At 57.7% G+C, this 57671-nt stretch carries 50 protein-coding genes and 1 tRNA gene (2 of these 51 cut by a window edge); 22 read left to right on the top strand and 29 right to left on the bottom strand.

Annotated features, from left to right (window positions below; genetic code table 11):
- Both N438_RS21915 and rplY read left to right on the top strand, forming a co-directional pair.
- On the top strand, positions 1-245 hold the final stretch of the coding sequence (locus N438_RS21915) for a DEAD/DEAH box helicase (protein WP_016161561.1). It extends 1513 nt beyond the left edge of the window; 245 of the gene's 1758 nt are visible here — the last part of the coding sequence; its start codon lies off the left edge, out of view; it ends in the stop codon at positions 243-245.
- Positions 246-381: 136 nt separating this feature from the next.
- Positions 382-666, top strand: a complete 285-nt coding sequence (gene rplY, locus N438_RS21910) for a 50S ribosomal protein L25 (RefSeq protein ID WP_008804000.1) — start codon at positions 382-384, stop codon at positions 664-666.
- Positions 667-724: 58 nt separating this feature from the next.
- Here the strand turns inward: rplY and N438_RS21905 are convergent, their stop codons facing one another.
- Positions 725-1612 carry a LysR family transcriptional regulator gene (locus tag N438_RS21905; protein ID WP_008803999.1) on the bottom strand — a complete coding sequence of 296 codons (888 nt, stop codon included), beginning with the start codon at positions 1610-1612 and terminating at the stop codon, positions 725-727.
- 103 nt (positions 1613-1715) lie between these two features.
- Here N438_RS21905 and N438_RS21900 point away from each other — a divergent pair, with 103 nt between their 5' ends.
- On the top strand, positions 1716-3002 hold the full coding sequence (locus tag N438_RS21900) for a serine hydrolase (protein WP_116696509.1): 1287 nt from the start codon (positions 1716-1718) through the stop codon (positions 3000-3002).
- Between the two features lie 20 nt (positions 3003-3022).
- Here N438_RS21900 and N438_RS21895 read toward each other — a convergent pair whose 3' ends face one another.
- Complete coding sequence (locus N438_RS21895; protein ID WP_016161564.1) at positions 3023-3619, bottom strand: NUDIX domain-containing protein; 597 nt, start codon at positions 3617-3619, stop codon at positions 3023-3025.
- A gap of 81 nt (positions 3620-3700) precedes the next feature.
- Here N438_RS21895 and N438_RS21890 point away from each other — a divergent pair, with 81 nt between their 5' ends.
- Entirely contained in the window at positions 3701-4462 is a 762-nt protein-coding gene (locus N438_RS21890) for a DeoR/GlpR family DNA-binding transcription regulator (RefSeq protein ID WP_023323040.1), read from the top strand.
- Between the two features lie 19 nt (positions 4463-4481).
- Here the strand turns inward: N438_RS21890 and yejK are convergent, their stop codons facing one another.
- Complete coding sequence (gene yejK, locus N438_RS21885; protein ID WP_008803995.1) at positions 4482-5489, bottom strand: nucleoid-associated protein YejK; 1008 nt, start codon at positions 5487-5489, stop codon at positions 4482-4484.
- A gap of 186 nt (positions 5490-5675) precedes the next feature.
- Here yejK and N438_RS21875 point away from each other — a divergent pair, with 186 nt between their 5' ends.
- The 3 genes from N438_RS21875 to N438_RS21865 all read left to right on the top strand — a co-directional run bounded on the left by N438_RS21875 (position 5676) and on the right by N438_RS21865 (position 7835).
- Positions 5676-5903 carry a YejL family protein gene (locus tag N438_RS21875; RefSeq protein ID WP_004195346.1) on the top strand — a complete coding sequence of 76 codons (228 nt, stop codon included), beginning with the start codon at positions 5676-5678 and terminating at the stop codon, positions 5901-5903.
- Between the two features lie 18 nt (positions 5904-5921).
- The gene (yejM, locus tag N438_RS21870; RefSeq protein WP_008803994.1) at positions 5922-7682 is read left to right on the top strand and encodes an LPS biosynthesis-modulating metalloenzyme YejM; all 1761 of its coding nucleotides are present in this window, start codon (positions 5922-5924) and stop codon (positions 7680-7682) included.
- 76 nt (positions 7683-7758) lie between these two features.
- Positions 7759-7835 (top strand) — tRNA-Pro (locus N438_RS21865).
- Between the two features lie 296 nt (positions 7836-8131).
- On the opposite strand, the gene N438_RS21860 is transcribed toward N438_RS21865, so the two are convergent.
- From N438_RS21860 to N438_RS21835, 6 genes are all read right to left on the bottom strand, one after another.
- Entirely contained in the window at positions 8132-8920 is a 789-nt protein-coding gene (locus N438_RS21860; RefSeq protein WP_008803993.1) for a pyrroline-5-carboxylate reductase dimerization domain-containing protein, read from the bottom strand.
- Positions 8921-9127: 207 nt separating this feature from the next.
- On the bottom strand, positions 9128-9667 hold the full coding sequence (locus tag N438_RS21855) for an L-2-amino-thiazoline-4-carboxylic acid hydrolase (RefSeq protein WP_008803992.1): 540 nt from the start codon (positions 9665-9667) through the stop codon (positions 9128-9130).
- Between the two features lie 4 nt (positions 9668-9671).
- On the bottom strand, positions 9672-10514 hold the full coding sequence (locus tag N438_RS21850; RefSeq protein WP_012967538.1) for a transporter substrate-binding domain-containing protein: 843 nt from the start codon (positions 10512-10514) through the stop codon (positions 9672-9674).
- Complete coding sequence (locus N438_RS21845) at positions 10504-11256, bottom strand: amino acid ABC transporter permease (RefSeq protein WP_012541007.1); 753 nt, start codon at positions 11254-11256, stop codon at positions 10504-10506. The genes N438_RS21850 and N438_RS21845 overlap by 11 nt, the downstream gene beginning before the upstream one ends.
- A gap of 9 nt (positions 11257-11265) precedes the next feature.
- Positions 11266-11964, bottom strand: coding sequence for an ABC transporter permease subunit (locus tag N438_RS21840; RefSeq protein WP_008803989.1), 699 nt, complete (start codon positions 11962-11964; stop codon positions 11266-11268).
- A gap of 8 nt (positions 11965-11972) precedes the next feature.
- A complete protein-coding gene (locus N438_RS21835) occupies positions 11973-12713 on the bottom strand; it encodes an amino acid ABC transporter ATP-binding protein (protein WP_008803988.1) in 741 nt (246 codons plus the stop codon).
- A gap of 333 nt (positions 12714-13046) precedes the next feature.
- On the opposite strand from N438_RS21835, the gene N438_RS21830 reads away from it, so the two are divergent.
- From N438_RS21830 to eco, 4 genes are all read left to right on the top strand, one after another.
- The gene (locus tag N438_RS21830; protein WP_116696508.1) at positions 13047-13256 is read left to right on the top strand and encodes a YdgH/BhsA/McbA-like domain containing protein; all 210 of its coding nucleotides are present in this window, start codon (positions 13047-13049) and stop codon (positions 13254-13256) included.
- Between the two features lie 70 nt (positions 13257-13326).
- A complete protein-coding gene (locus N438_RS21825) occupies positions 13327-13515 on the top strand; it encodes a hypothetical protein (RefSeq protein ID WP_008803987.1) in 189 nt (62 codons plus the stop codon).
- Between the two features lie 348 nt (positions 13516-13863).
- Entirely contained in the window at positions 13864-14973 is a 1110-nt protein-coding gene (locus tag N438_RS21820) for an AI-2E family transporter (protein ID WP_012967534.1), read from the top strand.
- A 152-nt stretch (positions 14974-15125) separates the two neighbouring features.
- Entirely contained in the window at positions 15126-15617 is a 492-nt protein-coding gene (gene eco / locus N438_RS21815) for a serine protease inhibitor ecotin (protein WP_012541004.1), read from the top strand.
- 64 nt (positions 15618-15681) lie between these two features.
- Here the strand turns inward: eco and mqo are convergent, their stop codons facing one another.
- A complete protein-coding gene (gene mqo / locus N438_RS21810) occupies positions 15682-17316 on the bottom strand; it encodes a malate dehydrogenase (quinone) (RefSeq protein ID WP_012541003.1) in 1635 nt (544 codons plus the stop codon).
- A gap of 358 nt (positions 17317-17674) precedes the next feature.
- On the opposite strand from mqo, the gene N438_RS21805 reads away from it, so the two are divergent.
- Complete coding sequence (locus tag N438_RS21805) at positions 17675-18835, top strand: SulP family inorganic anion transporter (protein ID WP_088717737.1); 1161 nt, start codon at positions 17675-17677, stop codon at positions 18833-18835.
- Here N438_RS21805 and mgtE read toward each other — a convergent pair.
- The 6 genes from mgtE to N438_RS21775 form a co-directional block, all read right to left on the bottom strand.
- The gene (gene mgtE, locus N438_RS21800; protein ID WP_012541001.1) at positions 18798-20234 is read right to left on the bottom strand and encodes a magnesium transporter; all 1437 of its coding nucleotides are present in this window, start codon (positions 20232-20234) and stop codon (positions 18798-18800) included. The genes N438_RS21805 and mgtE overlap by 38 nt on opposite strands.
- Positions 20235-20389: 155 nt before the next feature.
- Entirely contained in the window at positions 20390-22033 is a 1644-nt protein-coding gene (locus tag N438_RS21795) for a multidrug ABC transporter permease/ATP-binding protein (RefSeq protein WP_064323974.1), read from the bottom strand.
- A 74-nt stretch (positions 22034-22107) separates the two neighbouring features.
- Complete coding sequence (gene alkB, locus N438_RS21790; protein WP_008803980.1) at positions 22108-22761, bottom strand: DNA oxidative demethylase AlkB; 654 nt, start codon at positions 22759-22761, stop codon at positions 22108-22110.
- Positions 22761-23825, bottom strand: coding sequence for a bifunctional DNA-binding transcriptional regulator/O6-methylguanine-DNA methyltransferase Ada (ada, locus tag N438_RS21785; RefSeq protein WP_008803979.1), 1065 nt, complete (start codon positions 23823-23825; stop codon positions 22761-22763). The genes alkB and ada overlap by 1 nt, the downstream gene beginning before the upstream one ends.
- A 73-nt stretch (positions 23826-23898) precedes the next feature.
- The gene (gene apbE / locus N438_RS21780; protein ID WP_023340560.1) at positions 23899-24951 is read right to left on the bottom strand and encodes an FAD:protein FMN transferase ApbE; all 1053 of its coding nucleotides are present in this window, start codon (positions 24949-24951) and stop codon (positions 23899-23901) included.
- 103 nt (positions 24952-25054) lie between these two features.
- Positions 25055-26146, bottom strand: coding sequence for a porin OmpC (locus N438_RS21775; protein WP_008803977.1), 1092 nt, complete (start codon positions 26144-26146; stop codon positions 25055-25057).
- A gap of 771 nt (positions 26147-26917) precedes the next feature.
- Between N438_RS21775 and rcsD the strand changes: the two genes are divergently transcribed.
- On the top strand, positions 26918-29575 hold the full coding sequence (gene rcsD, locus N438_RS21770) for a phosphotransferase RcsD (RefSeq protein WP_116696507.1): 2658 nt from the start codon (positions 26918-26920) through the stop codon (positions 29573-29575).
- A 15-nt stretch (positions 29576-29590) separates the two neighbouring features.
- Positions 29591-30241, top strand: a complete 651-nt coding sequence (gene rcsB, locus N438_RS21765; RefSeq protein ID WP_004201684.1) for a response regulator transcription factor RcsB — start codon at positions 29591-29593, stop codon at positions 30239-30241.
- Between the two features lie 45 nt (positions 30242-30286).
- Here the strand turns inward: rcsB and rcsC are convergent, their stop codons facing one another.
- Complete coding sequence (gene rcsC / locus N438_RS21760; protein ID WP_116696506.1) at positions 30287-33127, bottom strand: two-component system sensor histidine kinase RcsC; 2841 nt, start codon at positions 33125-33127, stop codon at positions 30287-30289.
- A 131-nt stretch (positions 33128-33258) separates the two neighbouring features.
- On the bottom strand, positions 33259-35892 hold the full coding sequence (gene gyrA / locus N438_RS21755; protein WP_012967527.1) for a DNA topoisomerase (ATP-hydrolyzing) subunit A: 2634 nt from the start codon (positions 35890-35892) through the stop codon (positions 33259-33261).
- Between the two features lie 146 nt (positions 35893-36038).
- On the opposite strand from gyrA, the gene ubiG reads away from it, so the two are divergent.
- From ubiG to yfaE, 4 genes are all read left to right on the top strand, one after another.
- Positions 36039-36767: a bifunctional 2-polyprenyl-6-hydroxyphenol methylase/3-demethylubiquinol 3-O-methyltransferase UbiG gene (ubiG, locus tag N438_RS21750; RefSeq protein WP_008803973.1), complete on the top strand. Its 729-nt coding sequence runs from the start codon at positions 36039-36041 to the stop codon at positions 36765-36767.
- Between the two features lie 344 nt (positions 36768-37111).
- On the top strand, positions 37112-39397 hold the full coding sequence (gene nrdA / locus N438_RS21740; protein WP_008803972.1) for a class 1a ribonucleoside-diphosphate reductase subunit alpha: 2286 nt from the start codon (positions 37112-37114) through the stop codon (positions 39395-39397).
- A gap of 101 nt (positions 39398-39498) precedes the next feature.
- The gene (nrdB, locus tag N438_RS21735) at positions 39499-40629 is read left to right on the top strand and encodes a class Ia ribonucleoside-diphosphate reductase subunit beta (protein WP_004140835.1); all 1131 of its coding nucleotides are present in this window, start codon (positions 39499-39501) and stop codon (positions 40627-40629) included.
- Complete coding sequence (gene yfaE / locus N438_RS21730; RefSeq protein ID WP_002913017.1) at positions 40629-40883, top strand: class I ribonucleotide reductase maintenance protein YfaE; 255 nt, start codon at positions 40629-40631, stop codon at positions 40881-40883. The genes nrdB and yfaE overlap by 1 nt, the downstream gene beginning before the upstream one ends.
- A gap of 461 nt (positions 40884-41344) precedes the next feature.
- Here yfaE and glpQ read toward each other — a convergent pair whose 3' ends face one another.
- Both glpQ and glpT read right to left on the bottom strand, forming a co-directional pair.
- A complete protein-coding gene (gene glpQ / locus N438_RS21720) occupies positions 41345-42415 on the bottom strand; it encodes a glycerophosphodiester phosphodiesterase (protein ID WP_116696505.1) in 1071 nt (356 codons plus the stop codon).
- 9 nt (positions 42416-42424) lie between these two features.
- Positions 42425-43771, bottom strand: coding sequence for a glycerol-3-phosphate transporter (glpT, locus tag N438_RS21715; protein WP_002913019.1), 1347 nt, complete (start codon positions 43769-43771; stop codon positions 42425-42427).
- Between the two features lie 271 nt (positions 43772-44042).
- Here glpT and glpA point away from each other — a divergent pair, with 271 nt between their 5' ends.
- Genes glpA through glpC form a run of 3 tightly spaced genes read left to right on the top strand, consistent with a single transcriptional unit; the run spans position 44043 to position 48089 of the window.
- Positions 44043-45665, top strand: a complete 1623-nt coding sequence (gene glpA / locus N438_RS21710) for an anaerobic glycerol-3-phosphate dehydrogenase subunit A (protein WP_064144532.1) — start codon at positions 44043-44045, stop codon at positions 45663-45665.
- Positions 45655-46914: a glycerol-3-phosphate dehydrogenase subunit GlpB gene (gene glpB, locus N438_RS21705; protein WP_116696504.1), complete on the top strand. Its 1260-nt coding sequence runs from the start codon at positions 45655-45657 to the stop codon at positions 46912-46914. Before glpA ends, glpB begins: the two co-directional genes overlap by 11 nt.
- On the top strand, positions 46911-48089 hold the full coding sequence (gene glpC, locus N438_RS21700) for an anaerobic glycerol-3-phosphate dehydrogenase subunit GlpC (protein WP_008803967.1): 1179 nt from the start codon (positions 46911-46913) through the stop codon (positions 48087-48089). Before glpB ends, glpC begins: the two co-directional genes overlap by 4 nt.
- 21 nt (positions 48090-48110) lie before the next feature.
- Here the strand turns inward: glpC and yfaU are convergent, their stop codons facing one another.
- From yfaU to N438_RS21660, 7 genes are all read right to left on the bottom strand, one after another.
- Positions 48111-48920 (bottom strand): 2-keto-3-deoxy-L-rhamnonate aldolase, encoded by an 810-nt coding sequence (gene yfaU, locus N438_RS21695; RefSeq protein WP_116696503.1) that lies wholly within the window; start codon positions 48918-48920, stop codon positions 48111-48113.
- Between the two features lie 14 nt (positions 48921-48934).
- Complete coding sequence (locus N438_RS21690) at positions 48935-50224, bottom strand: MFS transporter (RefSeq protein ID WP_032755037.1); 1290 nt, start codon at positions 50222-50224, stop codon at positions 48935-48937.
- A gap of 42 nt (positions 50225-50266) precedes the next feature.
- The gene (gene rhmD, locus N438_RS21685) at positions 50267-51472 is read right to left on the bottom strand and encodes an L-rhamnonate dehydratase (RefSeq protein WP_116696502.1); all 1206 of its coding nucleotides are present in this window, start codon (positions 51470-51472) and stop codon (positions 50267-50269) included.
- A gap of 16 nt (positions 51473-51488) precedes the next feature.
- Complete coding sequence (locus tag N438_RS21680) at positions 51489-52268, bottom strand: IclR family transcriptional regulator (protein WP_116696501.1); 780 nt, start codon at positions 52266-52268, stop codon at positions 51489-51491.
- Between the two features lie 205 nt (positions 52269-52473).
- Positions 52474-53670 (bottom strand): nicotinamide mononucleotide deamidase-related protein YfaY, encoded by a 1197-nt coding sequence (locus N438_RS21675; RefSeq protein ID WP_008803962.1) that lies wholly within the window; start codon positions 53668-53670, stop codon positions 52474-52476.
- A gap of 102 nt (positions 53671-53772) precedes the next feature.
- Entirely contained in the window at positions 53773-54315 is a 543-nt protein-coding gene (locus tag N438_RS21670) for a YfaZ family outer membrane protein (RefSeq protein ID WP_004201712.1), read from the bottom strand.
- 274 nt (positions 54316-54589) lie between these two features.
- Positions 54590-55519: an Rpn family recombination-promoting nuclease/putative transposase gene (locus tag N438_RS21660; protein ID WP_116696500.1), complete on the bottom strand. Its 930-nt coding sequence runs from the start codon at positions 55517-55519 to the stop codon at positions 54590-54592.
- Between the two features lie 133 nt (positions 55520-55652).
- Here N438_RS21660 and nudI point away from each other — a divergent pair, with 133 nt between their 5' ends.
- The gene (gene nudI, locus N438_RS21655; protein ID WP_016161584.1) at positions 55653-56078 is read left to right on the top strand and encodes a nucleoside triphosphatase NudI; all 426 of its coding nucleotides are present in this window, start codon (positions 55653-55655) and stop codon (positions 56076-56078) included.
- Positions 56079-56133: 55 nt separating this feature from the next.
- Here the strand turns inward: nudI and menE are convergent, their stop codons facing one another.
- Positions 56134-57510, bottom strand: a complete 1377-nt coding sequence (gene menE / locus N438_RS21650) for an o-succinylbenzoate--CoA ligase (protein ID WP_116696499.1) — start codon at positions 57508-57510, stop codon at positions 56134-56136.
- Positions 57507-57671: the final stretch of an o-succinylbenzoate synthase gene (gene menC / locus N438_RS21645; RefSeq protein ID WP_060619760.1), read on the bottom strand. Its footprint extends 801 nt past the window's final position; the window shows 165 of its 966 coding nt (coding positions 802-966); its start codon lies beyond the right edge, outside the window; it ends in the stop codon at positions 57507-57509. Before menC ends, menE begins: the two co-directional genes overlap by 4 nt.

Raw genomic sequence — 57671 nt, 5'->3', positions numbered from 1 at the left:
GTGAGCGCTTCCGTCTGCAAACGCCCGCCCAGCGTACCGCCTTTGAGCAGTTGTTTATCCGCCCGCATACCCGTACGCCGGGCGTGCCGTTACGCTGGATAACCCCGGCGGATATCATTGCCCAGCAGGCGCTGCTGCGCCATCCTGACTTTGTCGTCGCCCGAATGAAGGGGCAATACTGGCAGGTGCGGGAAAAAGTTTTCGATTATCAGGGCCGTTTCCGTCGCGCCAATGAGCTGCGTTAATCCGCCAAAAACTGAGGTTTTGATTGCCGCTGTGCCGATTGGCGGCTATAATGCCGCCCGCTTTTGCATTCGCAAAGCAGATAATCTGCCTGCAGCTGGGTCGCCTGTTGCAGGCTTTATATATAGAGAGACATCAATGTTTACTATCAACGCAGAAGTACGTAAAGAGCAGGGTAAGGGTGCGAGCCGCCGCCTGCGCGCAGCTAACAAGTTCCCGGCAATCATCTACGGTGGCGAAGCTGCTCCGGTTGCTATCGAACTGGATCACGACAAACTGTGGAACATGCAGGATAAAGCTGAATTTTACGGCGAAGTTGTGACCCTCGTTATCGATGGCAAAGAAGAGAAAGTTAAAGTTCAGGCTGTTCAGCGTCACGCGTTCAAGCCGAAACTGACCCACATCGACTTCGTTCGCGCGTAATCGCCGATAGCAAGTTGTATGGCAAACGCCCTGGTGTCTTCTGACCCGGGGCGTTTTGTTATCGGCGCCGCCAAAGTTCCGGCGCCTCGTCCACGAGGTCGCTCAGCATCCGGTGCTTATTCATGCCGGGCAGCCAGAGCATCACCATGGTCACGTTCAGTCCCTGACTGCCGACCTCGGTAGCTATTTCAGCAACCCCCTGCCACTCGCCTGGCCGTAAATGTTCCGGTAAAAACCCCCAGCCCATCCCCTGCTCCATCGCATGGCGCAGCAGCGCGATTTCATTCATATACAGCGTATGGCCGGATATCTGTAGCCGGCGGGCGATCTGATCGTCACTGCGCCGGTGCATCACCAGCTGTGGCGTTAGCGATAAATTCAGCAATGTCAGCGGCCGTGCGGCGTCAGTAAACAATCCTTGCGCGGCGTAAAAACGTAAATCAACGGTGCCCAGCGCCCGCCACTCCATTTCGCTGCCCAGCGTACGATTATTAGCCTGGCAAATGGCCATATCCGCGATGCCCTCGCTCAGCGCCTGCTCGGCTTCGCGCCGCGAGGCGCTCCAGCAGCTTAAACGGATCTGCCGCCGGGCAAGCGTATCAGCCAGCAAACAGAGAAATTCACGCGGCACGAAGGGATCGTACACCAGACGTAACGCCTGCCAGGCCGTTTGCGGCAGCGTTTGCGCAAAAGACTCGAAAGCCTGCGCCTGACGCAACAGCAGGTGTGCCTGGCGAAAAAGCTGCTCGCCTTCGGCGGTTAGCGTCAGGCTACGTCCTTCACGGCTGAACAGCCGGTAGCCCAGCGCATCTTCCAGATAGTCCAGCAGATCGCGAAGCGTGGTCCGGTCTTTAGCTAAACGAATGGCCGCCTGCGACAGGCTGCCAGTTTCGGCGATGGTGGCGAAGGCCTCAATCTGTGCGAAAGAATACTGCAGGGTTTTCATCCCTCTCTCCCTTGCGGGGGAAAATCCCCCCTATGCTGATTTTAGCCTTCGCGAGCCGATTTATATACTGCGCAGCGAAACTATGGCAAACGAGGAAATGAAAATGATAAAAAAACCACTGGCTCTGGCGTTAATTTTGGCGGCGCTGCCGGCGGCGGCGATGGCGCAAAACTGCGGCGACCTGACGCTGGATGTCTGCCCCACCCCTTACGACCAAACGCTACCCGCGGCCAAAGACATGCTCACCTGGGATCAGGCGTCACGCGTCGTTGGCTTTCGTAACGACTATCGCAATTATGCCGGAGACGTCTTCCGCCACGGCGCAGCGGTCCCGCTGGAGCGTGCTGAAAAGCCACTGACCCACGCCAGCTATACCCTCAACGGCCACACCTGGACGCTACAGGATTACCTGAAGCGCGAGAACGTCAGCGGCATGCTGGTGCTGAAAGACGGCAAAGTCGCCTGGAAATACCTTGGCAACGGCAACACCGATACCACGCTGTGGACCTCGCGATCGGTGGGCAAATCGGTCGTCTCAACGCTGGTGGGCATCGCCATTCAACAGGGGAAAATCCACTCCCTCGATGACCTGATTACCGTTTATGAACCCGAACTGAAAGGCACCGCCTGGGACGGCGTAACGCTCAAGCAGCTCATTCAACATACCAGCGGCGTGGACTGGAATGAAGATTACACCAACCTGCAGTCGCACTTTGCCCGCCTGACCCAATGTGAAGCACAGCCCGGCGCCTATGACTGCGTACGTAAAATTGTGTCGACGCTGTCGCGTAAACACCCGGCAGGCGAGCAGTGGTCCTACTCTTCCGGCGGCGCCTGGTTGCTGGGCGATGTGCTGGAACGCGCGACCGGTATGTCGCTGGCCGCCTGGCTTGAGCAGTCGCTGTGGCAGCCTGCGGGTATGGCCCACGATGGCGTATGGCATGCTTATCAGCAAGGGAAGCATGATGTTGGCGCCCACGGCTTTAACGCCACCCTCGAAGACTGGGGCCGCTTTGGCGAGTTTGTCGCCCGCGATGGTCGGTTAAGCAACGGCAAACAGCTGGTGCCCGCTGGCTGGTTCGACCAGGCCGTAAGCTGGACAAAAGCGCTGAACTCGGTTTCAGCAGCGCATCCGCAAGGTATCTACGGCTATCAGTGGTGGAACAACGCCATTCCGGCCAATGCGCAACACGTACAGCCGACGCCGCAGGAAGGACTGCAGGGCTCGCTGTGGGCGCTGGGGATCTATGGCCAGGTGATCATGGTGAACCGCGCGGAACATCTGGTGATCGTCCAGTGGTCGACCTGGCCGCAGGCGGAACCGTCCTTCAACGCCCAGCCGCTGGAAGCGGCGCTGATGTACAGCGCCATTGCCCGCGAATTGCGCTAATCTCCCCTGCTCCTTGCCGCTTAGCTGGCGAGGAGCGTATCGGCATTCAGCGCCAGATGCTGCAACAGCATTATCGTTTTCGCATCCATGATCTCGCCATCGCGAATAGCCTGCAGCGCCCGCGCCAGCGGCCACTCCAGCACTTCAATATCCTCACCTTCTGCCGCCAACCCGCCGCCGTCGCCCCGACGGTCATCGGCCTGATATTCCGCGATAAAAAAGTAGAGCTTCTCGGTCACGGAGCCTGGACTCATAAAGACAGTGAAGACGGGTTCGACCCGCGTCACGCGAAAGCCGGTCTCCTCTTCCGCTTCGGCAACGATCCGCGCCTCCGGCGAGGCGTTATCCAGCAGCCCGGCGGCAGCCTCAATCAGATACCCATCATGACCGTGGGTAAATACCGGAAATCGGAACTGGCGCGTCAGGACCACCGTCCGCTTCTCACGGTTATAGAGTAAAATGACCGCGCCGTTGCCGCGATCATAGGCTTCCCGGCTCTGCTCCTGCCAGCAACCGTCCCGGCGCAGCAGTTCAAAAGTATATTTTTTCAGGGTGTACCAGTTGTCAGAGAGCAGCGTCTCGCGAACGTGGCGGACGTGCGGTGCGTGAGTTTGCATGTTATATCCCCTTTGAGATGACAGCCGGCACCATAACATGCATACTCAGGCACAAACAAGATAATTCGTGAAGGAAAAATCATGCTCGCCAGTCAGAGAAAACAGCAGATCCTCCAGATCCTCACCGAGGAAAAACAGGTGATGTCCGGGGAGCTAAGCCAGCGGTTCAACGTCTCCGAGGACTCCATTCGCCGCGATCTGCGCGAGCTGGCGGCGGAAGGAAAACTGCAGCGGGTCCACGGCGGCGCACTGCCGGTTTCTGCCGCTATTGCGCCTATTGAAACGCGCAAAAGCGTGCAGATCGCCTCCAAGCAGGCAGTCGCCCGCGCCGCCGCCGCGCTGATCCAGCCTGGACAGGTGGTGATTGTCGATGGCGGCACCACTACTGCGGCAATGATCGGCTTTTTACCTGCGGAACTGAACTGTACGGTGGTCACCCACAGCCCTGGCATCGCCGTGGCGCTGGTGGACCACCCGCGAATCGAGGTGATCCTGCTCGGGGGCAAAGTGTTTAAACATTCGGTCGTCGCTGTGGGCGCCGAGACGCTGGCGGGTATGGCGCGGATCAATGCCGATCTGTTCTTTATGGGGGTGACCGGCATCCACCCGCGGGCAGGTTTCACTACCGGTGATTATGAAGAAGCGGGCATCAAACGCGCACTGGCGGCCAGAGCGGCGGAAACCGTGGTGATGGCGTCCCGGGAGAAGCTCAACGCCGCGTCAGCCTTTGCCATCGGCGAACTGAACCTCGCCAGTACGCTTATCGTCGACGGTGAACCCGACGCCGCGCTGCGCCAGCAGCTGGTGCAGTGCGGCGTGGAGATCATCCCCGTTCAGCGATAGCGCCGACAGGGCATGGGGTTTAATTGCCGCCGGACGTCCGGCGCTGCAGCTGGTCGCGCAGGTTCGGCGGGGTGCCCTTAATGGTCAGGGTATCGGTGGCGGGATCCCAGAATACGCGTTCACCTAACAGCATGGCGTCGAAGTTAATGGTCAATCCGCCGCCGCTGCCGGCAAACTTGGTCAGCTGGCGTAAGGTGCTGCGATCCGCCGGGAAGCTCTCTTCCAGCTCATAGCCCTGCGCGGCAGTGAATTCCTGGAAGCTCTTTTCGCTGACGCCGGCGAGCTCTTTGGACAGCGACTCCAGCTCAATCTCTTCCCCGGCCTGCAGCTGTTCGTTACAGTACGCGTAGACCTGCTGACGCACATTCTGTCGCTCGGATTTATCAAGCTGAGCATCGGCGGCGAAGTCATCCACCGCCTGCAGCAGGCCGCGGTTCTGCGCTTTGGCGTTAAGCCCTTCGCTGGCGCCGAGGAAATCCATAAAGAAATCGGCCACTTTGCGCCCTACCCGCCCTTTCAGGAAGGTCAGATAGCGGGTCGACTCCGGGTTGGTTTCCCACTCGGTTAAATCGATGCGCGCGACAATATCAGCATGGTTAATATCCAGGTAATGGGTCGAGCGGATATCCAGCTCCTCGTTGACGCGCATACTGCTCAGGTTATTGAGCACCGCCACCAGCAGATACTCGACCGCCAGGTAACGATACTGGCAGAAGAGGACAATGCCCCCTTCGGCGAACGGGTATTTCGCCAGTTCATCGCGCAGACGACCAGTCGCCGCGCGGCTGAACGCCAGAAACTCTTCTTCCCCCTGACGCTGCAGACGCAGCGCCTGCGCCAGTTCACTCTCTTCATTGAACAGGCCATAGGCTTTGCTTTTGGCGCTATAGACCCGGTGCAGTTCAGCCATCATCTCGACGACCGTCGCATTCGGCTCCAGCAGTGACTCGCGCAGCACCAGCTCCAGATTTTGTTCATCACGTTTGATTAACTGATGCAGGGCAATCTGGTCGATATCCAGACTCATGTTAAACTCTCCTTTTAGACCGGGCGGTATTCAACCACCGCCGGGTTGCCGACGCAACTGGCGCCACACATTTCGACGTTGTTACCGACGATCGGTGCGCTTTTGCGTCGCGGCGAAAAAATGCGGAAAAAAAGCTGCTGCTACGGTAATATGTTGCCCTTTCACGAACAAACAGATTTTGAGTTTATGCCGCAAATTTCCCGCTATAGCGATCAACAGGTCGAACAGTTGCTCAGCGAGCTAACGAACGTCCTGGAATCACACAAAGCCCCGGTTGACCTTTCACTGATGGTGTTAGGCAATATGGTGACCAACCTGATCAACAGTAGCGTCGCGCCGGCGCAGCGTCAGGCCATCGCCCGTTCTTTCGCGCAGGCTTTGCAGTCTTCCATTAACGACGATCCGGCGCATTAAGGATAACAGCAACAGTATATGGTGACTCTACGTCAGCCCTACCGAGAAAAAGTCTCCCAGATGGTCAGCTGGGGGCACTGGTTCGCCCTGTTCAACATGTTGTTGGCCATGGTGCTCGGCAGCCGCTATCTTTTTGTCGCCGACTGGCCGACGACGCTTGCCGGACGGCTTTTTTCGTACGTCAGTCTCGTCGGACACTTCAGCTTCCTGGTGTTTACCAGCTATGTGCTGATCCTCTTCCCGTTGACCTTTATCGTGGTCTCGCAGCGCCTGATGCGCTTCCTGTCGGTGATCCTTGCCACCGCCGGGATGACGCTGCTGCTGATAGATAGCGAGGTCTTCACCCGCTTCCATCTTCACTTAAACCCGGTCGTCTGGGAGCTGGTCATCAACCCTGACCAGAATGAGATGGCGCGCGACTGGCAGCTGATGTTTATCAGCGTCCCGGTCATCTTTTTGATTGAAATGCTCTTCGCCACCTGGAGCTGGCAGAAACTGCGCAGCCTGACGCGCCGCCGTCATTACGCCCGCCCGGTCGCCTGGTTCTTCTTTCTGTCGTTTATCAGCAGCCACCTGGTCTATATCTGGGCGGATGCCAACTTCTATCGCCCGATCACGATGCAGCGGGCGAATCTGCCGCTCTCTTATCCGATGACCGCCCGCCGTTTCCTCGAGAAACATGGCCTGCTCGACGCCCAGGATTATCAACGTCGTCTGGTGGAGCAAGGGGCGCCGGAGGCGGTATCGGTCCAGTATCCGCTCAGCAACCTGCGCTACCGTGATCTCGGCGCGGGCTACAACGTGCTGCTGATCACCGTCGACAACCTGAACTATTCGCGGTTTGAAAAGACCATGCCGGCGCTGGCGGCGTTCGCCAAAGAGAACGTCAATTTTACCCAGCATATGAGTTCGGGTAATACCGCCGACAGCGGCCTGTTTGGCCTGTTCTACGGTATTTCACCAGGCTATATGGACGGTGTCCTCTCGGCGCGTATTCCCGCCGCGTTGATCACCGCCCTCAACCAGCAGGGCTACCAGCTGGGCCTGTTCTCCTCCGATGGGTTTAGCAGCCCGCTCTATCGCCAGGCGCTGCTCTCCGACTTCTCGCTACCGAGCGCGAAGACTCAGAGCGACGAACAGACGGCCAATCAGTGGATCGGCTGGCTGGACCGTTACGCGCAGGATGAGAATCGCTGGTTCTCGTGGATCTCGCTCAACGGCACCACCCTCGACGACACGCAGCAACAGGGCTTTGTCCGCCGTTACAGCAAGGCGGCAGGTGATGTTGACGCCCAAATTGATCGGGTGCTGACCGCGCTACGCGCAGCCGGCAAGCTCGACAACACGGTGGTGATTATCACTGGCGGCCACGGCAAGCCGCTTAACGTCAAACACGACTCGTTCGACTGGTCGCGCGAGCAGTTGCAGGTGCCGCTGGTTATTCACTGGCCGGGCACGCCGGCGCAGGAAATTGCCACGCTGACCGATAACAAAGATGTAATGACCACGCTGATGCAGCGCCTGCTCCACGTTTCGACGCCAGCCAATGAGTACTCGCAGGGTGAAGATCTGTTCAGCGCCGCACGACGTCGGAACTGGGTCACCGCGGCCAACGGCGATACGCTGGCCATTACCACCCCGACCATCACCGTGGTCCTCAACCATAACGGCACCTATACCACCTGGAGCCGCGACGGCGAGAAAATTAAAGATCAGAAACCGCAGCTCAGCCTGTTGCTGCAGGTCCTGACTGACGAAAAACGCTTTATCGCTAACTGATTGATTAATTATGAATCAATCGCGCGCGACCCGCTTGCATTCGCTCGGGGAACGGGTAATATTGTTCCCCACGCGTCGGCACGTAGCGCAGCCTGGTAGCGCACCGTCATGGGGTGTCGGGGGTCGGAGGTTCAAATCCTCTCGTGCCGACCAAATCATTCACCGGTAAGTTTTGTTAACGACCGGTAACCCTACAGAAACCCGCACTCTCTCCGAGTTTGCGGGTTTTTTGTTGCCTGTTTTCCGTCGAATTTAAACGGGATCTTCAGGCATATTCCCCCTGGCATGTCGAATGACCAATGCCTGAACTTGTCCTGCTCCCCGTGGATTAATAGACGACGTTAGCGATCCGGCTGGGCGACCGTTCTCATGCAGCCTTAAGCCGTGCCTTTAAGCGCATCGCCGGAAAAGCGCCGGGTGCTGCACGGCCAGTGGCGGGAAGAAGGGGTTTAGCGCTGTCCCAGTTCACGGGTACGCCTGACCGCCGCCAGTACGCTGCGCTGAAGGCCTGCGGCAAAGTCACTGTTGTTCAGCTCATACAGAGCGTGGATCCCGACTCCCGCCGGTGAATTATTGATATCCAGAAGCTGACGCGGATGCTTCTGGCTTTGGCGCAGCATCTCGACCGCGCCGAGGAGGTTCTCCAGCACCACCTCCGTCGCCTGAGGCCGCGACAGCCCCGCCAGTACGCCGGCATCGGTAAGCGACTCAATAAAGTAGTAAATATAGTTAGGCCCCGCGACGCCAAAACCGGTAAAGACATCGATCAACCGCTCTGGCAAATACAGCACTTTGCCAAAACCGCGCAGAAACGGCTCGATCTCAGCCGCGCTGGCGTGGGCGTTTAAGGTTACGCCGCTATAGCCAAATCCGGTATCGGTCAGGGTATTGGGGATCGTCCTGGCAATCGGCGTTGTCTCACCAAACAGGGAGGCCAGCTTTTCCAGGGTCACTCCCGCGATCAGAGAAACCACCGTCGTCGAGCCGTTTAGCTGGGCGCGCACGCGGCTCGCCACCGCCGCCAGATCGTCCTGCGGACGGATCCCCAGCACCAGCAAAGAGGCCTCGCTTAAGCCACCGTCGCCCGACAACCGATAGCGGGAGTGCAAAGCCTCGATTCGCGCGCTGTCGATATCCTCCAGCGAGATCGCGTCCGCCCGCAGCGTACCGTTGCTTAATGACGCGCGAATAATCGCCTCCGTCATCTGTCCGGCACCAATAAAATGGACCTTTGCCATAGTTTTACTCCTTATTCAAAACGCTATTCGTCGTGACCAACACCGAAGCGCCGGCCTTGTCGCGCCGGGTCGGCAACGCGAATCCCCGTTCCGTCAGTGGGATAAATCCGTCCGTCAACGTCGCCGTCAACCGTGGTGAGCTTTTGCCCGCTCAGTGCCTGAATCGCCGCTTCTGGCTGATTAATAAACTGGTTGCGTGGCCCCCACTTAAGGTTGCCATTCCGCCTCATGCGACTCTGACTGATAAAAACGCAGCCGACAGGCGGCATCACCGCGAGCCAGCGCGGTCTGCACCTCTAAACGCAGCCCCGGAAACGCGTCGGTTAACGCATGATCGCCTTCCATGCAGATATCGCATAGCGTCTCAATTTCGCTGGCGCCCCGCCCCTGCTGCCGCCAGCAGTTAACGTAAGGACAGTAGTGAAACAGGACGATAAATTCAGCCCGGCTGGCGCTAACGGGCTCCATCTCATAAACCTGAGATTCCAGACCGCGGGTAAACAGCCCGGCAAACTCCTGCAAATCCTGGCGATCGCGCATTTGCGCACGCAGCTTATGCCCGATATCGCGGCCATAGTGACGTATGGCTTCACGCGCAAAATCATCCGCGATATGACGTTGTCGGCTTTCGTCCAACAGGTAACCGATGGTAGCCGCGCGTTTTTCAGTAATGGCGCGCAGCGCCAGGGTCACCTCATCGTTTAAGGTGGCGGCGTTATGCGCCGGCTCCGAGCTTATTTGCGTCATGCGTTTATTCCCAGTCGGTATTCACTTTGACGTCGCTGGCGCCCGGCAGGGCATACACATCTTCGGCGTACCATTTCCGTGAGAGCTCAGCGAGCGTGCCGTCTTTTTTCAGGGCAACCAACTGCGCATCAATCGCTTTGATCAACTGCGGGTCGGTATTTTTTTTATACAAATAGACGTTAGGAAACAGGCCGACGGAATCCGAAGCTTTCAGATTGAGATTTAGCGCCTTATTTAACGCCAGTAGCGCACCAATGGGATAAATCGCCGCATCGTATTCCCCGGAAGCGACCGCTTTAAAGATATCGGCGGCGGACTGCTCGCCGTTGGGCTGCAGGTTAATTTGTTGGCCTGGATGTTTTTTGTTGTAGTTTTCAATCACCGTATAACGGGCGTCGGAGGTGTGAATCGGCACCAGCTTTTTCTTACCGCTGGCGAGATCGCCGAGTTGATGAATATCGTTCTCATCGTTACGTACAATCAGGCGTAAATCGCTGATCCCGGTCGGCTCGCCGGAGTGGTCATATTTTTCCGCCCGCTCTTTGGTGAGATAAAAGTGATCCGCCGCAAGGGTATACGCGCCGGTCGACAGGCCGACGATCATCGCGTCGCGCGAGACCGCATTAAAATGAAACGTATAGTCGGTTAACCGCTGGTCCAGCACCTTTAACAGATCGCCATCGTAGCCGGTAATATTGTTGTTATCGTCCACAAAGCTAAAGGGAAAACCGTTAGCGTTAACGACAACCTCAATCGTCTTCGCGTGCGGACTTTTTTCAACCGCCTGTGCGGCGTTAATTCCCATTGCCAACGTCAGCGCACTCACCAGTAAAATTTTATTTTTCAAAATACCTTCCCCAAAATGATAACCGTGGAACACTCTTTTTTACGTTTCCTTGCCAGCGGGCGCGCAGAAACCGTTCTACACTGCGCAATGCTCTGGCAATTGCCAGGCACAGCACGATATAAATCACCAGCACGACGCAATAGGCTTCGACAAAATGAAACCCGCGCGCGGCGGCGATATTGGCTTTCGCCATCAGATCAATAACGGTGATGGTGTAAACCAGCGAGGTGTCTTTAATCAGATCGATCAGCACGCTGGTGAAGTTCGGCAGTGCGGATACTGCCGCCTGCGGAAAAATAATGCGTCGGAACTGCGTGAACCCGCTTAGCCCAATTGACCATGCGGCCTCGCGCTGCCCCTTATCAACCGCGTTCCAGCCTGCGCGAAAGGTTTCGGCGAAATACGCGCTGAAAATCAGCGATAGCGCGGTGACCGCCGCCACCAGTGGCGAGAGTTTATAGTGGTACATATTATCCTGCGGGCCGCCAAACAGCCCGGCGGCTATCCACGGCCAGACGTAAAAAAAGAAATACAGCATCACCAGTACCGGGACCGAACGGCTAAAGGAGAGAAATACCTTCGCCCCCCATTGAACCCCGGGAACCTGACGAATAATCACCCACGCCAGCGCCGCGCCCAGCAGAGTGGAAAAGAGTAAGGACAATAACGTTATCACCAGGGTAACCGGCAGCGCGCTTAAAATAAACGTAAAATTGTCCCGAATGAACGCCAGGCTAAACATGTTAATCTATCACTCCAGCAGGAACTGATACTTCTTTTCAATACGAGTGGTAAAATAGAGAATAATACTATTCAGCACCCAGTAAACGATAATAACACTAATAAACGCCGCAACCTGTTTAGCCCCATAGCTATTTTGCGAAATCTTTTGTGCACGGCCAAAAATATCTACAATACCAATAATATTGACCAGTGAGGTCATCTTCACGAGGTTAATTAAAAGATTACCAAAAACGGGAATGGCAATAATGAGCCCCTGGGGAAAAATAATCCGCAGCATTCCCTTATGCCAGGGAATATTGAGGCTGATGATGGCCTCTTTCTGGCCGGTATCCACCGCACGCCACGCGGAGCGCATCATTTCTGCAAAATAGGGACTGATGCTGACCGAAATAGACAACACCGCAAAGGTGGTATCGCTAATCCATAGCGGCGGCAGCGCCAGCGCAGTCAAAATTAATTTTCCGCCGAAGAAAAACAGCAGGATCAGCAGCGCCAGGGGGGCGCCACGCAGAATGTCGGTATACCCGTTTGCCACCGCGCTGAGCGGCTTAAAGCGACTAAACTGCAGCAGCACAATCAGCAGCGCGATCGTCAAACCAAGCAGCAGCGATGCCAGCGTTATCCCGAGGGTCACGGGTAAATTTTCCAGCAGTTTCGGCAATATTCCGGCGATATCCTGCCAGTTAAAGAGCGGGTTATTGTTCATCATTAGCCTCAGGCATGATAGTGCAGTTGCGCCAGAAACGCCCGGGTTCGCCCCTGCTGTGCTGCGCCAAATATCTGTTCCGCCGGGCCCTGCTCAACGATTTCGCCGTTTTCCATAAATACCACCCGGGAAGCGACCTGGCGGGCGAACGCCATTTCATGGGTCACGATAATCATCGTCTGACCCGCAGCGGCAATCGTCTGAATAAGCTCCAGCACTTCACCAACTTTTTCCGGATCCAGCGCGGAAGTCGGCTCATCCAGCAGCAGAACGGCGGGGTTAATTGCCAGCGCCCGCGCAATCCCGATACGCTGCTTTTGGCCGCCGGAGAGACTGTGCGGATAGCTGTCTTTTTTATGCAATAACCCCACCTGCTTTAAGAGTTGTTCAGCAATATCCTGCGCCTCCTGACGCGGGCGCTTTTGAGCGTAAATCAGGCCTTCGGTAATATTCTGCAGTGCGGTCAGATTATGAAAGAGATTCCACGATTGAAAAACCATGGCGGTTTTCGCCCGTAGCTTTTCAATCTCCTTTTTACCCGCTTTTGCGCAATCCAGCGCCACATCATCTATTCTTATTTGCCCGCTATCGGCAGGCTCCAGGAAATTAAGCGTACGTAATAGCGTGGTTTTCCCTGAGCCGCTGGGGCCAATAATGCAAATAATCTCGCCGGAATGAATACTGAGCGAGACCTCTTTTAGCACTCTTTCACCGGAGAAGCTTTTACTGATCTTATTAATAGTTATCATAATTAAATATTCGTGGATAATTTTTATTTGCCGCACGCCGGCGCTTATTGCTGCCTAAAAACTATATTGCTGCAGTTCAGATGATAGCAAACAAGAAAATCATCTATCGAAAGTTAAAAAATAACTTTTTATATATTTGTTATGACAATGAGGCTGAATTGTAATTTAGCTTTCTTAACAAAACTGGATGGCAATACTTGACAATGATTATTCAAATTTACTGAACAATGAAAGCAAATTGTTTCGATTTTAATCATCCAACCGTCAGCCTATCATTTATCACATCGGGGCAACAACGCTCCAACACTGACAAAACACTTAAGGAATACGACCATGAAATCCATCAAAACTTTCGTTGCAGTTGCCGCACTCTCTATGATCTCTTTCAGTACTTTTGCTCAGAGCATCAGCGCCAGCGCTTCCACCCTGGACCGCGCAGAAGCCAAAATTGCCGCGCAGGCCGCAGAGCAAGGCGCGTCTTACAAAATCACCAGCGCTCAATTCAATAACCGCGTACATATGACCGCTGAGCTGACGAAATAAAATCGCCACATTGCCGGGCCGCCGGAAGAAACAGGCGACAGCGACAACACGATGAAATAAGGAACAGAATATGAAAAATATCGGCGTAGTCACCGCACTGCTGTTGGCCGCTACACTTTCGTCCGGCGTGATGGCCGCAGAGAAGAGCCAGACGCATCCGGAGGCGGGTTCAAATATCGATACATCGATGCATCAGAATCATATTGATGTCAGCCATGCCTTTGATAAAGAGAGCCTGACCGCAGGCAATCTTCAGTAAGACACTGCATAAGGCGCGCGTGGAAATATCCGCTGCGCGCTTTCTTTCTGCCCGTTTGACCATGGATTATCCGCCATAACCTCCGCTTTTGCCGTATCGATATACTACGCTTCTACACCTCGTTGCTTCCTGACAGCACATTTTGCAGATAACACTGCTTTCATCATGCGTACCGGACAGGCATTGAAAGCAGAAGTTGTCTGTTTTACTCAATAGCGTCCGCAGGGTTTTCTGCCAGGGCTTTTATCCACTTTTTCCCCTCTGTTATAGAGTACGACTATCCAGATGGTAAATTACGTCGTAGCATCTATCATTCGACTGTATGACTCATAAGCAGGAGCGGATGACATGAGAGTTAATGGACTTACCAAAGGATTTTTCATCCTTATCGTCTTTATTGTAACCCTGGCCTTTTTTGATGTTCTCTCACCCTATTATTCCGCCATCCTCTGGGCCGCGATCCTTGCGGTGATTTTTAATCCGGTCAAAAACAAGATTCGCACTCGCCTCGGCGAGCGCAATGGCCTCGCGGCGCTGCTGACCATCGTCATCATCTGCCTTATCGTTTTTACGCCGCTGGCGATCATCCTCTCGTCGCTGGCCTACGAGCTGAACGTGGTGTATAGCAAACTTCAGCATAACGACACTCAGTTCCCGACGGTGGTCGCCAGTCTGTTTGCTCACCTCCCCGGCTGGGCCAGAGGTTTCCTTGCCGAGCACAACCTCGATAGCGCGCAGCAGATCCAGCAGCAGCTCTCCGATGTTGCGCTGAAAAGCGGCCAGTATCTGGCCGGCAGCGCGTTTCTGATTGGTAAAGGCACCTTTGGCTTTACCGTCAGCTTCGGCATTATGCTGTACCTGCTGTTCTTCCTGCTGAAGGATGGGCCTTACCTGGTGCTGTTGACTCTCGAATCTCTGCCGTTATCGAGCTATGTGAAGCAGCACCTGTTCGCTAAATTCGCCGCGGTCGCCCGCGCCACGGTAAAAGGCACCGTGGCCGTGGCGCTGGCGCAGGGGGCGCTGGGCGGCTTTGCCTTCTGGGTTGCCGGTCTGGACGGCAGCATTCTGTGGGGTGCGCTGATGGCGTTCCTGTCGCTTATCCCGGCGGTAGGCTCGGCCATTATCTGGGTGCCGGCGGCGATTTACCTCTTCGCCACCGGGCAGCTGTGGCAGGGCGCCTTTATCGTCGGCTTCTTTGTGATTGTGATTGGCCTGGTGGATAACATTCTGCGTCCGCTGCTGGTGGGCAAGGATACCAAAATGCCGGACTACCTGATCCTTATCGCCACGCTGGGCGGCATGGAGATCTACGGTATCAACGGATTCGTTATCGGGCCGCTGATTGCCGCCTTGTTTATCGCTTGCTGGAACCTGCTGTCGGGACGAGAGCATGCCGGTAATACCGATGAAATAGATGAAGAATTCATTGAGGAAGCGAAAAATAGCCGCAACGAATAAGCTTCATGGGCCGCCGTGGCGCAAGGTGCGACACGGCATCACACCAGTACATAACACCATTCATTTTGAAAAAATTAGTAAATAAAACTTAACATTCAGCAAAGCAATGATAGGCTGTATCAGTCAGGAACGAAAATAAAGGATGATCAACCGTGAAAAAAATCACTACGCTAGCCGTTTCTCTGCTGACCGCCGCCTGCATGTCCGCTGGCGCCCAGGCCGCAGACCAGCCGCTGGAAAAAGTCGCGCCGTTCCCGAAAGCGGAAAAAGGCATGAAGCGTCAGGTTATTCAGCTGCCGCAGCAGCAGGATGAGTCAGCGCTGAAGGTTGAGCTGATAATCGGCCAGACGCTGGAAGTTGACTGCAACCACCATCGTTTAGGCGGGAAGCTGGAAAGCAAAACCCTGGAAGGCTGGGGCTATGACTACTATGTCTTTGATAAGCTCAGCGGCCCGGTCTCTACCATGATGGCCTGCCCGGATGGCAAGAAAGAGAAGAAATTTGTCACTGCCGGTCTCGGCGATGATGCCATGCTGCGCTACAACAGCAAGCTGCCGATTGTCGTGTACGCGCCGACCAATGTCGATGTGAAATATCGCATCTGGCGCGCCGACGAAACCATCGGTAACGCCGTCGTCCGCTAAGTCGACCCATCAAACCGACAAAAAAATGGCAGCCCGCAGGCTGCCGTTTTTGTCAGAGCGTTTGTCAGAGCGCGATATCCGCCATCGGCTTACCACCGCTCAGCGGCTTCAGCTCCGCCTGCGGGGCTTCATCCGCCACCGCGGCCGGCTCATATTTCAGCTCCAGCACTTCACTGGTCCACGCCAGCGCTTTCTCAATCTCCGCCGGGTTGCCGTCAAGGCGAATACCGTAGGTCGGGATGATGGCCTTCAGCCTGGCCTGCCATTCCGGCGAATTGACTTTGTCTTTAAACACTTTTTCCATTAGCTGCAGCATGATAGGCGCCGCGGTGGAGGCGCCTGGCGATGCGCCGAGCAGCGCCGCGACAGTGCCTTCGTCATCGCTCACCACTTCAGTACCGAGGCGCAGTACCCCGCCCTTCTTCGCATCGCGCTTGATAATCTGCACGCGCTGACCGGCCTGCCACAACCGCCAGTCCTCTTTCCGCGCTTCCGGATAGTACTCGCACAGCGCCGCCAGGCGATCTTTATCTTTCTGCATCACCTGGCTAATCAGGTATTTCACCAGATCGAAGTTGTCCAGACCGACGTTGAGCATCGGCAGAATATTCGAGGTATTCGTCGAGGCCAGCAGATCCCACAATGAACCGTTCTTCAGGAAGCGGGTCGAGAAGGTGGCGAACGGCCCGAACAGCACCACGCGTTTACCGTCGATAATACGGGTATCAATGTGCGGCACCGACATCGGCGGCGCGCCCACTTCGGCCTGGCCGTAAACCTTCGCCAGATGGTGGTTCACCACCTCCGGATTTTCGCAGACCAGGAACTGGCCGCCGACCGGGAAGCCCGCATACTCTTTGGCCTGTGGAATGCCGGTTTCCTGCAGCAGCGTCAACGCCGCGCCGCCGGCGCCGATAAAGATGAATTTCGCTTTAATGACCCGCTTCTGACGACGGTTGTCGGCATCCGCGAGAGTGACCGTCCAGCTCTTGTCGGCGTTGCGCTTGAAGCGACGTACCACGGTACCCAGCTGCAGGGAGAAATTATCATGCTTTTGCAGGCCGGCGATCAGCTGGCGGGTAATTTCGCCATAGTTGACGTCGGTTCCCACTTCAGTACGGGTGGCGGCCACCTTTTGCTGCGGATCGCGGCCTTCCATTACCAGCGGCGCCCAGGCTTTGATCTGCTGATGGTCTTCAGAATAGCGAATACCGCGGAACAGTTCGCTCTGCTGCAGCGCCGCATAGCGCGCGCGCAGGAAGTTGACGTTATCTTCGCCCCACACAAAGCTCATGTGCGGCACGCTGTTAATGAAAGATTTTGGTTTGTTCAGGACGCCGCGCGTCACCTGATGCGCCCAGAACTGACGCGAGATATGGAAGGCTTCGTTGATGTCGACCGCTTTGTCGATATTGATGCCGTTGGCGGTCTGCGGCGTGTAGTTCAGCTCCATTAGCGCCGCGTGGCCGGTACCCGCATTGTTCCACCCGTTTGAGCTCTCTTCCGCCACGCTGGACATCTGCTCAACCATGGTAATAGACCAGTCTGGCTCAAGCTCCTGCAGCCAGGTTCCCAGTGTGGCGCTCATAATGCCGCCGCCAATCAACAATACATCCGTCTCTTGCTCATGGCGGGTGTTGGTCCGAGTGCTGTTGGGACCAACCGCCTGTGAGCGTGGTACGGCCATCTTTTTATTCATCGGATTTGAGCCTTACTTTACTCGCTGTTTTTATTTAGCGCAGGTGATACGATTCTCACCACTCACGTTACCACCGAAGCTCAAAAATTTAAATATTGTTTAAATTTTAAGTTCTGTTTTGAGATCCGTTATAAAAATGTTTAATAAATGTATACACCAAATCACTTTTTGTACTGGTAGCCTTGGGGATTCCGCGCTATCATCCTCGGTTTTGTGACAGACCGCACGGAAGCAGGGCCTGCCACCGCTCCCTCTTTTTTATAAGCTGCGAACTTTTTTTATGCCCCCAGTTTCTGACCCCGCCGCTTCCGGCAATCTGCGCCCCATCCTCCGCTCCCCGTCGTTACTGACGCGCGAAGTGCTGGCCGGCGTGCTTACCGCCCTGGCGTTAATCCCTGAAGTTATTTCGTTTTCGGTCATTGCCGGTGTTGACCCGCAGGTCAGCCTGGTTGCCTCGGTGGTGCTTTGCCTGGCGATGTCGGTCCTCGGCGGGCGCCCGGCAATGGTGACGGCTGCTGCCGGGTCGGTGGCGCTGGTCATTGGCCCAATGGTGCATCAGTACGGCGTGGGCTACATTCTGCCGGCGGTCATTCTGGCGGGTATGATTCAAATTTTGTTTGGTCTGTGCGGCATGGCGCGCCTGATGCGTTTTTTTCCCCCGGCAGTGATGACCGGGTTCGTCAATGCCCTCGGGATCCTGATTTTCTTTGCTCAGGTACCGCACTTCTGGAGTCGCCAGCCGCTGATCGTCGGCCTGTTCGTCCTGACGCTGCTTATCGTCCTCTGGGCGCCGCGCTTCATTAAGGCCGTCCCGGCGCCACTGATCGCCATTGTCGCGCTCACTCTCTATACCGTCACCACTGGCCAGCAGTTGCCCACCGTCGGCGATGAAGGCTCGATGAGCGGCGGCCTGCCGGGATTCACTGCCCTGACCGTCCCCCTGAACCTGGCGACACTGCAGATTATCTGGCCGTGCGCCCTCAGTATCGCCTTTGTCGGTCTGATGGAGTCCCTGCTGACGGCTAAGCTGGTGGACGATCTCACCCATACCCCGTCGAACAAATCGCGGGAAAGCGCCGGGCTGGGTATCGCTAATATCCTTGCCGGCTGTTATGGCGGTATCGCCGGCTGCGCGATGATCGGCCAGACCATCGTTAACGTGGAGATGGGCAGAGCCCGCAGCCGTCTCTCAACGGTGATCGCCGGTCTGGTGCTGCTCCTGCTGGTGACAGCGCTCAGCCAGGTGATGGCGCAGATCCCGATGGCGGTGCTGGCAGGGGTGATGGTGATTGTGGCGGTGAAAACCTTTAGCTGGCATAGTATTCGCCCGGGCGAACTGGTGCGTAATCCGTGGCCGGAAACGCTGGTGATGCTGGTGACCGTCGCCGCGACGGTGGGAACCAGCAATCTGGCGATCGGCGTGCTGGCGGGGATCGTCGCCATGGCGCTCATCCCCCGCCGCCTGCGCACGAAGGCGCAGGCTACATCAGAAACAGCGTCGCCAGACCAAGGAAAATAAAGAAGCCGCCGGTGTCGGTGATAGCGGTGATCATCACGCTGGAGCCGACCGCCGGGTCGCGCCCCAGCTTCACCATAACCATCGGGATTATCACGCCCATCATCGCCGCCATCAGCAGGTTGAGCATCATGGCCAGCGTCATCACCCCACCGAGCTGCGGATCGTCATACAGCCACCAGGTAATGGCCCCCATAATCCCGCCCCATACCAGGCCGTTAATCAGGGCGACCCCCATTTCACGCAGGATCAGGAAGGTAAAGCTGCCGGGCTGGATCTGCTGTAGCGCCATCGCCCGGACGATCATGGTGATCGTCTGGTTGCCGGTATTGCCGCCGATCCCGGCGACGATCGGCATCAGCGAGGCCAGCGCCACCAGCTGTGAAATGGTGTGTTCGAAGCCGTCGATGACCCTGGAAGCGATAAACGCCGTACACAGGTTGACCGCCAGCCACGCCCAGCGCGTTTTCACCGCCTTGCTGACCGGGGCGAAGACATCCTCTTCATCGCTCAGGCCCCCCATCCGGCGCAGATCGTTATCGGTTTCTTCATAGACCACATCGACGATCTCATCGATGGTCAGTCGCCCGATCAGCTTACCATCGGCATCAATGACGGCGGCGCTGAGCAAGTCATCACGTTCGAAGGTGCGCGCCACCTTCTCCGCCTCTTCGTGCGGCTGAAAGGTGACCGGATCGCCCTCCATCACCTCCCCTACCCGCTTCTGCGCATCGTTGAGCAGAATGGTCTGCAGCTCCAGCTCGCCGAGCAGCAGCTTGTTACGGGTGGTGACGAACAGCTTATCGGTGTTTTCCGGCATTTTACCCAGACGCCGCAGATAGCGCTGCACCGCTGCCAGCGTGGCCTCCGGTCGCACCGTAATGACCTCAAACTCCATGATCGACCCGACGCTGTTGTCGGCGTAGCGCATAATCTGGCGAATACGGGCACGCTTCTCGGCCGGCAGGGTCGCCAGCAGCCGTCCGGTCAGGTTGCGCGGCAGATGCTGCAGCAGGTAAACCTGTTCATCGATATCCAGCGGCTGCATCGCCTGCAGCAGCTCGGGGTCGCTCATCTTGTCGATCAGGTCGCCCCAGACATTTTCTGAGGCTTCCAGCAGCACTTCGCCGCGTTTATCGTCAGGTACCAGGCACCATAGCGCGGTACGGGCGTCATAGGGGAGCGCTTCCAGCGCATCGGCGAGATCCGGCGGCGGCAGATGCGAGACCAGGATCTCGACTTCCGCCAGGTCATCGGCCAGCGTGCCTTCATCATAGCGTTCGGCCAGCGTTAGTTTGCCCAGCAGCGCGGAGGTCACTGCTTTATCGGTGCTCAAGAGCCAAATCAGACGGGCGCGCTCTTCGTCACGTAAGCGGGCGCTTTTTTTATGCAAAACGGACATCGATCGGGCAATCCTTTTGAGAATAGTGAGCCGGCCTGCGGGCCGGAAGCCTTAAGCATAGCGCGAGGAGGGGGAAATAATAACCGCCAGCAATGTAGTCGCTGAAAATTTCAGCGGCGTGGCGCCCAGCTTTTCCCCCGGGCTCGCGGCGAGCATCAGGCCGTACGGGCCACCGCATCGCGGGAAGCCTGCGCCCGCTCCTCCCCGGTGAGCTCGGACAGCTGGCCGGCACGCATCTCCAGCAGGCGATCGGCGTGCTGGAAATAGTGATCGTCATGGCTGATGGCGAACACGGTTTTCCCCATCTGCTGCATCAGCGGCAGCAGCACCTGATAGAACTCGCGGCGGAAATGCGGATCCTGATCCGCCGCCCATTCATCCAGCAGAATGATGTCCCGGGACTCGGCCAGCGCCAGCAGGAGCGCCACGCGCTTCTTCTGCCCTTTCGACAGCCGGAGGTCGGCGATTTTCCCGTTCTCCAGCTGCAGCTTGTGGGCCATTTGCAAACGCTCCAGCCACGTTGCCACCAGCGCCGGATCGGCCTCCTCTCCCTGCGGCCCGAGCAGGCGGTCAAACAGCCAGACGTCGGTAAACACCGCGGAGAACAGTTTGCGATACTCCTCCGGTTTATCCGCCGCCAGCGGCTGGCCGTCCACGAGGATCTGACCGAAAACCGGCTGATACAGGCCGGTCAGGAGCATCGCCAGGGTTGACTTGCCGCTGCCGTTGCCGCCGATCAGAAACACCAGCTCGCCGCGTTTCAGCGTCAGGTTAAGCGGCCCTACCGCAAAGCGCTGGTCCGGATAATGGAAAGTGACATCGCGCAACTCCAGCGTCTGCCAGTCAGGATGCGCCTGCGGCCGGGGAAATTCGGCTTGATATGGGGCGAGAGAGAACTGGCGCAGCTTGTTAAACGCCACCTGGGCGCTGAGCAAGGTGGGCAGCGCGCCGACGGCGGAGAGCAGCGGCGTGCGCAGAAACAGCAGCGTCAGGGAATAGGTCGCCGCCACGGCGGTATCGGCCCAGCCGAGGCTGTTGGCCATCCAGAACACCAGCCCGATGGCGCCAAGCATCATAATATTCGACCAGTTAACCGCGCTGAGATGGAAGGTATCGGCGCGAACGATATGGTGCCGATACTCCCGGGCGTCCGGGAGGTAGAGCTGATTAAACACATACTCCGCGCGCTCGCGGTTGAGGGTCAGCTCTTTGCGCCCCTCCAGCACCGTCTGGTAGTCGTGATACAGTTTATCTTCCGTTTCGCGCAGGCTGGCCATATGTTTGTACACCCGCGACACCAGCACAAAACCGCCCCAGATGGTGAGCGCCATCCACAGCGCCGTCACCAGCATCATTTTGCCTGACAGCCAGGCCAGATAGGCGGCAGAGCCGAAGGTCAGAATGATCCCCTGCACCAGCTCCGGCAGGCGCACAAAGGCGATGGTGATGTTACGGATATCGCTGGTCAGCCCGGCAAGCAGCGACGCGCTGCCGATCTTATCCACCTGTTCAATCTGAGTATCGAGGATGCGTTTAACAAATTCGCCGCGCAGGCGATAAACAAAATGGTGGCCGAGGGTGGTCAGCGCCAGCTGGGAGCCCAGCGTCACCGCCATCAGCAGCCCCAGCAGGCCTAGAAACTCCGGCAGGACCCGCAGCGAGGTATCGACAGCGGTAATCAGGCGCAGGTTAATGAAGGCGATTAAGCCGATACCCAGCGCGGCGCTGAGCAGACTGAGGGCAATCACGCCGAGAAACGGCCAGCGATACTGACGCCAGACGAGAGAGAGAAGTTCCATAACAGGCTATCCGGAAAAGCAAAACAGCCAGCAGTTTAAACGGCTCGCCGATGACATCAAGAATAATTCTTATTTTAATACTGGCGACTGCCCGCCTGCCGAAAAGTGAGGTTGTAACGACAGTCGCCCGTTTCGGGGTGATGCCCGGCTTTCAGCGGCTGAATACCATGATAAAACAGACGCGACTCGCCGCCCCAGACCACCACATCGCCATGCTCCAGCAGCAGCCGCTGTAGCGGGTCGCTGCGTTGCAACCCGCCAAACTGAAAGATGGCCGGCAGACCCAGCGAGACCGAGACGATCGGCGCCCGCAGATCCTGTTCATCTTTATCCTGATGCAACGACAGTTTTGCGCCCGGCTGATAGCGGTTAATCAGACAGGCGTCGGGGGAAAAGTTCGGATAGCCGCCGGCCGCGGCTGCCGCCAGCGCCAGTTCGCGGAATACGGCAGGCATCGGCGGCCAGGTTTGATCGGTTAACGGGTCGACCGGGTCGTACAGGTAGCCGTGGCGATCGGTGGTCCAGCCCAGCGCGCCGCAGTTGGTCATGGCGACCGACATGGTGTATCCGCCCGGCGTGACCATCTGGCGAAATGGCGACTGGCGGGCGACATCGGCAATCGCCTGCAGCAGCGCCGGGGCGCGCTCGCGGGCGAAGCGTCGGAGCACCACCGCACCGGGTGCCAGCGGCTCCTGCCACGGTGGCGTATCGCTAAACAGATCGAGCATTATTCCTCCTCGTATTGGGCCTCGCGCGCCAGCAGCTGCGCTTTCCGCGCCGTTCCCCAGCGATAACCGGACAGCGCGCCGCCCTCCCGTACCACCCGATGGCAGGGAACGATCACCGCCAGCGAATTCGCCGCGCAGGCGCCAGCCACCGCTCTTGCTGCTCGTGGCAGACCAATATGCTCTGCCACCTGGCGGTAGCTGCGGGTCTCGCCCGCCGGGATCTGCCGCAGCGCCTGCCAGACCTGCAACTGAAAGGCGGTGCCCTGCAGATCCAGCGGCAGCGATACCGGCCGCCGGCTGTCGTCGAGGTGGGCGAAAACCTCGGCCATTTGGCGACGGAACTCAGGGGTGCCCTGGCGCAACTCGGCGTTGGGAAAGCGCTGGCGCAGGTCGTCGAGCAATGCCGTATCGTTATCGCCCGGCAGAACGGCGCAAACGCCACGCTCACTCTGCGCCACCAGACAGCGGCCCAGCGCGCAGTCGCCCGTGGTCCAGGTCACCACGGTGGCGGCGCCGCCGCGGCGAAACTGACGGGCCGTCATGCCTAATGCCGCATCGGCCTGACGATAATAGCTGCTGCTGTCGGGAAAACCGGCCGCCAGCGCGGCGCGGGTCACCGTGTTCCCCTGCTCCAGCGCTTCCCGCAGACGTCGGGCGCGCCACGCCTGTTGCCACGCTTTGGGGGTCATACCGGTGACGGATTTAAACAAACGGTGGAAATGAAACGGGCTGACCGCCAGCTCACGAGCCAGCGCCTCAAGGGTCAGGGGCGCGTCCTGCTCCAGCAACCGGCAGGCCTGCGCCACTTTGTCGACCCTTTGCTGCTGCGGATCGTCTTTATCCGGCTGGCAGCGTTTGCAAGGGCGGAACCCCGCCGCCACGGCAGCGGCGACGTCGGCAAAAAAGCGCACGTTTTCCCGCCGCGCACGACGCGAGCGGCAGGAAGGGCGGCAGCAGATACCGGTGGTCAGTACCGCAAAGACAAACTGACCATCGGCCCGGGTATCACGTTCGCAGACCGCCTGCCAGCGGCGGTCATCGGTATCGGCAACTATCGGTTTCATGACGAGGCTCCTGCTGTAAGTGTATCCTCAGTCTGCGGCGACGCCCGCAGCAAAAAACCCGCAATCTTGCTTTTTAATTTTTCTCGCCGACGAGGAAGGTGCGAAACTGTGGCGACATCCAGGTTTTAAACCCCTCGCCCTCTTTGACGATCATATAGACTGCCAGCCCCTGCTCGCGCACCACCTGCTGCGCTTTTTCCGGCCCGAGGACCATCAGTCCGGTATCCCAGCCATCCGCCTCCAGCGCCGTTGGCGCAATGACGGTCACGGAGACCAGCTTATGGGTTATCGGCTGCCCGGTCTGCGGATCGATGACGTGCGAGATACGTTTGCCGTCGAGTTCATAGTAGTTGCGATAGCTGCCGGAGGTGCTGATGCCGTGACCATTGATGTCGACAATCGCCTGGACGGCGTTTTCCCGGTCAGTCGGTTTCTGGATCGCCACCCGCCAGGGCTTGCCTTCGCCGTTCATCCCGCGGCTCACCAACGCCCCGCCCACCGACACCAGATAGCGGGAGATCCCCTCCTGCTCCATCAATCGCGCGAGGTGATCGGCAGCATAGCCCTCCCCCACCGTGGAGAGATCGACAAACAGATCGGGGATATCTTTTTGCAGGAATTGCCTGCCGCTCTGATTGATAACCTGCAGATGCTGCAGGCCGGTGCGCGCCTTCGCCGCGGCTATCGCCTGGGCATCCGGGGTGGTGACCGGCTGTTTATCCGGGCCAAAGCCCCACAGATTGACCAGCGGCCCCACGGTAATATCCATCGCGCCGTGCGTTTTGGCGCCAATCCGCAACGACAGCGTCACGATGTCCGCCATCGCTTCGCTCACTGGCCAGGGCCGGGTATCCGCCGCGTGGTTGAAACGCATCAGCGCCGAGTCGTTTTTCCAGGTCGAGAGCAGGCGATCGTCGGCATCCAGCTGGGCCTGAACCTTGGCGCGCAACGCCTCGGCCTTTGCCTCATCCACGCCAATGACGCTGACCCGCCAGAAGGTGCCCATGGTTTTGCCATCCAGCACGGTGGCCGTCGAAGCCGGGGTCGCAGGGGTGGTGGCTGAATCGCAGCCAGAGAGCAGTACGCAGGCGCCCAGCAGTGCGGCGCGAAAGAAAGTCATGTCCATTAGTCGAGGCTCCTCTTACCAGGGCGACAAGAGTATACCAGCGAGGTTAAACCAGACATAAAAAAAGGCGCCAGAGGCGCCTTTTTCTTGTGCAGCTTGCGACTTAGAACTGGTAAACCAGGCCCAGTGCAACCACGTCGTCGGTAGAAACACCGGCGTTGCGGGTGAAGCTGTTGTCGTCCAGCAGGTTGATTTTGTAGTCAACATAGGTGGACATGTTTTTGTTGAAGTAGTAAGTCGCGCCAACATCAACATATTTCAGGAGGTCCTGGTCGCCGTAGCCTTCCAGATCCTTACCTTTAGACTGCAGGTAAGCCACGGACGGACGCAGACCGAAGTCGAACTGGTACTGAGCAACCACTTCGAAGTTCTGTGCTTTGTTAGCAAAGCCCAGGGAACCGGCGCGGGTCGCGTTGTAGGTCTGGGTGTACTGAGTGGCCAGGTAGATGTTGTTCGCGTCGTATTTCAGACCACCGGTGTAGGTTTCAGCGTTGTCGCCGTTACCCAGAACCAGGTTGTTCTGATCGTCGGTACGTTTAGAGTGAGAGTACGCGAAACCAGCGCTGATGCCATCAAAGATGTCATAAGTTACAGAAGTACCGTAGCCGTCGCCATTCTGTTTCTGCGCGCCACGACCGTTGTTGGTCGCGCCTTCGCCGCTGACGCTGCCGTTTTTACCCTGGTACTGCAGAGCAAAGTTCAGGCCGTCAACCAGACCGAAGAAGTCAGAGTTACGGTAGGTTGCAACGCCGTTAGCACGGGACTGCAGGAAGTTGTCAGAACCGTAGGTGTCGCCGCCGAATTCCGGCAGAACGTCGGTCCAGGACGTTACGTCGTATACCACGCCGTAGTTACGACCGTAGTCGAAAGAACCCGCGTCGCCAAATTTCAGACCGGCGAATGCCAGACGAGTCCATGCCTGATCGCTGGAGCTTTCAGTGTTGTTCGCCTGAACGTTGTATTCCCACTGGCCGTAACCGGTCAGCTGGTCGTTGATCTGAGTTTCGCCTTTAACGCCTACACGCATGTAGGTCTGGTCGCCGTCTACGCTCTTGTCGTCAGAGAAGTAGTGCAGACCATCGATTTTACCGTACAGGTCTAATTTGTTGCCATCTTTGTTATAAATTTCAGCCGCATTTGCTGCGCCTGCTACCAGCAGAGCCGGTACCAGGAGGGACAGTACTTTAACTTTCATGTTATTAACCCTCTGTTTGTTATATGCCTTTTATTATGCCACTGCTTACTGATTACCCTTCTAATCAGTCGGCTATTTCATTGTGCTGCAAAATGCAGAATAATCCAACAAGAATATGATACTAAAACTTCTAAGATGTTTCAAAATGCCCACAAGATGTTTCAATTTGTAAAAATGGCGGAACTTTTTGCACCACAAAATGGTCTGGGAAATACGCACTAATAATCAAAAAAAATATTTATTGGTTCACAATCAATCACATACACACAAATAACTCTATAGCACTGAATGGTAAAACAAAACTATCATTGGTGACTAAAATAACAGTCGCTATCATCATTAACTTTATTTATTACCGTCATTCAGTTCTGAATGTCTGTTTACCCCTATTTCAACCGGATGCCTCGCATCCGGTTTTTTTTACCCTTCTTTACACAACTTTAATTTATCTGTGCTACGGCAAAAAATTCCCTAACGACTATTAATCAATCAATTAGCCTGTCAATTGCCCTTATTCAGCCAATGTCTTGTTATTTCGTGCGATTCTTCCGCCTGTACTTTGTCAATATCGCGACTGGTCAGCGTTGTTGGCGCGGTTTCATTGGCGCTTCGATTCTAAGATAATTCCTGGAGAGTATCGCGCCGCTGGCACCATTCTGTAGTATGGATTTACGCCATTAGCCTTTATACTGCCTGCAGCATCTGCTTTGTTGCCAGTTACTCTGGCGCTACATCCTGTTTACAAACAATGATGAGTCGTTCAGCCACAAGATGACCCCGAAAAAATTCTCCCTGATCCCCGGCAACATCAGCCGCTTCTTCATTTTGATGGTTATTGTCCTGCTGGCGACGATGGGGGTGATGATTCAAAGTGCCGTCAATGCCTGGCTGAAAGAGAAGAGCTATCAGGTGGTTGATGTCTCCCACGCCTTGCACCAGCGCATTGACACCTGGCGCTATGCCACCTGGCAGATCTACGACAATATCGCCGCGACCTCGGCTAACGCTGCGAGCGGTGGCTTGCAGGAGACGCGTTTAAAACAGGACGTCTACTACCTTGAGAAGCCCCGGCGTAAAACCGAAGCGCTGATTTTTGGCTCCCACGATAGCTCGACCCTCGAGATGACGCAGAAAATGTCCGATTATCTCGATATTTTGTGGGGTGCGGAAACCATCCCATGGTCGATGTACTATCTCAATGGTCTGGATAATAGCCTGATTCTGGTCTCAACCCTGCCGTTGAAGGACCTCTCCTCAAGCTTTAAAGAGTCAACGATCAGTAGCGTCGTGGAATCCCGGCGCGCGGAGATGCTGCTGCAGGCCAATACCCTTGATGAGCGCGAGACCTTCTCGCCGCTGCGCCATCTCGCCTGGCAGAACGCGCACTACTTTACGTTACGCACCACCTTCAACCAGCCTGGACATCTGGCCACGGTGGTCGCTTTCGACCTGCCGATTAACGATCTGATCCCGCCGGGCATGGCGTTGGACAGCTTCCGTATCGAGCCAGACCCGTCGCAAAACCTTGCCACCAATCCTGACAAAGAGACGACCGACCATATCGGGATCACCTTTAACGGCATGCAGATCGACATCGCCACCGATATCAGCACTACCGGTATGCAGTTGCTCTGGACGGTACCGCTGAGCAGCATGCTGCTGGCCGCCCTGCAGAATATTCTTCTGCCGCTGCTGCTCAACATTGGCCTGCTGGCGCTGGCGCTGTTTGGTTTTACCACCTTTCGTCACTTTAAAGGACGCAGCAGTCCGTCTGGCGCCGGGCTCCCTTCCGCCGCCAACAGCGAACTGCGTCTGCTGCGCGCTATAAATGAAGAAATTGTTTCTTTGCTGCCGCTGGGGCTACTGGTTCACGATCAGGAAGCCAACCGAACCCTTATCAGCAACCCTATTGCCGACCATCTGCTTCCGCACCTGAATCTGCAGAACATCACCAATATGGCGGACCAGCATCAGGGGGTGATTCAGGCTACCGTCAATAATGAGCAGTATGAAATCCGCCAGTATCGCAGCCAGGTAGCCCCGCGCACGCAGATCCTGATTATCCGAGACCAGGACCGCGAAGTGCTGGTCAATAAAAAGCTCAAGCAGGCCCAGCGCTTGTATGAGAAAAACCAGCAGGGGCGGGCGGCCTTTATGCAGCATATTGGCAGCGCCCTGAAGCAGCCCGCGCGGAACCTGGCGGCAGAGGCGGCGGCGCTCAGCAGTACAGAGAACCGAACGCTGGCGCAGCATGCCGATGAGCTGGTCAAACTGATCGATGACATTCAGCTCGCCAATCTGCTGGAAAGCGACACCTGGAAAACCAGCCAGGCGCTGTTCTCGGTTCAGGAACTGATCGATGACGTTGTACCGGAAGTTCTGCCGGCGATGAAGCGCAAGGGTCTGCAGCTGCTGATCAATAACGCACTTCCTGCCGGTGAGCAGCGCTACGGTGACCGTGAAGCCCTGCGACGCACACTGGTACTGTTAATCCAGTATTCCATCACCACCACGCCTATCGGCAAGATCACCCTCGACGTTTGCCAGGACGAGTCGGCCAGCGATCGTTTGACCTTCCGTATTCTGGATACTGGCAACGGCGTCTCGGCAAACGAGATCGACAATTTGCACTTCCCGTATCTCAACGAGACCCAGAGCGATCTGTACGGCAAGGCGAACGCCCTCACCTTCTGGCTGTGCGACCGCATGACGCGCAAACTGGGTGGGCAGTTGACCATCAAAGCGCGGGAGTCGCTGGGAACGCGTTATACCCTGCACCTGAAAATGCCGGCCAGCGAAGAGGCGCCAGAGGCGGGCGAACATCTGCTGGATGACGTTATCGTCCTGCTGGATGTGACTTCCAGTGAAGTGCGGCAGATTGTCACACGCCAGCTGGAGAGCTGGGGGGCGTCCTGCATCACGCCGGACGATCGGGCGACAAGTCAAGCGTTCGATCTGTATTTAACGGATAATCCGTCTAATCTTACTGCTTCGGGCTTGCTTTTAAGCGATGATGAGGTCGGGATACGCAAGATCGGCCCGGGACAACTGCGGGTCAACTTTAATATTAGCACGGCGATGCAGGAGGCTATCCTGCAGCTTATTGAGCAGCAGCTGGCGGAGGAGGCGGTTCAGCCCGCCACCTCAGGAAACGAGAGTAACGCCGAACTCCATGCCAGCGGCTATTACGCACTGTTTGCCGATACGGTACCGGATGATGTTCAGAGATTGTATACTGAAATCGAAGCGGGCGATTTTGCTGCTCTGGCGCAAACCGCCCACCGCCTCAAAGGGGCATTTGCTATGCTTAATCTGATACCCGGCAAGCAGTTATGTGAAACGCTTGAGCATCTGATTCGCGAAAAGGATGCGCAAGGCATAGAAAAATATATCAGCGACATTGACGCTTACGTCAAGAGCTTGCTGTAGAAGGTAGCCTTATACATGAACACTATGAACGTAATTATTGCCGATGACCATCCGATCGTACTGTTCGGTATTCGTAAGTCACTTGAGCAAATTGAGTGGGTGAACGTCGTTGGCGAGTTTGAAGACTCCACGGCCCTTATCAACAATCTTCCGAAGCTGGACGCCCATGTGCTGATCACCGATCTGTCCATGCCCGGTGATAAATACGGCGACGGGATCACGCTGATTAAATACATCAAGCGCCACTTCCCGGATCTGTCGATCATTGTTCTGACCATGAACAACAACCCGGCGATCCTCAGCGCGGTGCTGGATTTGGATATCGAAGGGATCGTTCTCAAGCAAGGAGCGCCGACCGACCTGCCAAAAGCGCTGGCCGCGCTGCAGAAAGGGAAGAAATTCACACCGGAAAGCGTCTCTCGTCTGCTGGAAAAAATCAGCGCCAGCGGCTATGGCGATAAACGCCTGTCGCCGAAAGAGAGCGAAGTGCTGCGTCTGTTCGCTGAAGGCTTCCTGGTGACCGAGATCGCTAAAAAGCTCAACCGCAGCATCAAAACCATCAGTAGCCAGAAGAAGTCGGCAATGATGAAGCTGGGCGTGGAAAACGACATTGCGCTGCTGAACTACCTCTCCTCCGTCTCGCTGAGTTCGACGGATAAAGAGTAATCCCTTTGTTTTCTCCGTCTCGCCCCGGCGAGACGGAGCTCCCCGTTATTCCCGCCCGTTACGTACCCGCGCCGCATACACCGTCAGCGTTTGCTTCAGCACGTCGAGGGTGACCGGCTTGGACAGGCAGCTGTCCATCCCCGATTCAAGACAGCGCTGCTTCTCTTCCGCCAGGGCATTGGCGGTGACGCCGATCACCGGCAGCGTCAGGCCAAGCTGACGAATGCGCTGCGTCAGACGATAACCATCCATATTGGGCATGTTGACGTCGCTGAGCACGATATCGATATGCTGTTTGCTAAGTACGTTGAGCGCGTCGACCCCGTCGTTAGCGGTCACGCACTGGTAGCCGAGCGATCCCAGCTGATCCGCCAGCAGACGGCGGTTAATCGGGTGATCGTCGACCACCAGGATCATCATGTCGTCGTTATTACCGATCTGCGCGTCCGGCGCCATCAGCGCCCGGCTATTCTCCGCGCTGTCGAGGGCGACGTGGAAAATACGCCCCAGCAGCGGCAGCAGTTCATGCGGCGTCGTCACGCTATGCAGCCACTCTCCGGCGGCTCGCTCCTGCGGGATGCCGATATGGCGGCGGCAGAAGATGACCATCGCACTCCCCTGCCAGCCCCTCTGCGCTTCATCGTCAGTCAGCAAGACATCGTCGGCGTCCGGCGTTTCTCCGGCATGGCGGCGTACCGTCAGGCCGTGATAGCTGAGCAGCGACGTGACGAACATCGCCAGCGAGGTATTATGAATTGCCAGCCAGCAGGTCTTGCCTGCGAAACCGTCCGCCGTCACCTGCGGTGTGTTCTGCACGCCATACAGCGGGATACGGATGGTAAAACGGCTGCCCATCCCCGGCTCCGTTTCCACGGCGATATCGCCATCCATCATGCTGATCAGCTTTTCACAGATCGCCAGGCCAAGGCCGGTGCCCTGGAAGTTTCGCTGCACGCCGGTCCCCACCTGGAAGAAGGGGTCGAACAGGCGCAACACCTCTTTCGCCGGGATCCCCTCCCCGGTATCGCGGACGCTGATCTGCAGATAATCCCCCGCACACTGGACGTGCAGGATAATACAGCCGGTGTCGGTGAACTTAATCGCATTGCTCAGCAGGTTAGAGATCACCTGCTGCAGGCGCATCGGGTCGCCGGACATCTGCTCCGGGACATCCGGCTCGATAAAACAGTACAGACCCAGCTGCTTGCGTACCACCAGCGGCAGATAGTTAGCAGAGATATGGTTCATCACTTCGCGCGGGGAAAACTCCCGCGGCTCGATCTTCAACTGCTCAGACTCGATTTTCGAGAAATCGAGAATATCGCTGATGATTTTCAGCAGCAGGCTGGAAGAGTTGTTCATCGCCGTCACCAGGCGATCAACGCCCTTCGGCAGGGCCTTAGTCTGCAGCAGATCGAGGTTACCGATGATGCCGTATAGCGGGGTACGCAGCTCATGGCTGACGGTCGCAAGGAACATCGATTTCGACTGGCTGGCCTGTTCAGCCGCCTGGGCCATCTCCTGCAGCGACTCCTCCATTTTCACGCGGACGGAAACGTCCACCAGCACGCAAATGGCGACGTTTTCATTGCGATAACGCGAATGGACAAAGCTAATCTGCAGGTTGGTATGGTTGCTGGTCAGCACATCGACAAAGTTGACCTGCTGGCCGCAGATAATCTGCGTCAGCCGCTGGCGATCCTCATGGGTCAGCATATTCAGGTAGTTGTGCGCCAGCTCGTTACTGAGAATATTGGTCCCGTCGACGGTGCGCAGAATACAGATCCCCACCGGGGCTGAGGCCACGATTTTGCGGTTGAACTGTTCATGCTCTTCCAGTCGCTGCGCATCATTTTCCGCCGGGATAAAAATGCGCCGCTCATACATTCGCGCCAGCGCAAACAGCATTGCTCCGGTCAGAATATTGAGAATGATGGCGTTGATGATGAGCATGCGGATCCGCTCCAGCACCTGGTCCACCGAAACGGAATAGACGATACTTAAGGAGGACGGCGCCAGGCTTTTTTTCAGCACCAGCTCGCGAAAGCCTGCGCTGTAGCCAAACCACATCCGCTCCTGCATCCACTTCGCTTCGCTCTGGATTTTGCCTTCCGCGCCGGCCAACGAGATCAGCGGCTGGCCGTTATCGTCAAAAATCGTCACGCTCATCGGCAAACTGCCTGGCGTGAAGAAGCTTTCCATACGGATGGTCTGCTCCACGCCGAGCATCGCCTGCAGACGGTTGGCCATATAGACCGGGGTCAGGGCATAAAAGTAGCCCACGCCGGGGCGCACGCCCTGGCTTATCCAGAACAGGTTGTTGCCGCGCTCGTTTTGCGGCGCGTTGCGATATTGCTCAATGCGCTGATGCAGGACTTTCAGCGCCTGATCGCGCTCAATCGGCACGTCCCGTAGGCCAAAGTTGGCCATGCAGAGGTTATCGCTGCCAATGAGAAAGATGCGGTTAAGGTCGTAGGCAGCGGTAAAATTATCCCGCCAGTAGCGCATAAACCACGCCAGTGATTGCAGCGAATTACGCCAGGTGCTGCTCATCGCGCTGCAGTCGGAATCTGGGTACAGGGGTTCAAAGTTGGGCACCGCGATATCGCCGTTTTGCCCTTGCGCTACCGCGTCCCCTGCCGACAAGCGGTTACCGGCGACGTACTTCAGCTCTTTAATCACGTCCGCCGTACGCTGAATATAGCGCTGGGCCTGGTCGGCGTTGAGATTGAGCTCCTGATGGATCTCGGCTTCCCGCTCGTGCAGGGCATTGACGATATAGAACACAGAGACAAACGCAATCAGCAGCCACAGTAATACCGCCAGCGCTCTGAACAGATAACGTGAAACCTTCAGGGTTGTATGAAACGAGGCAAGATATTTCAATGTGGCGATGCTCGGCCGTCAGGGACTCAACAGAATGGGGTTAAAGTAGCGGTAAACCGGCTTTGCCGCAATCTTAATGCAAAAAGGGCCGGGAGAATACCCGGCCCTTTCAGAACATTTACCTGGGACGATTACTCTTCGTCTTCGGCGATGTCGTCATCGGTATCCGCTTCCGGGGCGATATCGTCATCGCCTTCCGCTACGCTACCGTCGATGGCATCCAGTTCTTCGTCGTCCACCGGCTCTGCCACGCGCTGCAGACCCACCACGTTTTCATCTTCCGCGGTGCGGATGAGGATCACGCCCTGGGTGTTACGGCCCACGATGCTCACTTCGGAAACGCGGGTACGAACCAGCGTCCCGGCGTCGGTGATCATCATGATCTGATCGCAGTCATCCACCTGCACGGCGCCCACCACGGAGCCGTTACGCTCGGTGACTTTGATCGAGATAACGCCCTGAGTGGCACGCGATTTGGTCGGATACTCCGCCGCTGCGGTACGTTTACCGTAACCGTTTTGCGTTACCGTCAGGATCGCGCCTTCGCCGCGCGGAATAATCAGCGAGACGACGCTGTCGTTTTCCGCCAGCTTGATGCCGCGTACGCCGGTGGCGGTACGGCCCATGGCGCGAACGGCGTCTTCTTTGAAGCGCACAACCTTACCGGCCGCGGAGAACAGCATCACTTCGTCCTGACCAGAGGTCAGATCGACGCCGATCAGCTCATCGCCTTCGTTCAGATTGACCGCGATGATACCGGCGGAACGCGGACGGCTGAACTCGGTCAGCGCGGTTTTCTTCACGGTACCGCTGGCGGTCGCCATAAAGACGTTGACGCCCTCTTCGTACTCGCGGACCGGCAGGATGGCGGTGATACGCTCATCGGCTTCCAGCGGCAGCAGGTTGACGATCGGACGACCGCGCGCGCCGCGACTGGCTTCCGGCAGCTGATAGACCTTCATCCAGTACAGACGGCCACGGCTCGAGAAGCAGAGGATAGTGTCATGGGTGTTAGCCACCAGCAGGCGGTCGATAAAGTCTTCTTCTTTAATGCGCGCTGCTGACTTGCCTTTACCGCCACGACGCTGTGCTTCGTAGTCGGTCAGCGGCTGATACTTCACATAGCCCTGATGCGACAGGGTGACCACCACATCTTCCTGGTTGATCAGATCTTCGATGTTAATATCAGCGCTGTTGGCAGTGATTTCGGTACGACGTTCGTCGCCGAACTGGTCGCGGATCAGTTCCAGCTCTTCGCGAATCACTTCCATCAGACGGTCGGCGCTGCCGAGAATGTGCAGCAGTTCCGCGATCTGCTCCAGCAGCTCTTTATATTCGTCGAGCAGTTTTTCATGCTCAAGGCCGGTCAGTTTCTGCAGACGCAGATCCAGAATCGCCTGAGCCTGCTGCTCGGTCAGGTAGTATTTACCGTCGCGCACGCCGAACTCTGGCTCCAGCCATTCCGGACGCGCGGCGTCATCACCGGCGCGCTCCAGCATCGCCGCAACGTTACCGAGATCCCACGCCTGGGCAACCAGCGCCACTTTCGCTTCTGCCGGGGTCGGCGCGCGACGGATCAGTTCGATAATCGGGTCGATGTTGGCCAGCGCAACGGCCAGCGCTTCGAGGATATGCGCCCGGTCGCGCGCTTTGCGCAGTTCGAAAATCGTACGACGGGTCACCACTTCACGGCGGTGGCGTACAAACGCGGCGATGATGTCCTTCAGGTTCATGATCTTCGGCTGACCATGGTGCAGAGCAACCATGTTGATGCCGAAGGAGACCTGCAGCTGGGTCTGGGAATAGAGGTTGTTGAGCACCACTTCCCCTACCGCATCGCGCTTCACTTCAATCACGATGCGCATCCCGTCTTTATCAGACTCGTCACGCAGCGCGCTGATGCCTTCCACGCGTTTTTCTTTGACCAGCTCGGCGATTTTCTCAATCAGGCGCGCTTTGTTCACCTGATACGGAATTTCGTGCACGATGATGGTTTCGCGGCCGGATTTCGCGTCCACTTCCACTTCCGCGCGCGCGCGGATGTACACTTTACCGCGACCGGTGCGGTAAGCCTCTTCAATGCCACGACGGCCATTAATAATGGCGGCGGTCGGGAAATCAGGGCCTGGAATATGCGCCATCAACCCTTCAATGCTGATGTCTTCATCGTCAACATACGCCAGACAGCCGTTGATCACTTCCGTCAGGTTATGCGGCGGTATATTGGTCGCCATCCCTACGGCGATCCCGGAGGCGCCGTTCACCAGCAGGTTAGGAATTTTGGTCGGCATGACGTCCGGAATACGCTCCGTACCGTCATAGTTGTCGACGAAATCGACCGTCTCTTTTTCAAGATCGGCCATCAGCTCATGAGCGATTTTCGCCAGACGAATTTCGGTATAACGCATCGCCGCGGCGGAGTCGCCGTCGATGGAACCGAAGTTACCCTGGCCGTCCACCAGCATGTAACGCAGCGAGAACGGCTGCGCCATACGAACGATGGTGTCGTATACCGCGGAGTCGCCGTGCGGGTGGTATTTACCGATTACGTCACCAACGACACGGGCTGATTTTTTATAGGCTTTGTTCCAGTCATTGCCCAATACGTTCATGGCGTAAAGTACGCGACGGTGTACCGGCTTCAGGCCATCTCGGACATCCGGCAGCGCACGGCCAACAATGACCGACATCGCATAATCCAGATAAGAGTTCTTAAGCTCTTCCTCAATGTTGACCGGTGTAATTTCTCTCGCAAGGTCGCTCATCTAACCGCTATCCCTCTACTGTATCCCGGATTCAAAGGTCGCAAATTATAACACAGCCGCGCTAATAGAGGTAAAGCAATACGGTTTATTCATGGCGCGCTGCTGATATACTCGCAGGTCTGAACAGAAAAGGAGTAAAAGCGCCCATGAATGCCGAAAAAACGTCGGTAGCCCCTAACGTCGATCATGCTGAAATCGCCAAATTCGAAGCCGTCGCCTCGCGCTGGTGGGATCTGGAGGGCGAGTTCAAACCGCTCCACCGCATCAACCCGCTGCGGCTGGGCTATATCGCCGAACGCTCCGGCGGCCTGTTCGGTAAAAAAGTCCTCGATGTCGGCTGCGGCGGCGGCATTCTCGCCGAGAGCATGGCGCGCGAAGGTGCGACGGTCACCGGACTGGACATGGGCGCCGAACCGCTGCAGGTCGCGAAGCTGCACGCCCTGGAGAGCGGTATTCAGGTGGACTATGTTCAGGAAACGGTTGAGGAACATGCCGCGAAGCATCCGCAGCAGTATGACGTCGTGACCTGCATGGAGATGCTGGAGCACGTGCCCGACCCGCAGTCGGTGGTGCATGCCTGCGCGCGGCTGGTGAAGCCCGGCGGCCAGGTCTTCTTCTCCACCATCAACCGCAACGGCAAGGCCTGGCTGATGGCGGTGGTCGGTGCGGAATATGTCATGAAGATGGTGCCTAAGGGCACTCATGATGTGAAGAAGTTTATCAAACCGGCCGAGCTGCTGAGCTGGGTAGATCAGACTACTCTGAAAGAGCAGCATATCATCGGTCTGCATTACAATCCGCTGACCAACACCTTCAAGTTAGCGCCGGGGGTTGATGTTAACTATATGTTGCATACGACCGCCAAACAGGACTGAGGTCAGCACCTGCGCTTATGATGATTGCGCGGCATCAAGCCGCGTGATTATTTCTTCCGATGAAGAAATCAGCACTCGATCAAATTTTCATTTTTTTTTCTGTTTTATTGACTTCTTCTCCAGGCCTTATGCGACGTGGACTTGCGGATTATTACCCTTCCGCAACCTCAATTTAACGTCAAAATCAACCCTTGTACTCAAAAGATTCCTTACTAAAATACTCACCATATAGCGTTTCTTTTATCGACAACCCCCTACATATAGTATTTATCCACAGAGTTAGTCACAACGGCCTTCTGTGGATAAACGGGGGATATTTTCTTTCACGGACAGGTAAAATCCACATGAATCAGAGTCTGCTGGTGACAAAGCGCGACGGGACCACCGAGCGCATCAATCTCGACAAAATCCATCGCGTACTGGATTGGGCGGCAGAAGGACTGAATAACGTTTCGATTTCCCAGGTAGAGCTGCGCTCTCATATCCAGTTCTATGACGGCATCAAAACCGCGGACATCCACGAAACCATTATTAAAGCCGCTGCGGATTTGATCTCCCGCGACGCGCCGGATTACCAGTACCTCGCCGCGCGTCTGGCGATTTTCCATTTGCGTAAAAAAGCCTTCGGCCAGTTTGAGCCGCCGGCGCTCTACGATCACGTGGTGAAGATGGTCGAGAAGGGTAAATACGATCATCATCTGCTGGAAGACTACACGGAAGAAGAGTTCCAGCAGATGGACGGTTTCCTCGACCACTGGCGCGACATGAACTTCTCCTACGCAGCCGTTAAGCAGCTGGAAGGCAAGTATCTGGTACAAAACCGCGTTACCGGCGAAATTTATGAGAGCGCACAGTTCCTCTATATTCTGGTCGCCGCGTGTCTGTTCTCGAACTACCCGCGCGAAACCCGTCTGGACTACATTAAGCGTTTCTACGACGCGGTATCGACCTTTAAAATCTCGCTGCCGACGCCAATCATGTCCGGCGTGCGCACCCCAACCCGTCAGTTCAGCTCCTGCGTGCTGATCGAGTGCGGCGACAGCCTGGATTCCATCAACGCCACCTCCAGCGCGATTGTGAAATACGTTTCCCAGCGCGCCGGGATCGGCATCAACGCCGGGCGCATTCGCGCGCTGGGCAGCCCGATCCGCGGCGGCGAAGCCTTCCACACCGGTTGCATTCCGTTCTACAAACATTTCCAGACCGCGGTGAAATCCTGCTCGCAGGGCGGCGTTCGCGGCGGCGCGGCGACCCTCTTCTACCCAATGTGGCATCTGGAAGTGGAAAGCCTGCTGGTGCTGAAAAACAACCGCGGTACCGACGCCAACCGCGTTCGTCATATGGACTACGGCGTACAGATCAACAAGCTGATGTACACCCGTCTGCTGAAGGGCGGCGACATTACCCTGTTCAGCCCTTCCGATGTCCCGGGCCTGTATGACGCCTTCTTTGCCGATCAGGACGAGTTTGAGCGCCTGTACACCCAGTACGAGCAGGACGACAGCATTCGCAAGCAGCGTATTAAAGCCGTTGAGCTGTTCTCGCTGATGATGCAGGAACGCGCCTCTACCGGCCGCATCTACATCCAGAACGTCGACCACTGCAACACCCACAGCCCGTTCGATCCGGTAGTCGCCCCGGTGCGTCAGTCTAACCTGTGCCTGGAGATCGCCCTGCCGACCAAACCGCTGGAAGACGTCAACGACGAAAACGGCGAAATCGCGCTGTGCACCCTGTCGGCCTTCAACCTCGGCGCGATTGACAGCCTCGACGAGCTGGAAGAGCTGGCGGTGCTGGCGGTGCGTGCCCTGGATGCACTGCTGGACTATCAGGATTACCCGATCCCGGCCGCCAAACGCGGCGCGATGGGGCGTCGTACGCTGGGCATCGGCGTGATCAACTTCGCTTACTATCTGGCGAAGCATGGCAAACGCTACTCCGACGGCAGCGCCAACAACCTGACGCACAAAACCTTCGAAGCGATTCAGTACTACCTGCTGAAGGCCTCCAACGAGCTGGCTATCGAGCAGGGCGCCTGCCCGTGGTTCAATGAAACCACCTATGCGCAGGGTATCCTGCCGATCGATACCTATAAGAAAGACCTGGACGGCATCGTCAGCGAATCTCTGCACTTCGACTGGGAAGCATTGCGCGAATCCATTAAAACCCACGGTCTGCGTAACTCCACGCTCTCCGCACTGATGCCGTCCGAGACCTCGTCGCAGATCTCCAACGCCACCAACGGCATTGAGCCGCCGCGCGGCCACGTCAGTATCAAAGCGTCCAAGGACGGTATCCTGCGCCAGGTGGTGCCGGATTACGAAAATCTGCAGAACGCCTATGAGCTGCTGTGGGAAATGCCGAACAACGACGGTTATCTGCAGCTGGTGGGTATCATGCAGAAGTTTATCGACCAGTCGATCTCTGCCAACACCAACTACGATCCGACGCGCTTCCCGTCCGGAAAAGTGCCGATGCAGCAGTTGCTCAAAGACCTGCTCAACGCCTATAAATTCGGTGTCAAAACGCTGTACTATCACAACACCCGTGATGGCGCAGAAGACGCTCAGGATGACCTGGCCCCGTCCATCCAGGACGACGGCTGCGAAAGCGGCGCTTGTAAGATCTAAGTTATTTTTGCCGGGTGGCGCGATGCTTACCCGGCCTACGATTGTGTAGGCCCGGCCAATGCAGTACCGCCGGGCAATACATTTCAACAGGACTCACTTCAATGGCATACACCACTTTTTCACAGACGAAAAACGATCAGCTGCTGGAACCGATGTTTTTTGGCCAGCCGGTTAACGTGGCCCGCTACGATCAGCAAAAATATGACATCTTTGAAAAGCTGATTGAAAAGCAGCTCTCCTTCTTCTGGCGTCCGGAAGAGGTTGACGTTTCCCGCGATCGCATCGACTACCAGGCGCTGCCGGAACATGAAAAACATATTTTCATCAGCAACCTGAAGTACCAGACGCTGCTCGATTCCATCCAGGGCCGCAGCCCGAACGTCGCGCTGCTGCCGCTGATCTCCATCCCGGAGCTGGAAACCTGGGTGGAAACCTGGGCCTTCTCCGAGACCATCCACTCACGCTCCTACACCCATATCATCCGCAACATCGTCAACGATCCGGCGACCGTGTTCGACGATATCGTGACCAACGAGCAGATCCAGAAGCGTGCGGAAGGCATCTCTCACTATTACGATTCGCTGATCGAAATGACCAGCTACTGGCACCTGCTGGGCGAAGGCACCCACACCGTCAACGGTAAAACCGTGACCGTGAATCTGCGCGAGCTGAAAAAGAAACTCTATCTGTGTCTGATGAGCGTTAACGCCCTGGAAGCGATCCGCTTCTACGTTAGCTTCGCCTGCTCCTTCGCTTTCGCCGAGCGCAAGCTGATGGAAGGCAACGCCAAAATTATCCGCCTGATCGCCCGCGATGAAGCGCTGCACCTGACCGGCACCCAGCATATGCTGAACCTGCTGCGCTCCGGCAGCGACGATCCGGAGATGGCGGAAATCGCCGAAGAGTGCAAGCAGGAGTGCTATGACCTGTTCGTGCTGGCGGCGCAGCAGGAGAAAGAGTGGGCGGACTATCTGTTCCGCGACGGCTCGATGATCGGCCTGAACAAAGATATTCTCTGCCAGTACGTCGAGTACATCACCAATATCCGCATGCAGGCAGTGGGCCTTGATCTGCCATTCCAGACCCGCTCCAACCCAATCCCATGGATCAACACCTGGCTGGTCTCCGATAACGTCCAGGTGGCGCCGCAGGAAGTGGAAGTCAGCTCGTATCTCGTCGGTCAGATCGATTCTGAAGTCGATGCCGACGACCTGAGCAACTTCCAGCTGTAATGAAGCGGATTTTCCTGAAAATCTCTGACACTCGCCTTGAGTGTCAGGATGAACACCCTTCCCTGCTGGCTGCGCTGGAGTCGCATAATATCGATGTGGAATATCAGTGCCGCGAAGGCTATTGCGGTTCCTGCCGCACGCGTCTGGTTTCCGGCCAGGTTGACTGGCTGACCGAGCCGCTGGCCTTTATCCAGCCGGGGGAAATTTTGCCCTGCTGCTGCCGGGCGAAAGGCGATATTGAGATCGAGATGTAGTCTTGTCAGGTGGCGCTACGCTTACCTGACCTACAAAACCGCAGTTCGTAGATACTGTTATCGGTTTGCAACTTTTTCGCTTGAGAAAAACGTTTATCGCGTGTCGCTTCAGAGGATATTGCGCTCCCGGTTAATTTTTATGCAATATGTTTTCCGTGGCGCAGGGAGCGCACAGAGGGCGGCCAGTCGCCGCCGCCCTCTGTACTCCCGGGCTCTGGCCGCCAAAATCGCCACTTCGTGGTGCCTTCGACTTATCCCTGCAGGCTTCGGGTCGGGCCGAGGCAGCGTCCCTGCAAATCACGGCCCTCAGCCCGCATCCATGCGGGCTGCCCCGGCCTGCCGGGAACGTCTCAGCGATTTTGAGGCCACCAACACCGGCAGTTTCAGCCAGCATGGTGAATAAATTAAAGGCAGGCCGCACAGACCGTAGCCCGGGTAAGGCGTAGCCGCCACCCGGCTTTTTAGCGTTTAGCGTTCAGAAACTGCACCGCTTTATCCGGGAAATCGGTAAACAAGCCGTCGACGCCCGCCTGGTGATACAGCAGGTCATAGAGCTGATTAACGTTAGTGGCGTACTCCGGCAACTGATCCGCGCGCACGGTGTACGGATGCACCTGCAGATGGCTGGCATGCGCCTCTTTTACCATCGCCGTCAGCTTCACCGCGCCCGGCTTCGAGCCTTCCGCCACCAGCATATGGTAATCCGGGCCAATACCGTCGGCGTACTGCGCAATCTGCGCCATCGCACCCGGCTGGAACATCCAGTCGTAGCTGTAGTTCACCCATTTACCGTCCGCCTGTTTCTGCTGGGTTTCATTCCAGTCGGTGTAGGCGATGAGCTGCACCAGATTGAGATCCATGCCCATCTTCGGTTCCAGCTCATTTTTGATGCGTTTGAGCTCGTTGGCGTCAAAGCACTGCAGATAAACCTTATCCTGCTTGCTGGTATAGCCATATTCCTTCAGCACTTTCAGGGTACTGGCAGCAATATCTTTGCCTTCCTGATGGTGGAACCACGGCGCTTTGATTTCCGGGTAGATACCGATATTTTTACCCGTCGAATGGTTCAGCCCCTGGACAAACTCAATCTCTTCTTCAAAGGTATGAATGCGGAAATCGGATTTGCCCATCGGGAAACGCCCGGGATAGGTTTGCACGTTCTTACCATTTTTCGGCTCAAAACCTTCGGTAAACTTCAACGACTTAATCTCGGCCAGGGTAAAGTCAATAGCGTAAAAACGACCGTCTTGACGCGCCCGCTGCGGGAAACGCTGCGCAACGTCAGTCACCCGATCGAGATAGTGGTCGTGCAACACCACCAGCCGGTCGTCTTTGGTCATCACCAGATCTTGCTCAAGGTAATCCGCCCCCTGAGCGTAAGCCATCGCTTTCGCCGGCAGGGTATGTTCCGGCAGATACCCGCTGGCGCCGCGGTGGGCGATGACCATTTTCTCCGCTGCGACAGCGCTGAAGCACAGCGCCGAACTGTCCAAAATCATGCCGCTCATTAGCGCGGTGAGTTTCATGTTCATCGTCGCTCCTTAGGCTTGTTTCAGTTGTTGATGATGACGACGCTCGCCAAGCATCACGATAACCAGCAGGATAACCGCCAGCACGCTGCCGCCGATCATCACCATGAAGCCGCCGTCCCAGCCGAAGAAATCGACGGTGTAGCCGACGATGGCGCTCGCGGCTACGGAACCGCCGAGATAGCCAAACAGACCGGTGAAGCCCGCAGCGGTACCGGCGGCTTTTTTCGGCGCCAGTTCCAGCGCATGCAGACCGATCAGCATCACCGGGCCGTAGATCAGGAAGCCGATAATAATCATACAGGCCATATCGACGCCCGGATTGCCCGGCGGATTGAGCCAGTAAACGACAGTGGCGATGGTCACCAGGGTCATAAAGAACACGCCGGTCGCGCCGCGGTTGCCTTTAAACACTTTGTCCGACATCCAGCCGCACAGCAGCGTGCCCGGGATCCCCGCGTACTCATAGAGGAAGTAGGCCCAGGAGGATTTATCCAGCGCGAAGTGTTTGACCTCTTTCAGGTAGGTCGGCGACCAGTCGAGAATGCCGTAGCGCAGCAGATAAACGAAGACGTTAGCGATAGCGATGTACCACAGCAGCTTGTTCGGCAGAATGTACTGCATAAAGATCTGCTTCGCCGTCAGCTCTTCTTCGTGCTTTTCACTATAGTCATCCGGATAGTCGTTTTTATACTCTTCGATCGGCGGCAGACCGCAGGACTGCGGGGTATCGCGCATCATCGCGAAGGCAAAAATCGCCAGCAGGATCGCGCCGAAAGCCGGCATATACAGCGCCGCGTGCCAGTCGTTAAACCACGCCATCCCCAGCAGGAACAGCAGCGGCGGAATACCGCCGCCGACGTTATGCGCGCAGTTCCACACCGAGACAATCCCACCGCGCTCTTTCTGCGACCACCAGTGCACCATGGTCCGGCCGCACGGCGGCCAGCCCATCCCCTGGAACCATCCGCAAAGAAACAGCAATACGAACATGATCATGATGCTGGAAGTCGCCCACGGTACAAAGCCCATCACCAGCATCACCAGCGCGGCGAGGATCAAGCCGGCCGGCAGGAAAATGCGCGGATTCGAGCGGTCAGAGACCGAGCCCATGATGAATTTCGAAAATCCGTAGGCGATGGAGATGCCGGAAAGGGCGAAACCGAGGTCGCCACGGGAGAAGCCCTGCTCAATCAGATAAGGCATCGCCAGGGCAAAGTTCTTACGAACCAGATAGTAAGCGGCATAACCAAAAAAGATGCCAATGAAAATCTGCCAGCGTAATCGACGATACAGCGGGTCGATCTCCGCTGCTGGCAAACGCGCTTTATGCGCGGCGGGTTTAAAAATACTTAACATATCAGCCTCCGTGGCCCTTGCTGTTTTCTACTGACGTCACGACAAAATCCCAGATTAATCACCAACTTCAAATATGGTCGCGATGGTAGGCAATACGTAGAGTTGATACTGTGAAACATCGCACAATTTGTTACAGAAATATGACAAAACGTTCTAATGTGAGCACGAAATCACATAACACGCTCAAATAACGCGCGAATATGCTCGAAATCAAACAATAACCTTATGAATTGTGGCTAAATGGCGTTAAACGAAAGCAGAGGAGCTGAAGATGACGGGACGTCTTGATAGCGAGGTCATTATCATCGGCGGCGGAGCAACCGGCGCCGGTATCGCCCGCGACTGCGCCCGGCGCGGATTACGAACGCTGCTCATTGAGCGCCATGATATCGCCACCGGGGCCACCGGCCGTAATCATGGACTGCTGCACAGCGGCGCCCGCTATGCGGTGACCGACAACGAATCCGCCCGCGAATGCATCAGTGAGAACCGCATCCTGCGCCGCATCGCCCGCCACTGCATTGAACCGACCAATGGGCTGTTTATCACCCTGCCTGAAGATGACCTGGCGTATCAGCAGACTTTTATCACCGCCTGTCAGCAGGCTGGCATAGAGGCCACGCCGCTCTCGCCGCAGGACGCGCTGCGCCAGGAGCCCGCCGTCAACCCGACGCTGCTGGGCGCAGTGCAGGTCCCGGACGGCACCATCGACCCGTTTCGCCTCACCGCAGCCAATATGCTCGACGCCCGCGAACACGGCGCGCAGATCCTTACCGGCTGCGAAGTAACAGGCCTGCTGCGCCAGGGCGATCGCGTCTGCGGCGTCCAGGTATACGACCGCCAACTTCACCAGGCCCGTACGCTGTACGCCGGGGTGGTGGTTAACGCCGCCGGGATCTGGGGGCAGCGCATAGCGGAATATGCCGACCTGCGCATCACCATGTTCCCGGCGAAGGGATCGCTGTTGATCCTCGACCACCGGATTAACAACCTGGTGATCAACCGCTGCCGTAAGCCGGCCGACGCCGATATTCTGGTGCCCGGGGATACCATCTCGCTGATCGGCACCACCTCAATGCATATTCCTTATGACGACATTGACGACAACCGGGTAACGACGGCGGAAGTCGATACCCTGCTGCGCGAAGGCGAAAAGCTGGCGCCGGTCATGGGCCGCACCCGGATCCTCCGCGCCTACTCCGGCGTCCGCCCGCTGGTGGCCAGCGATAACGATCCCAGCGGGCGCAGCGTCAGCCGCGGCATCGTCCTGCTCGACCATGCCCAGCGTGACGGTATGGAAGGCTTCATTACTATCACCGGCGGCAAGCTGATGACCTATCGCCTGATGGCCGAGTGGGCCACCGACGCCGTCTGTCGTAAGCTGGGAAACACCACCCCCTGTAGCACGGCCGAGACCCCGCTGCCCGGTTCACAGGAGCCAACGGAAAGTACCCTGCAAAAAATTATCTCCCTCCCCACCCCGCTGCGCGGCTCGGCCGTCTACCGTCACGGCGATCGCACTCCGGCCTGGCTTGGCGACAGCCGCCAGCACCGTAGCCTGGTCTGCGAATGCGAAGCCGTTACCGCTGGCGAAGTGAAATACGCGGTGGAAAATCTGGCGGTCAACACCCTCCTCGACCTGCGCCGCCGCACCCGGATTGGCATGGGTACCTGCCAGGGGGAACTCTGCGCCTGCCGCGCTGCCGGACTGTTGCAGCGCTTTAACGTCACCACCCCCGCGCAGTCATTAACCCAGCTCTCGGCGTTTCTCAATGAACGCTGGAAGGGCGTTCAGCCCATCGCCTGGGGCGATGCACTGCGCGAAAGCGAATTTACCCGCTGGGTCTACCTCGGCCTGTGCGGACTGCCACAGGAGCACCAGGATGAAGTTTGATTGCGCAATTGTCGGCGGCGGGCTCGCCGGCCTGTTGTGCGGGCTGGCGCTGAATCAGTACGGCCTGCGCAGCGTCATTATCAGCCGCGGGCAGAGCGCGCTGCATTTTTCCTCCGCGTCGTTAGACCTGCTCTCGGCGCTGCCCAACGGCGATAACGTTACTGACGTCGCACAAGGTCTGCAGCAACTCGCTGAACAGCTTCCTGAACACCCTTATTCCCGGCTCGGCGCCGGGGCGGTACTCGAATACGCGACACAGACCGAAGCCCTGCTGGCCGCCTGCGGCGCGAACATGCAAGGCGAAGCGCGCCAACCTCATCTGCGGGTGACGCCGCTGGGGACGTTGCGACCGGCGTGGCTGTCGCCGGAAGAGGTTCCGCTGGCACCCTTCGCGCAGCAACACGTATGCCTGGTAGGGATTAGCGGTTTTGCTGATTTTCAGCCATATCTCGCCGCCGCCGCGCTCGATCAACACGGAGTTACCGCCGCGGCGGTGGAAATCGGGTTACCGCTGCTGGATGTGCTGCGTGACAACCCCACCGAGTTTCGCGCCGCCAATATCGCCCGCGTGCTGGATGATGAGAATCTATGGCCGGCCCTGCATGCAGAGCTGCTGCCGCTGGCGCAGCAGCATGACCTGCTGATCATGCCCGCCTGTTTTGGCCTCGCCGACGATCGCCTGTACCGCTGGCTGCAGACGCGTCTGCCCTGCCCGCTGCGTTTGCTGCCGACGCTGCCGCCTTCGGTGCCGGGGATGCGCCTGCATAGCCAGCTTCAGCGTCAGTTCATTCGCGAGGGCGGCACCTGGCTTGCTGGCGATGAAGTGGTGAAAATCAGCCATCGACAGGGCGCCGTCGAGGCCGTCTGGACGCGAAATCACGGCGATGTCGCGCTGCGTCCGCGTTTCACCGTGCTGGCCAGCGGCAGCTTTTTCAGCAACGGTCTTGTCGCCACTCGCGATAGCGTGCGCGAGCCGATCCTCGGCCTCGACCTGCAGCAGACCCTGCCACGGGAAAGCTGGTACCAGCGCGATTTCTTCGTCTCACAACCGTGGCAGCGCTTCGGCGTGAAAACCGATGCCCTGCTGCGCCCCGTGCTGGGCGGGCAGCCGTTCCATAATCTGTTCGCCATTGGCTCATTGATCGGCGGGTTCGATGCCATTCAGCTCGGCTGTGGCGGCGGCGTCTGCGCCGTCACCGCGCTGCACGCCGCCAGACAGATCCACGCCCTTGCCGGAGACCGGCCATGAACGATACCCGTTTTGAAAGCTGCATTAAGTGCACGGTCTGTACCACCACCTGCCCGGTAAGTCGGGTCAATCCACGCTATCCCGGCCCGAAACAGGCGGGGCCGGACGGCGAACGTCTGCGTCTGAAGGATGGCGCGCTGTACGACGAGGCGCTGAAGTACTGCATTAACTGCAAGCGCTGCGAGGTTGCCTGCCCGTCGGATGTGAAAATTGGCGATATCATTCAGCGCGCCCGGGCACAGTACGGCCAGCAAAAGCCGACCCTGCGCGACGCCATCCTCAGCCATACCGACCTGATGGGCACCCTTTCCACTCCCTTTGCCCCCCTGGTCAACGCCACGACCGGTTTAAAACCGGTGCGCCGCCTGCTCGACGCGGCGCTTAAAATCGACCACCGGCGCACACTACCGAAATATGGCTTCGGCACCTTCCGCCGCGCTTACCGCCAGCTCGCGGCCAGACAGGCGCAGTACCCTGAGCAGGTGGTCTTCTTTCATGGCTGCTACGTCAACTATAACCATCCGCAGCTGGGTAAGGATCTGATCCGCGTCGTCAACGCGCTGGGTACCGGCGTGCAGTTGTTATCGAAGGAAAAATGCTGCGGCGTGCCGCTGATCGCCAACGGCTTTTTCGACAAGGCGCGTAAACAGGCGCAGAGTAACGTCGCTGCGATGCGGGAAAACACGCTGCCGATCATTGCCACCTCCTCGACCTGCACCTTTACGCTACGTGATGAATACCCTCATCTCCTCGATGTCGACAACAGCGATCTTCGCGATCGGGTCGAGCTGGCCACCCGCTGGATCTGGAAACAGCTGGATGCCGGCAAGACGCTACCGCTGCGCCGGCTGCCGCTGAAGGTGGTCTATCACACCCCGTGTCATATGGAAAAGATGGGCTGGTCGCTGTATACCCTCGAGCTGCTGCGGCTGATCCCCGGCCTGCAGCTGGAGGTGCTGGATTCACAGTGCTGCGGCATCGCGGGCACCTACGGGTTTAAAACTGAGAATTATGCGGTATCCCAGGCTATCGGCGCCCCGCTGTTCCGCCAGATTGAGGAGAGCGGCGCCGACATCGTCGTGACCGACTGCGAGACCTGCAAGTGGCAGATTGAGATGTCCACCCGCAAACGCTGCGAGCATCCGCTGACGGTACTGGCGCAAGCGCTCGCCTGAGCCCAGCGCCAGCCTCCGCCATCAATAGTTAATAGCTCGCTTTCTCCTGGGCTGGGCGCAGGTGGGTTTGAACATCGCCAGCCGGCGGTCCAGCGCCTGGGTATACAGCATGGTGTCCACCCCGACGGCGACGAAGTTGGCCCCCCAGGCAAGACATTTTTCTGCCATCGCCGGGTCGACCGCCAGAAATCCGGCCGCTTTCCCCGCCGCGCGAATGCGCCGGATGCTCTGCTCGATCACCCGCTGCACGTCAGGATGGCCGGCATCGTCCGGGTGACCCAGTGAGGCGGAAAGATCCGCCGGACCGATAAACACCCCGTCAATGCCGTCCACCTCAAGAATCGCGTCCAGATTCTCCAGCGCGGTTCGGCTCTCGACCTGTATCAGCAGACAGAGTTCGTCATTCGCCTCCGCCATATAATTCTCTATCCTTCCCCAGCGCGCCGCTCTCGCCACGCCAGCGCCAACACCGCGGCTACCGATGGGCGGATAACGGGTCGCTGAGACCACCTCCCGCGCCTGCTCGGCGGTATCGACCATCGGCACCAGCAACGTTCTGGCGCCAATATCCAGCACCTGTTTTATCAGGCTGCGGTTGCCCTCGACCGGACGAATGACCGTCTGGCTGGCGTAGGGGGCAATCGCCTGAAGCTGATGATAAAGGTCCTGAATGGTGTTCGGCGCATGCTCGCCGTCGATCAGCAGCCAGTCGTATCCCGAGGTCGCGGCGATCTCGGCCATGTAGGAGGAGGTGGAGCTCAGCCACAGGCCGATTTGCGTCTCACCGCGTAATAATCCCCGTTTGAAGGGGTTAGATAACAGTGCGTTCATAGCGATTCCTTTATTCAATGCTGTACGCTGCCGCGCTGGGGTACCGCGCGGGTAAGGCTCAATGAAAAGATAATGACCACCCCGACAATGGCGACGCCGGCCAGGGTTAACAGTCCGGCGGCGCTGCTGGCGAACAAAGTTTCGGCCTGCACGCGCACGATCGGCGCCAGAAAGCCGCCGATGGCGCCAAACAGGTTAACAAAGCCAATCCCGGCGGCCAGGGCCGTGCCGGACAGCAGCTGCGTCGGCATCGTCCAGAAGACCGGCTGCACGGCAATCACCCCAACCGCCGCCACGCACAGCGCGATGATAGCCAGCACCGGCGCCACCAGTCCGGACACCGCAATCCCGACCGCCGCCGCCAGCAGTGTCAGGGCGGCAATATTGCGCCGCTCGCCGGTGCGATCGGAGTAGCGAGGGATAAGCCAGGTGCCAAACAGCGCTGCCACCCACGGGATAGCCGTCACCACCGAGGCAACGAAGCCGACTTTGGTGCCCAGCAGCGCAGCAACCTGGGTGGGCAGGAAGAAAATCAGACCATAGACCGCCACCTGAATGGTCAGATAAATCAGCGCCAGCTGCCAGACCCGCCCGTTACGCAGCGCATCGGACAGGCGCGAGGCAATCTTTTTCTCCTCCTCGCGCGCCAGCTCGCTTATCAGCGCCTGTTTCTCCTCCATGCTCAGGAAGCGGGCATGCTGCGGCGAATCGTCCAGCCAGAAGAAGGTGAACGCTCCCGCGGCGACGGCGAGCAAGCCTTCAATGACAAACATCCAGAACCAGCCGGGATGGCCCATAAACCCATGCATCTCCAGCAGCGCACCGGATAAAGGCGATCCCAGCGTCAGGGCCAGCGGCGCCCCCATATAAAACAGCCCCATAATGCTGGCGCGGTTTTGCTGGGGAAACCACTGCGAAGTGAGGTAGATCATTCCGGGAAAGAAGCCCGCCTCCGCCGCGCCCAGCAGGGTACGTACCAGCAGGAATTTCGCTTCCGTATCCGCCCACGCCATCGCCGCCGACAGCACGCCCCACAGGAGCGTGGTGCAGCCGATCCATTTTCTGGCGCCAAATTTGCGCATCAGCAGATTGGCCGGCACCCCGAGGAAGGCATAGACCACAAAGAAAATCCCCGCCCCCAGCGCGTAGGCCTCATTGCTGAGCCCGGTATCCAGTTGGTAGGTCTCTTTGGCGAAACCGATATTCGAACGGTCAAGAAACGCCAGCACGTACAGCGCCAGCATAAAGGGGATTAAGCGGGCGCGGTTTTTCTTCACCACGCTCTCCAGCAGAGTGTTGCTCATCATAATATCCTCAGGCGCGGGCCGCCGGGCGGCCCGACGCAATCAGTGTTGATAAGGACGCTTCAGGTTGCAGTCGCGATTGAGCTCGACGCCAAAGCCGGGTTTATCCAGGAGCGATTTATGAATGCGCCCTCTCTCCGGCACCGGCTCGCCGAGCAGGATCGGGTCGAACTGCGGACGCAGCGTGGCGCAGTCCGGACTGGTCATCAGAAACTCGCTGAACGGCGTGTTGGTGAAGGTGATCACCGCATGATGTGAGTACACCGACGAGCCGTGAGGCACCACCAGCTGCCCGCGCGCTTTGGCGATGGCCGCGATCTCCACCAGGGTGGTTAAGCCGCCGCACCAGCCGACGTCGGGCTGCATAATATCGATGCCGGTTTCCGACAGGGTGCGGAAGGACTGCAGTGTGCCGTGGTGCTCGCCGCTGGTCACCATCATCCCGGCCGGCGCCTGGCGCTTCAGCTCGCGATAGCCTTCATACTGCTGCGGCGGCAGGCACTCTTCGATCCACTTGAGGTTATAAGGGGCGCAGGAATGGGCAAGTTTGGTGGCATAGTTAACGTCCTGGCTCATCCAACAGTCCAGCATTAACCAGAAATCCGGGCCGCACTTTTCACGCATATCCGCCACCATGGCGACGTCTTTGCGGATCCCGGCGTCGCCATCGTGCGGCCCCCAGTGGGTGGGCATTTTGCCGCCGATAAAGCCCATCTCCTGCGCCAGGTCCGGACGCGCGCCGGTGGCATAGAACTGGATTTCGTCGCGCACCGCCCCGCCCAACAGTTTGTAGACCGGCAGGCCAACCACTTTCCCGAACAGATCCCACAGCGCCAGGTCGACACAGGAGAGGGTATTCATTACCAGGCCGCCGGATCCCGCGTAGTAAAGGGTGGCGTTAAGCATCTGGTCATGGATCAGTTTGATATCGCTGACGCATTTGCCTTCGATAAAGCGGTTGAGATGTTTTTCCACGATAAAGCAGCCCATCTCCCCGGCCGTCGACACCGCAAAGCCGGTCTGTCCGTTGTCGGCTTCCACTTCCACAATCAGCGTCCCCAGCACGTTGATGCCAAACGACTGCCGGGACTGCTCATACTCTTTATATTTGCTCATCGGGGTGGCGATATGATCGTCAATCCAGTGGTTAGCCCCCTGGTCGTGGTAATCGCCGCCGCCGGCGCCCTGCTCTGCCGTGGCGCCGCCGATGAACCAGGCGCGGACGTGTTTAATTTTCGGTAGGGTCATGATGTTCTCCTTATGATCAGGCGAGTTGTTCGAAGGGGCTTTTCCACCCCAGCAGACGGGAAATATCTTTCGCGCAGGCAATCGCCTTACCGGCCAGATAATCGCGATTGTCTTCATTGATTTGCAGACGGGTGCCCACCACCGAGATGGCGGCGGTCAGGTCGTTATTGGCGTTAAATACCGGGGCGGCCACGCAGCGCACATCCGGATAGTCCTCGCCATTATCAAAGCTCCAGCCCCGAGCGCGAATGCGCCCCAGCTCCTCCCGCAGCTGTTGAGCATCGATGATGGTCGTTGGCGTGGCCCGCTCCCACTGCAGGTCGTCGATAATCGACGCCTGAACGCTGGCGGGCTGCCAGGCCAGCAAACATTTGCCGATCCCGGAGCGATAAAGCGACAGGCTCTTGCCTTCGTGCGAACGCACGCTAATGGTGGCGGGAGACTCAATTTTAAGAATGTAGTAGGCGTTACCCTGATCGAAGATGCCCAGATGGCAAAGCAGGCCGCACTCATCCATCAGCCGGGTGAGGCGCGGACGCGCCAGCTCGCGCAGATCCATTTTGCTCAGCGCCTGCCCGGCCAGCTCCACCAGCTTGGTCCACAGGCAGTAGTTATCCTGATTATCCATACTGATGAAGCGCTGTTTTTTTAGCTCGCCCAGCAGCAGATAAACCGTGCTTTTCGGGATCCCCAGTTCGGCAATGATGGTGGCTGCGCTGCAGGGGCCAATGCGGCTGATTAAATTGAGGATCTCAATCGCGCGGGTCAGCGCCGGGACTTTTGTTGATTCCAACATACTGGACTCCAATCCTGAATACTGGAATCAGTGTTGCGATTGTGCGGGCGGTAAAGTGTGAGCGGCATCGCGGGGCAATCGTTTTCCCGTATGCTGGACGATGTAGTGCAGAATATTGCGACCTAACGCACAGATTTTTTTCAGGAGAGTACAACAGGCTGGACAACCGGCGCCCGGGAGAAGCCCGCGCGCCGGGGGAAACGACTTACAGCGAGAGGGAATCCACCACGTTAATCCAGCCATGTTCGCTGGCCAGCGGTTGACCATTCAGCCAGCGACGCAGCATGTTTAATGCCATCATGGCACAGACTTCCTGGCGTACCGCCAGGCTGTGGCGGGTGACGCTGAACTTCACCCGCAGCGCGAAGGTGCCGTCCGGGGTGGCCAGGGCCACGTTAAGATGATCGTTCTCCTGGCCGCTCACCGCCAGGGCCAGGCCGGCAAAATGGTTTATTCGCCGCTCGGCCGCCCAGCGAGCCGCCTGCGCCAGCGTCTCCTCCTGCGCCGGAACCACTTCGCTGGCCAGCAGCGGCGCGCCGGCGCGGGACAGCTGGAGCGCCAGCAGGCCGCCGGTAAACTGCTCGCTGAGCGTCAGGCTCAGCTGCCGCTCCTGCAGGCAGCGCGCAATCTGCGCCGGTAACCCTTCCGTACCTTCGAAAATCAGACTGTCGCCAGCCACCTTGCGGACTTCCGGCCACAGGGCCAGCATGGCGTCGCGCTGGTCAGCCGGTCCGGTTAGCTTGAGTTCGATAATCGGCATCGACGAACGGTAACCCATCACCACGCCAGGCGGTAACGTCAGCGGATTGAGGCTTTGCGCCAGCTCGCTCTCCGAGCGGCCAAAGGTGGTCAAACGCAGACATACCGGCGGTTCCGGCAGCGTAAAGCGCTGACGCAGACGCGGTAAAATCTCCTGCTCGACCATCACCTTAAATTCAGAAGGTACACCGGGGGTGAAAAACATCAGGCAGCGGTTGAGCTGAACGGCAAAGCCACAGGCCGTGCCGACCGGGTTATTGATCATCTCGGCGCTGGCGGGGATTTCCGCCTGCTTGCGGTTACTTTCCGCCATCGGCCGGCCGCGCTCGGCAAAGAAACGGGTCATGGTTTCCAGCCACTCCGGATGCAAAATAAGCCCTTCGCCTTTCGCGGTGGCGGCGGCCAGCGCGCTCAGATCGTCGCTGGTCGGCCCAAGGCCGCCGTTAACGATCAGCACATCCGCCTGTTCGCTGCGTTCGCGCAGAATCGCCACCAGCGCATCAAGATCGTCGCCAACGGTATGGCGGCGCGTTAACGGTAACCCCTGATTAAAAAAGAAATCCGCCAGCCATGCCGCATTGGTATCAACGATTTGACCATGCAACACTTCATCGCCAGTGGACAGCATTTCCACATTCAACATTGCTCACTCCTTGCCTGCCAGGTGGCAAATACTATAACGCAAAGCGGGATGCTGACGAGGAGGAAAATCTGGCGCGGCAAGAAGATACCGCGCCGGAGGAGATTAGAAGCTGGCGCTGGCGCCGATGTACGGGCCGTCGGCGATGGTGTTATCGCGGTTGCCATCTTTGCCCGCCAGGTTCAGATAGCGATAGCCTGCCTGGATGCTGAGCGGACGCATGATGGTCCAGCTGGCGCCGACGTTGGCTTCCTGATAGCTGTCAATGCCGCTGGAGAGGGAATCCGGCGAGTAGTAGTAGTCGCCGTACAGGCGGAAGCTGTCGCCGATTTTCCACTGCAGGCCGCCGCCGACCGCTGCCGCATAACCTTCATCGCCCTGTTTCGGGTTGGTGTATACGCCTTTACCGCCCACGGTCGCGAGGAACGGCCCCAGCGGAATATTGAGCCCCAGGCCTAAACCCGCGGCGTCGCCGTCGTTATCGCTATGCAGCCAGTTACCGGAAACGGCCAGGCCGGTAGACTCCGTGCCAAACCCGACGCCAAGATTGGTGTAATGCTCGCCTGCTTCACCGGTAACGCTGATCGCATGGGCCGCGGAAGAAACCAGCATGACGCCAGCCAGCGCCATAAAAATGCTTTTTTTCATTATTTACTCTATCCAGAAAATTAAAATCAAAGAAGTCCCGAAAAAACCTGAAAATTCTACTGCGCACCCGTCAGGAATCAATGACCTGGCGAAATGAATTTTCACAAGAGTGTAACCAGTTGCGTTTTTTTATGGCATCGGGCGTTGTCGGAATAACGAACCGCCCGTTCAGCGCCATGAATATTCATGTTTATTATGATTAACGCTGACACATTGACGAAAACAGAGAACTGACGCCGCACGATCGGCGCGGCGCGGGTGGATAAGGGAATAATTAATGCTGCAGCCGGGCCAGACATTCCGGGGCGAGGCCGGTCAGTTTCGCCACCAGGGACAGGTCAAGCCCGTTAGCGAGCATCGCCCGGGCGATACGCTCCGCGGTCTGCTGCTCACCTTGCTCCAGACCTTGTTGCAGACCTTGCTTTAACCCTTGCTGATGGCCGCGTTGTTCCAGAAACTGGGCAATATTCATGAGCGTCTCCTTGTGCGACCGCCGGGGAACGCTTTGCGCAAGATGGCGCAAAAAAGCGACCGGATCGGCGGCATTTCCTGCCTGTAACAGATAATGCAGCAGCGTCTTTAGCTGCCTGCGGCTAGTGTATCCCAGTGCTAACAGGCTGACCAGCTGCTCGTGCAGGTCCATCATGTCGCGCTGGCGGATATGCTTCTGCAGCAGCTCCAGCATCGCCACGCGCCGGTGGCGCATGATTTTATCATCCGGGGTGGTGGTGATATCGATTAAGGGAAAATCATCACCATAGATCCGCCGCGCAACGTCCGGATCGGCAAAGCCTGCCAGCCAGCACATCGGGTACGGCCAGGGCGAAACGCGGCCATGATAAAACAGCAGGGGGATAACGAGCGGCAGCTGCGTATGCCCCTTATCCAGATGACGTTGCATCGCGGCGATGGCATAGCGCATCAGGCGAAAGGCCATATGGCGGTCCGCCGAGCTTTGGTGCTCAATCAACAGATAGATATAGCCCTCCCCCGCCTGCGTTTGCAGCGAGTAAAGGATATCGGAATGACTCGCTCGTAGCTCATCGTCTATAAAGCTCCCTGATTCCAGTTGCAGCGTATTCAGATTGCATAACGCGCGCAGCGGTGCGGGGAGATGAATGTCAAGGAAGTCCTTTGCCGTCGCCCGGTGCGACAACAGGTGTTTAAATACGGCGTCATGCGGGGAATGGGGCGCCCTGTCCATGGCGAAACTCCATGCGATTATTTTCACCTAACTTAACACTCAACAGGGCCAGGGCCGCATTTCGCTTGCGGTTTACCGAGGCGGCTCGCAAACTATTTCATCGGCATACCGCCCCCTGTGAAGGAGAAAAACCGTGCGCCAAAGGACGATTGTTTGCCCGCTTATCCAGAATGAAGGTCAGTATCTGCTCTGCAAAATGGCCGCCGACCGCGGTGTTTTTCCCGGGCAATGGGCCTTATCCGGCGGCGGCGTGGAGCCAGGGGAGCGTATTGAAGAGGCGCTGCGGCGGGAAATACGCGAAGAGCTTGGCGAAAAACTCATCCTTACCCATATCGCGCCGTGGAGCTTTCGCGATGATACCCGCGTCAAAACTTACCCGGATGGTCGGCAGGAAACGATCTATATGATCTACCTGATCTTCGACTGCGTCAGCGCCAATCGCGACGTGACGATCAACGAGGAGTTTGACAATTACGCCTGGGTCAAAGCCGACGATCTCAAAAACTACGATCTCAATGCCGCCACCCGCGTTACGCTCAGCCAGAAAGGGCTACTTTAGTCCAGCATACCGCGTTCAACCCACCCGGCGTTATGTCGCGGGATATGGCGGGTGGCTACGATACGGTCGCATACGTCTGCTGTCTGGCCCATTCGCGCAGCGCCTGACGGGAAATCTTAATCCCACCGTTCTTTAACGTGTCCGGCAGCCGTAGCCACTGTACTGGCTGCTGGAAGCGCGCTAACCGCTCAGCGCTCCATGTCGCCAGCGCGCTCAACTCGCAGCCGTCATCGCATTCCACCACCGCGACCGGGCGTTGACCATATTCGACATCATCCAGCGGTACAATAAACACCTGTTGTACCGCTGGATATGCGAGTATCACGCGCTCGACCTCTTCCGGTTGAATACCTTCGCCGCCGCTAAAAAAAAGATTATCCAGTCGCCCAACAACCGTCAGCCGACCATTGTGTAATTCCCCGCGATCGCGTGTCGCAAACCAGCCTTCATCATTGGTTAATGGCAATAACTGACCGTCGCGCCAGTAACCCGCCGCCATACTCGACGCCCGCAGCCAGATCTCGCCGGCGACAATTTTCACCTCCCGCCCCGGCAGCGGTTCGCCCACATCCGCCGCGCCGTCGGCCGCTTTGGCACAGACCGTGGAAGCGAACTCGGTGAGGCCGTAGCCGCAGAAACTGCGTATTCCCTGCGCGAGTGCACGCTCAGTCAATTCGACCGGGATCGCTGCGCCGCCGAGCAGCACCGCCTTGAGGGAATGCGCAGCATCATCATTCAGCAGGCGCCACAGCTGAGTCGGCACCAGCGAAGCATGGGTACAGCCCTGCAGCATCTGCGCCAGCGGTTGCTTGTCGCGCACCGTCATTCGCGCGCCGGCCAGCAGCCAGCGCCAGATGATCCCCTGCCCGGAGACATGAAACAACGGCAGCGACAGCAGCCAGTCGTCTTCTGCGGCAAACGGCATCAGCGCCAGCACGCCAGCGGCGCTGGCCAGATGGGCGCTGGCGCTATGTACCGCCGCTTTCGGCAGGCCGGTTGAGCCGGAGGTTAACGTCATCGACACCAGCCGTTCGCCATGCCAGCAAACGGCATGGACGCCTTCGGCCGCCTGCAGAGTTAACGCCGGTAAATCCCCCGGCTGCGCAGCACCATTCAGCACCAGTTGATGCTGGACGGTTAACGCAGGCAGCAGTTCCTGCAGCAACACCGCCGGCAGTTGCGGATTCAGCGGCAGCACCCGCGCCCCGCACTGCAGCAATGCCAGCCAGGCGAGTAGCGTCTCCGGCTGGTTGTAGGCCCGGAGCGCCACGCCCTGACCTTCCATAACGCCCTGCGCGGCAAAGCCGGCCGCCAGCGCGTCAACCCGAGCGCATAGCTCACGCCAGGTCAGCAGCCGATCGTTCAGGCGTAACGCCTGCGCCTCACCGCGTAACTGGCGCCAGTGGCGCCAGGGCCAGTCGGAAAACATCACAGCAGCGGCTCCAGCGCATCAATGTTGATCATCGGCAGCGTACTTTCCGGCCACGGCCGTACCAGTTGGGCGCTCATCAGCGCCAGCGTATCGAGTCCGGGGATGGTCTGCGGCGTCAGCCAGGCGGCAACCCGCGCCAGCTGGGTTAACCCGAGGCTGGA

The organism is Klebsiella sp. GL120222-02 (assembly GCF_003097195.1).
Lineage (GTDB): Bacteria > Pseudomonadota > Gammaproteobacteria > Enterobacterales > Enterobacteriaceae > Klebsiella > Klebsiella variicola.
This window is presented reverse-complemented; position numbering and strand designations above follow the sequence as displayed.

What these genes read in the sequence shown, in the direction of transcription:
- rplY (WP_008804000.1), top strand. Translation starts at nt 382, where the DNA reads ATGTTTACTATCAACGCAGAAGTACGTAAAGAGCAGGGTAAGGGTGCG.
- N438_RS21905 (WP_008803999.1), bottom strand. Translation starts at nt 1,612, where the DNA reads ATGAAAACCCTGCAGTATTCTTTCGCACAGATTGAGGCCTTCGCCACC.
- N438_RS21900 (WP_116696509.1), top strand. Translation starts at nt 1,716, where the DNA reads ATGATAAAAAAACCACTGGCTCTGGCGTTAATTTTGGCGGCGCTGCCG.
- N438_RS21895 (WP_016161564.1), bottom strand. Translation starts at nt 3,619, where the DNA reads ATGCAAACTCACGCACCGCACGTCCGCCACGTTCGCGAGACGCTGCTC.
- N438_RS21890 (WP_023323040.1), top strand. Translation starts at nt 3,701, where the DNA reads ATGCTCGCCAGTCAGAGAAAACAGCAGATCCTCCAGATCCTCACCGAG.
- yejK (WP_008803995.1), bottom strand. Translation starts at nt 5,489, where the DNA reads ATGAGTCTGGATATCGACCAGATTGCCCTGCATCAGTTAATCAAACGT.
- N438_RS21875 (WP_004195346.1), top strand. Translation starts at nt 5,676, where the DNA reads ATGCCGCAAATTTCCCGCTATAGCGATCAACAGGTCGAACAGTTGCTC.
- yejM (WP_008803994.1), top strand. Translation starts at nt 5,922, where the DNA reads ATGGTGACTCTACGTCAGCCCTACCGAGAAAAAGTCTCCCAGATGGTC.
- N438_RS21860 (WP_008803993.1), bottom strand. Translation starts at nt 8,920, where the DNA reads ATGGCAAAGGTCCATTTTATTGGTGCCGGACAGATGACGGAGGCGATT.
- N438_RS21855 (WP_008803992.1), bottom strand. Translation starts at nt 9,667, where the DNA reads ATGACGCAAATAAGCTCGGAGCCGGCGCATAACGCCGCCACCTTAAAC.
- N438_RS21845 (WP_012541007.1), bottom strand. Translation starts at nt 11,256, where the DNA reads ATGTTTAGCCTGGCGTTCATTCGGGACAATTTTACGTTTATTTTAAGC.
- N438_RS21840 (WP_008803989.1), bottom strand. Translation starts at nt 11,964, where the DNA reads ATGAACAATAACCCGCTCTTTAACTGGCAGGATATCGCCGGAATATTG.
- N438_RS21835 (WP_008803988.1), bottom strand. Translation starts at nt 12,713, where the DNA reads ATGATAACTATTAATAAGATCAGTAAAAGCTTCTCCGGTGAAAGAGTG.
- N438_RS21830 (WP_116696508.1), top strand. Translation starts at nt 13,047, where the DNA reads ATGAAATCCATCAAAACTTTCGTTGCAGTTGCCGCACTCTCTATGATC.
- N438_RS21825 (WP_008803987.1), top strand. Translation starts at nt 13,327, where the DNA reads ATGAAAAATATCGGCGTAGTCACCGCACTGCTGTTGGCCGCTACACTT.
- N438_RS21820 (WP_012967534.1), top strand. Translation starts at nt 13,864, where the DNA reads ATGAGAGTTAATGGACTTACCAAAGGATTTTTCATCCTTATCGTCTTT.
- mqo (WP_012541003.1), bottom strand. Translation starts at nt 17,316, where the DNA reads ATGAATAAAAAGATGGCCGTACCACGCTCACAGGCGGTTGGTCCCAAC.
- mgtE (WP_012541001.1), bottom strand. Translation starts at nt 20,234, where the DNA reads ATGTCCGTTTTGCATAAAAAAAGCGCCCGCTTACGTGACGAAGAGCGC.
- N438_RS21795 (WP_064323974.1), bottom strand. Translation starts at nt 22,033, where the DNA reads ATGGAACTTCTCTCTCTCGTCTGGCGTCAGTATCGCTGGCCGTTTCTC.
- alkB (WP_008803980.1), bottom strand. Translation starts at nt 22,761, where the DNA reads ATGCTCGATCTGTTTAGCGATACGCCACCGTGGCAGGAGCCGCTGGCA.
- ada (WP_008803979.1), bottom strand. Translation starts at nt 23,825, where the DNA reads ATGAAACCGATAGTTGCCGATACCGATGACCGCCGCTGGCAGGCGGTC.
- apbE (WP_023340560.1), bottom strand. Translation starts at nt 24,951, where the DNA reads ATGGACATGACTTTCTTTCGCGCCGCACTGCTGGGCGCCTGCGTACTG.
- N438_RS21775 (WP_008803977.1), bottom strand. Translation starts at nt 26,146, where the DNA reads ATGAAAGTTAAAGTACTGTCCCTCCTGGTACCGGCTCTGCTGGTAGCA.
- rcsD (WP_116696507.1), top strand. Translation starts at nt 26,918, where the DNA reads ATGACCCCGAAAAAATTCTCCCTGATCCCCGGCAACATCAGCCGCTTC.
- rcsB (WP_004201684.1), top strand. Translation starts at nt 29,591, where the DNA reads ATGAACACTATGAACGTAATTATTGCCGATGACCATCCGATCGTACTG.
- gyrA (WP_012967527.1), bottom strand. Translation starts at nt 35,892, where the DNA reads ATGAGCGACCTTGCGAGAGAAATTACACCGGTCAACATTGAGGAAGAG.
- ubiG (WP_008803973.1), top strand. Translation starts at nt 36,039, where the DNA reads ATGAATGCCGAAAAAACGTCGGTAGCCCCTAACGTCGATCATGCTGAA.
- nrdA (WP_008803972.1), top strand. Translation starts at nt 37,112, where the DNA reads ATGAATCAGAGTCTGCTGGTGACAAAGCGCGACGGGACCACCGAGCGC.
- nrdB (WP_004140835.1), top strand. Translation starts at nt 39,499, where the DNA reads ATGGCATACACCACTTTTTCACAGACGAAAAACGATCAGCTGCTGGAA.
- yfaE (WP_002913017.1), top strand. Translation starts at nt 40,629, where the DNA reads ATGAAGCGGATTTTCCTGAAAATCTCTGACACTCGCCTTGAGTGTCAG.
- glpQ (WP_116696505.1), bottom strand. Translation starts at nt 42,415, where the DNA reads ATGAACATGAAACTCACCGCGCTAATGAGCGGCATGATTTTGGACAGT.
- glpT (WP_002913019.1), bottom strand. Translation starts at nt 43,771, where the DNA reads ATGTTAAGTATTTTTAAACCCGCCGCGCATAAAGCGCGTTTGCCAGCA.
- glpA (WP_064144532.1), top strand. Translation starts at nt 44,043, where the DNA reads ATGACGGGACGTCTTGATAGCGAGGTCATTATCATCGGCGGCGGAGCA.
- glpB (WP_116696504.1), top strand. Translation starts at nt 45,655, where the DNA reads ATGAAGTTTGATTGCGCAATTGTCGGCGGCGGGCTCGCCGGCCTGTTG.
- glpC (WP_008803967.1), top strand. Translation starts at nt 46,911, where the DNA reads ATGAACGATACCCGTTTTGAAAGCTGCATTAAGTGCACGGTCTGTACC.
- yfaU (WP_116696503.1), bottom strand. Translation starts at nt 48,920, where the DNA reads ATGAACGCACTGTTATCTAACCCCTTCAAACGGGGATTATTACGCGGT.
- N438_RS21690 (WP_032755037.1), bottom strand. Translation starts at nt 50,224, where the DNA reads ATGAGCAACACTCTGCTGGAGAGCGTGGTGAAGAAAAACCGCGCCCGC.
- rhmD (WP_116696502.1), bottom strand. Translation starts at nt 51,472, where the DNA reads ATGACCCTACCGAAAATTAAACACGTCCGCGCCTGGTTCATCGGCGGC.
- N438_RS21680 (WP_116696501.1), bottom strand. Translation starts at nt 52,268, where the DNA reads ATGTTGGAATCAACAAAAGTCCCGGCGCTGACCCGCGCGATTGAGATC.
- N438_RS21675 (WP_008803962.1), bottom strand. Translation starts at nt 53,670, where the DNA reads ATGTTGAATGTGGAAATGCTGTCCACTGGCGATGAAGTGTTGCATGGT.
- N438_RS21670 (WP_004201712.1), bottom strand. Translation starts at nt 54,315, where the DNA reads ATGAAAAAAAGCATTTTTATGGCGCTGGCTGGCGTCATGCTGGTTTCT.
- N438_RS21660 (WP_116696500.1), bottom strand. Translation starts at nt 55,519, where the DNA reads ATGGACAGGGCGCCCCATTCCCCGCATGACGCCGTATTTAAACACCTG.